General features: G+C 56.6%; 52 protein-coding genes and 2 rRNA genes (1 of these 54 cut by a window edge). 30 read left to right on the top strand and 24 right to left on the bottom strand.

The features are described 5' to 3' along the window. The 9 genes from P0120_04355 to P0120_04315 form a co-directional block, all read left to right on the top strand. A 23S ribosomal RNA gene (locus P0120_04355) occupies window positions 1-349 on the top strand; it begins 2,658 nt to the left of the window's first position. A gap of 154 nt (window positions 350-503) precedes the next feature. Then, window positions 504-620, top strand: a 5S ribosomal RNA gene (gene rrf, locus P0120_04350). Window positions 621-1,135: 515 nt separating this feature from the next. Further along, on the top strand, window positions 1,136-1,432 hold the full coding sequence (locus tag P0120_04345) for a BrnA antitoxin family protein (protein ID MDF0673563.1): 297 nt from the start codon (window positions 1,136-1,138) through the stop codon (window positions 1,430-1,432). Between the two features lie 46 nt (window positions 1,433-1,478). Continuing rightward, a complete protein-coding gene (locus tag P0120_04340; protein MDF0673562.1) occupies window positions 1,479-1,733 on the top strand; it encodes a DUF2442 domain-containing protein in 255 nt (84 codons plus the stop codon). A gap of 58 nt (window positions 1,734-1,791) precedes the next feature. Further along, a complete protein-coding gene (locus P0120_04335) occupies window positions 1,792-2,022 on the top strand; it encodes a hypothetical protein (protein MDF0673561.1) in 231 nt (76 codons plus the stop codon). Window positions 2,023-2,686: 664 nt separating this feature from the next. Continuing rightward, window positions 2,687-2,872 (top strand): BrnT family toxin, encoded by a 186-nt coding sequence (locus P0120_04330; GenBank protein ID MDF0673560.1) that lies wholly within the window; start codon window positions 2,687-2,689, stop codon window positions 2,870-2,872. Window positions 2,873-2,949: 77 nt separating this feature from the next. Beyond that, entirely contained in the window at window positions 2,950-3,198 is a 249-nt protein-coding gene (locus tag P0120_04325) for a hypothetical protein (protein MDF0673559.1), read from the top strand. 247 nt (window positions 3,199-3,445) lie between these two features. Then, window positions 3,446-3,682: a DUF3024 domain-containing protein gene (locus P0120_04320; GenBank protein MDF0673558.1), complete on the top strand. Its 237-nt coding sequence runs from the start codon at window positions 3,446-3,448 to the stop codon at window positions 3,680-3,682. 216 nt (window positions 3,683-3,898) lie between these two features. After that, window positions 3,899-5,272 carry an IS4 family transposase gene (locus tag P0120_04315; GenBank protein MDF0673557.1) on the top strand — a complete coding sequence of 458 codons (1,374 nt, stop codon included), beginning with the start codon at window positions 3,899-3,901 and terminating at the stop codon, window positions 5,270-5,272. Between the two features lie 39 nt (window positions 5,273-5,311). Here P0120_04315 and P0120_04310 read toward each other — a convergent pair whose 3' ends face one another. After that, complete coding sequence (locus P0120_04310) at window positions 5,312-5,542, bottom strand: XRE family transcriptional regulator (protein MDF0673556.1); 231 nt, start codon at window positions 5,540-5,542, stop codon at window positions 5,312-5,314. Between the two features lie 58 nt (window positions 5,543-5,600). Here P0120_04310 and P0120_04305 point away from each other — a divergent pair, with 58 nt between their 5' ends. Further along, window positions 5,601-6,560 carry an IS5 family transposase gene (locus tag P0120_04305; GenBank protein MDF0673555.1) on the top strand — a complete coding sequence of 320 codons (960 nt, stop codon included), beginning with the start codon at window positions 5,601-5,603 and terminating at the stop codon, window positions 6,558-6,560. Between the two features lie 490 nt (window positions 6,561-7,050). Here P0120_04305 and P0120_04300 read toward each other — a convergent pair whose 3' ends face one another. The 18 genes from P0120_04300 to P0120_04215 all read right to left on the bottom strand — a co-directional run bounded on the left by P0120_04300 (window position 7,051) and on the right by P0120_04215 (window position 26,657). Beyond that, window positions 7,051-7,476: a PIN domain-containing protein gene (locus P0120_04300; protein ID MDF0673554.1), complete on the bottom strand. Its 426-nt coding sequence runs from the start codon at window positions 7,474-7,476 to the stop codon at window positions 7,051-7,053. Beyond that, window positions 7,460-7,747 carry an AbrB/MazE/SpoVT family DNA-binding domain-containing protein gene (locus tag P0120_04295; GenBank protein ID MDF0673553.1) on the bottom strand — a complete coding sequence of 96 codons (288 nt, stop codon included), beginning with the start codon at window positions 7,745-7,747 and terminating at the stop codon, window positions 7,460-7,462. The genes P0120_04300 and P0120_04295 overlap by 17 nt, the downstream gene beginning before the upstream one ends. A 361-nt stretch (window positions 7,748-8,108) precedes the next feature. Next, window positions 8,109-8,636, bottom strand: a complete 528-nt coding sequence (locus P0120_04290) for a hypothetical protein (protein MDF0673552.1) — start codon at window positions 8,634-8,636, stop codon at window positions 8,109-8,111. Window positions 8,637-9,327: 691 nt separating this feature from the next. Then, window positions 9,328-9,990 (bottom strand): class I SAM-dependent methyltransferase, encoded by a 663-nt coding sequence (locus P0120_04285; protein ID MDF0673551.1) that lies wholly within the window; start codon window positions 9,988-9,990, stop codon window positions 9,328-9,330. Window positions 9,991-10,221: 231 nt separating this feature from the next. Further along, on the bottom strand, window positions 10,222-10,359 hold the full coding sequence (locus P0120_04280) for a hypothetical protein (GenBank protein MDF0673550.1): 138 nt from the start codon (window positions 10,357-10,359) through the stop codon (window positions 10,222-10,224). Window positions 10,360-10,689: 330 nt separating this feature from the next. Further along, on the bottom strand, window positions 10,690-11,448 hold the full coding sequence (locus P0120_04275) for an SDR family oxidoreductase (protein ID MDF0673549.1): 759 nt from the start codon (window positions 11,446-11,448) through the stop codon (window positions 10,690-10,692). Between the two features lie 60 nt (window positions 11,449-11,508). Further along, on the bottom strand, window positions 11,509-11,934 hold the full coding sequence (locus P0120_04270; GenBank protein MDF0673548.1) for a hypothetical protein: 426 nt from the start codon (window positions 11,932-11,934) through the stop codon (window positions 11,509-11,511). A gap of 145 nt (window positions 11,935-12,079) precedes the next feature. Continuing rightward, window positions 12,080-12,958 (bottom strand): NAD-dependent epimerase/dehydratase family protein, encoded by an 879-nt coding sequence (locus P0120_04265; protein ID MDF0673547.1) that lies wholly within the window; start codon window positions 12,956-12,958, stop codon window positions 12,080-12,082. A 294-nt stretch (window positions 12,959-13,252) separates the two neighbouring features. After that, a complete protein-coding gene (locus P0120_04260; protein ID MDF0673546.1) occupies window positions 13,253-15,169 on the bottom strand; it encodes an MBL fold metallo-hydrolase in 1,917 nt (638 codons plus the stop codon). A 396-nt stretch (window positions 15,170-15,565) separates the two neighbouring features. Next, a complete protein-coding gene (locus P0120_04255; GenBank protein MDF0673545.1) occupies window positions 15,566-18,145 on the bottom strand; it encodes a sigma 54-interacting transcriptional regulator in 2,580 nt (859 codons plus the stop codon). Window positions 18,146-18,237: 92 nt separating this feature from the next. After that, window positions 18,238-18,534 carry a MoaD/ThiS family protein gene (locus tag P0120_04250; protein ID MDF0673544.1) on the bottom strand — a complete coding sequence of 99 codons (297 nt, stop codon included), beginning with the start codon at window positions 18,532-18,534 and terminating at the stop codon, window positions 18,238-18,240. Between the two features lie 79 nt (window positions 18,535-18,613). After that, on the bottom strand, window positions 18,614-19,798 hold the full coding sequence (locus P0120_04245) for an exo-alpha-sialidase (protein ID MDF0673543.1): 1,185 nt from the start codon (window positions 19,796-19,798) through the stop codon (window positions 18,614-18,616). A gap of 73 nt (window positions 19,799-19,871) precedes the next feature. After that, entirely contained in the window at window positions 19,872-20,471 is a 600-nt protein-coding gene (locus tag P0120_04240; GenBank protein MDF0673542.1) for a DUF1579 domain-containing protein, read from the bottom strand. 50 nt (window positions 20,472-20,521) lie between these two features. Further along, the gene (locus P0120_04235; GenBank protein ID MDF0673541.1) at window positions 20,522-20,953 is read right to left on the bottom strand and encodes a VOC family protein; all 432 of its coding nucleotides are present in this window, start codon (window positions 20,951-20,953) and stop codon (window positions 20,522-20,524) included. A gap of 42 nt (window positions 20,954-20,995) precedes the next feature. Then, window positions 20,996-21,199: a YciI family protein gene (locus tag P0120_04230; GenBank protein ID MDF0673540.1), complete on the bottom strand. Its 204-nt coding sequence runs from the start codon at window positions 21,197-21,199 to the stop codon at window positions 20,996-20,998. Between the two features lie 634 nt (window positions 21,200-21,833). Then, on the bottom strand, window positions 21,834-23,150 hold the full coding sequence (locus P0120_04225; GenBank protein ID MDF0673539.1) for a sulfotransferase: 1,317 nt from the start codon (window positions 23,148-23,150) through the stop codon (window positions 21,834-21,836). A gap of 175 nt (window positions 23,151-23,325) precedes the next feature. Further along, the gene (locus P0120_04220; GenBank protein ID MDF0673538.1) at window positions 23,326-25,965 is read right to left on the bottom strand and encodes an MMPL family transporter; all 2,640 of its coding nucleotides are present in this window, start codon (window positions 25,963-25,965) and stop codon (window positions 23,326-23,328) included. Between the two features lie 65 nt (window positions 25,966-26,030). After that, complete coding sequence (locus P0120_04215) at window positions 26,031-26,657, bottom strand: ABC transporter substrate-binding protein (protein MDF0673537.1); 627 nt, start codon at window positions 26,655-26,657, stop codon at window positions 26,031-26,033. An 84-nt stretch (window positions 26,658-26,741) separates the two neighbouring features. Here P0120_04215 and P0120_04210 point away from each other — a divergent pair, with 84 nt between their 5' ends. Both P0120_04210 and P0120_04205 read left to right on the top strand, forming a co-directional pair. After that, window positions 26,742-26,993 carry a hypothetical protein gene (locus tag P0120_04210; protein ID MDF0673536.1) on the top strand — a complete coding sequence of 84 codons (252 nt, stop codon included), beginning with the start codon at window positions 26,742-26,744 and terminating at the stop codon, window positions 26,991-26,993. A 913-nt stretch (window positions 26,994-27,906) separates the two neighbouring features. After that, entirely contained in the window at window positions 27,907-28,704 is a 798-nt protein-coding gene (locus P0120_04205; protein ID MDF0673535.1) for an SCO family protein, read from the top strand. Between the two features lie 311 nt (window positions 28,705-29,015). Here the strand turns inward: P0120_04205 and P0120_04200 are convergent, their stop codons facing one another. Further along, window positions 29,016-29,393: a YciI family protein gene (locus P0120_04200; GenBank protein ID MDF0673534.1), complete on the bottom strand. Its 378-nt coding sequence runs from the start codon at window positions 29,391-29,393 to the stop codon at window positions 29,016-29,018. A 476-nt stretch (window positions 29,394-29,869) separates the two neighbouring features. Between P0120_04200 and P0120_04195 the strand changes: the two genes are divergently transcribed. From P0120_04195 to glgB, 18 genes are all read left to right on the top strand, one after another. Continuing rightward, window positions 29,870-30,586 (top strand): carbonic anhydrase, encoded by a 717-nt coding sequence (locus tag P0120_04195; protein ID MDF0673533.1) that lies wholly within the window; start codon window positions 29,870-29,872, stop codon window positions 30,584-30,586. A 64-nt stretch (window positions 30,587-30,650) separates the two neighbouring features. Further along, window positions 30,651-31,019 carry a nuclear transport factor 2 family protein gene (locus P0120_04190; protein ID MDF0673532.1) on the top strand — a complete coding sequence of 123 codons (369 nt, stop codon included), beginning with the start codon at window positions 30,651-30,653 and terminating at the stop codon, window positions 31,017-31,019. A gap of 173 nt (window positions 31,020-31,192) precedes the next feature. Next, complete coding sequence (locus P0120_04185; GenBank protein ID MDF0673531.1) at window positions 31,193-31,558, top strand: glyoxalase superfamily protein; 366 nt, start codon at window positions 31,193-31,195, stop codon at window positions 31,556-31,558. A gap of 53 nt (window positions 31,559-31,611) precedes the next feature. After that, a complete protein-coding gene (gene nhaA / locus P0120_04180; GenBank protein ID MDF0673530.1) occupies window positions 31,612-32,796 on the top strand; it encodes a Na+/H+ antiporter NhaA in 1,185 nt (394 codons plus the stop codon). A 77-nt stretch (window positions 32,797-32,873) separates the two neighbouring features. Further along, window positions 32,874-34,319, top strand: a complete 1,446-nt coding sequence (locus P0120_04175; GenBank protein MDF0673529.1) for an AlkA N-terminal domain-containing protein — start codon at window positions 32,874-32,876, stop codon at window positions 34,317-34,319. Window positions 34,320-34,321: 2 nt separating this feature from the next. Further along, the gene (locus P0120_04170; GenBank protein MDF0673528.1) at window positions 34,322-34,801 is read left to right on the top strand and encodes a methylated-DNA--[protein]-cysteine S-methyltransferase; all 480 of its coding nucleotides are present in this window, start codon (window positions 34,322-34,324) and stop codon (window positions 34,799-34,801) included. Between the two features lie 66 nt (window positions 34,802-34,867). Beyond that, the gene (locus tag P0120_04165; protein MDF0673527.1) at window positions 34,868-35,335 is read left to right on the top strand and encodes a GNAT family N-acetyltransferase; all 468 of its coding nucleotides are present in this window, start codon (window positions 34,868-34,870) and stop codon (window positions 35,333-35,335) included. Between the two features lie 84 nt (window positions 35,336-35,419). Next, window positions 35,420-36,595 (top strand): NADH:flavin oxidoreductase/NADH oxidase, encoded by a 1,176-nt coding sequence (locus P0120_04160; protein MDF0673526.1) that lies wholly within the window; start codon window positions 35,420-35,422, stop codon window positions 36,593-36,595. A gap of 470 nt (window positions 36,596-37,065) precedes the next feature. Beyond that, entirely contained in the window at window positions 37,066-37,566 is a 501-nt protein-coding gene (locus tag P0120_04155; protein MDF0673525.1) for a DUF4037 domain-containing protein, read from the top strand. 65 nt (window positions 37,567-37,631) lie between these two features. Continuing rightward, window positions 37,632-38,000 (top strand): VOC family protein, encoded by a 369-nt coding sequence (locus P0120_04150; GenBank protein MDF0673524.1) that lies wholly within the window; start codon window positions 37,632-37,634, stop codon window positions 37,998-38,000. Between the two features lie 522 nt (window positions 38,001-38,522). After that, complete coding sequence (locus P0120_04145) at window positions 38,523-39,200, top strand: DUF5752 family protein (protein ID MDF0673523.1); 678 nt, start codon at window positions 38,523-38,525, stop codon at window positions 39,198-39,200. 90 nt (window positions 39,201-39,290) lie between these two features. After that, entirely contained in the window at window positions 39,291-40,970 is a 1,680-nt protein-coding gene (gene treS, locus P0120_04140) for a maltose alpha-D-glucosyltransferase (GenBank protein MDF0673522.1), read from the top strand. Window positions 40,971-41,011: 41 nt separating this feature from the next. Then, window positions 41,012-42,211 carry a glycosyltransferase gene (locus P0120_04135; GenBank protein ID MDF0673521.1) on the top strand — a complete coding sequence of 400 codons (1,200 nt, stop codon included), beginning with the start codon at window positions 41,012-41,014 and terminating at the stop codon, window positions 42,209-42,211. A 142-nt stretch (window positions 42,212-42,353) separates the two neighbouring features. Further along, window positions 42,354-43,622 (top strand): glycosyl transferase family 2, encoded by a 1,269-nt coding sequence (locus P0120_04130; GenBank protein ID MDF0673520.1) that lies wholly within the window; start codon window positions 42,354-42,356, stop codon window positions 43,620-43,622. Beyond that, a complete protein-coding gene (locus P0120_04125) occupies window positions 43,615-44,325 on the top strand; it encodes a hypothetical protein (GenBank protein ID MDF0673519.1) in 711 nt (236 codons plus the stop codon). Before P0120_04130 ends, P0120_04125 begins: the two co-directional genes overlap by 8 nt. 233 nt (window positions 44,326-44,558) lie before the next feature. Next, window positions 44,559-46,571, top strand: coding sequence for an alpha-1,4-glucan--maltose-1-phosphate maltosyltransferase (locus P0120_04120; GenBank protein MDF0673518.1), 2,013 nt, complete (start codon window positions 44,559-44,561; stop codon window positions 46,569-46,571). Between the two features lie 100 nt (window positions 46,572-46,671). Next, on the top strand, window positions 46,672-48,243 hold the full coding sequence (locus P0120_04115) for a putative maltokinase (GenBank protein ID MDF0673517.1): 1,572 nt from the start codon (window positions 46,672-46,674) through the stop codon (window positions 48,241-48,243). A gap of 81 nt (window positions 48,244-48,324) precedes the next feature. After that, the gene (gene glgB / locus P0120_04110) at window positions 48,325-50,250 is read left to right on the top strand and encodes a 1,4-alpha-glucan branching protein GlgB (protein MDF0673516.1); all 1,926 of its coding nucleotides are present in this window, start codon (window positions 48,325-48,327) and stop codon (window positions 50,248-50,250) included. A gap of 249 nt (window positions 50,251-50,499) precedes the next feature. On the opposite strand, the gene P0120_04105 is transcribed toward glgB, so the two are convergent. The 4 genes from P0120_04105 to P0120_04090 all read right to left on the bottom strand — a co-directional run bounded on the left by P0120_04105 (window position 50,500) and on the right by P0120_04090 (window position 55,355). After that, a complete protein-coding gene (locus tag P0120_04105; protein ID MDF0673515.1) occupies window positions 50,500-51,141 on the bottom strand; it encodes a hypothetical protein in 642 nt (213 codons plus the stop codon). 86 nt (window positions 51,142-51,227) lie between these two features. Beyond that, complete coding sequence (locus tag P0120_04100) at window positions 51,228-51,785, bottom strand: hypothetical protein (GenBank protein MDF0673514.1); 558 nt, start codon at window positions 51,783-51,785, stop codon at window positions 51,228-51,230. A gap of 725 nt (window positions 51,786-52,510) precedes the next feature. Beyond that, complete coding sequence (locus tag P0120_04095; protein MDF0673513.1) at window positions 52,511-52,888, bottom strand: hypothetical protein; 378 nt, start codon at window positions 52,886-52,888, stop codon at window positions 52,511-52,513. Window positions 52,889-53,594: 706 nt separating this feature from the next. Beyond that, window positions 53,595-55,355, bottom strand: coding sequence for a di-heme-cytochrome C peroxidase (locus P0120_04090; protein ID MDF0673512.1), 1,761 nt, complete (start codon window positions 55,353-55,355; stop codon window positions 53,595-53,597). Window positions 55,356-55,995: the final 640 nt, after the last annotated feature.

The following is a 55,995-nucleotide window of genomic DNA, read 5'->3' as shown; positions in this document are numbered from 1 at the left end:
TTCGCCTATTAAAGCGGTACGAGAGTTGGGTTCAGAACGTCGTGAGACAGTTCGGTCCCTATCTGTTGTGGGCGGAGGAGAGTTGAGAGGGGCTTTCACTAGTACGAGAGGACTGTGAAGGACGGACCTCTAGTGTGCCGGTTGTCGCGCCAGCGGCAGTGCCGGGTAGCTATGTCCGGTGGCGATAATCGCTGAAAGCATCTAAGCGAGAAGCGTGCCTCAAGATAAGCTCTCCCGGGGCGCAAGCCCCCTAAAGACCACTCGTAGACGACGAGTTTGATAGGCTGGGTGTGGAAGGCGTGTAAGCGCTGTAGCTAACCAGTACTAATCGGTCGTGCGGTTTAACATCCTTTGCTCCTGATAGACATGGTCTTCCGATTCGCTTGGTTCGCCAAGCGAACCGGAAATTCCAATATTCAAATATTGAAATTCCAAACTCCAATTTTTGGATTTGGCACTTCTGATTTGGAATTTGGTGTTTGAGATGTGCGCTTCGCGCTGTTCCCGGTGGCCATACCGGAGGGGCCCCACCCGTTCCCATACCGAACACGGAAGTTAAGCCCTCCAAGGCCGATGCTACTGCTGTCGCGAGGCAGTGGGAAAGTAGGACGCTGCCGGGTTACAAAAGGAGCCCGATGATCGAAAGGTCATCGGGCTCTTCTCTTTTTGTCCTCCGGCAGAGAAACCTACTGTGCTAGGCCTACTGGAGGCAAAGTACCTATCCGCCGCGATTTGATCGAACGCGGCGGAAGGAGCAAGCTCGGTTTGGACCTCTGCCGGGTTACAAACAGAAAGCCTGCTGGTGAACGCCAGCAGGCTTTCTTATTTTGTGTCCGGCGTAGCGTTTAGCTGAAAGGTAGCGCTTTGAATAGTGGCGAGTGATTCGCTGTTTGCGGCAAGAGGCAGAGTTAGTGTATATACGATTACGTGTTCGAGTGGGACGTCCAGAAAGCCATTGCGAATTATGAGAAGCACGGGGTCTCATTTGAAGAAGCCGCCACTGTATTCGCTGATCCAGACGGCTTGGATGGCGAAGATAGCGACCATTCACAACACGAACAGCGTCGCCAACGCATTGCACTGTCCATAGTAGGGCGTATCCTCTTTGTCGTCTACACCCTGAGGAGGACGGATCATGAGCAAAAGGAAACTATCCGGATCATCAGTGCGCGGCAAGCGAGCCGCAAGGAGCGGAAGGCATATTCCGGACTCAGAGATTGATTTTTCAGACATCCCTGAGCTGTCGGATGAACAACTGAAGCGAATGCGTCGGATCGGACGACCCGCCACGGGGATGGCGAAACAATTGATTGCGATCCGCCTGTCCCCGCGGCTCTTGGCTACGCTGAGAGAGATGGCTGCAAAGCGGCGGAAGCCATACCAGACTCTGATTCATGAGCTGTTGGAGAAGGCTGCTTCCCAGGCGGCTTAAAGCGGTGGCAAGACCGGAGGGGCCTCACTGTTGTAAGGAGGCTGTCATGTATTGGGATGTGGTAGGAGTCAAACCCTTGGAGAACTTGGGGCTGGTTGTGCGGTTTGCCGATGGACTGACGGGCGAAGTCCGTTTTGCTCCTGAACATCTCACCGGAGTGTTTGAACCGCTGAAGAATCCAGCTTTCTTCAAACAAGTGTACCTTGATCATGGCGCAGTTGCATGGCCTGGGCAGATTGATTTAGCACCAGATGCCATGTACCAGGAAATCAAAGAAAAAGGTGTAGCAATGCTGGCTTAATGGGTCTCCAACAGAGAGGAGATGTCAGGAAGAGATGACACTTGGATGTACAGAAGACATGCGACGAGAACAGACAGAGCGTCGATTCGTGCTGTGCGTGAAGAACGACGATTGTGATGATCTGGAGAAGCGCAAGGTGTATCGCGTGCTCGTGGACCCCAAAGCGGAAAAAGACGGATACCTGCGCGTGATCGATGAATCGGGTGACGACTATCTCTATCCCGCGTCCTATTTTGCCAGGCTGGAATTGCCCCACGAGGCAGAACAAGCCATCGCTGCTACCGGATAGCCCTCGAATCGAGATGGGTCGCGCCTGCCCGGTTCACAACATCTCGAATTGCGATTGTATCGATTGCAGAAGGACTGTAAGTATTCGCCAGGCGGCTGCGGATGGGTGCATCGAGCTCGCCTCCGCAGTCTTAGTAGATGCGCTGGAATCATACATTGAACAGGTGTTGAATGCACTTGGCCATCCGGAGGCCTTGGTGACGGATCTCAGTACGATCGGGGATTTTGGCTTAGATGATGACGAGCGCTCCGCCGCAAGTGCCGTGTTAGGGACCGACTTGTCAGACGGGACTATATCTATGAAGTTGCAAAACGACTTCGTGATCGAGCGTAGGAGCAAGAGGAGGCATCGTTATGCGAGCAGGACTCCCAGGCCGCAGACGCGACCATCCGCAAATGGTTTTCCTCCCGGTTTATGGACACGAATTTGATGCCCCAACGCGCGACAAAATTCTCACCGAGATCGATCAACTGGCGTCTCAGCAAACCATGGTCCTGACGCCATTTTCTTCTTCAGCGAGGATTGATACGAATCAGAGTTCCTCGTAGACTTACTACCCAGTGGGCCGCATAGGTTTCCACGCCACCTTGCCCGCGTAGTCAGTAGCGAACATAAATAGTTCGACCCATCGGACGAGGGAATACCGCAAAGCGCGAGAGGTGAAATGGGATACATCTTCGAATGGGACCCAATGAAAGGGGAAGCGAATGCTCGTAAACATGGCGTGACCTTTGATGAAGCCACAACCGTCTTTGGTGATCCGCTTAATCTTTTGATGGCAGATCCTGACCACTCACTTGATGAAGAACGGTTTGTGTTGCTTGGGATGTCCAATCGACGGAAGCTCTAGTGGTGGCGTTTGTCGAGCCCCACCCCGGACCCGTCTCATTTCTGCGCGACCAGCCACTCGACACGAGCGGAGGCGATATGAAGAAGAACGGTAGGCAAAAACGGCGCACGGGTGACCGTGACACGATGCGCCCTGAGTACGACTTTTCTCGAGCTGTGCGCGGGGTGACGGCGGCACGATATGCGCAGGGTGCGAACGTCGTAGTCATTGATCCAGACATTCTTGACGTGTTTCCAACCAGCGAGTCTGTAAACGAGGCGCTCCGGGCTCTCGCACCGGTTCTTCGACAGAACCGTCGGGCTGCGGTGCGTCGGCGAAGCGCCTAACATCGCCGTTACCGAGCCGACCATCCGCAAATGGTTTTCCTCCCGGTCTATGGACATGAATTTGATGCCCCAACGCGCGACGGATTCTGGCCGCGTCGAACAAGCGGTGCCCCCGGATTGTTCCTTCAGTCACAACTGCAATGGCATTTAGCGAAGTGGATCTCAAGCGATCGAGCAGACGGTCGGTGTCTTTTGTGGCAAGCGCAGCCCGGGACATCTCAAAGACAAGCTGCGCCTCGCGTATGCGGTGAAGGGCCATGAGGTCGTCATTGTCGAGCAGCAACCTCGGTGGGATAATCAGACTGAGTGGACCGAATCCCCGGTGGCCAAGCTCAAGCTCATCCGATCAGCAAACAAATGGCGGCTGTATTGGATGCAGGCCGATATGAAATGGCACGAATATCCGGGGCTCTCATCGAGCAATCGCCTCGATGTCTTGGTTCTAGAGATCGATGCCGATCCCCTGGCCTGTTTCTTCGGCTGAGCGCGACAAGCTATTCAGCCCCCTGGTTTTGGCAATGTTGGATTACAAAATGCGACCTCATTATTTGGTTGACGCACATAATAAGGTCAGACCTTCATGGCACTACCTTAAGCCGCAAGGTGCTGGAATTTCGATGCAGTCTGGCGACTGAGAGCCACTCGTTGTGTGAAGAGAGAGCTCCACCAGCCCTGGTTATACAAGGAGGATCAGCCATGTGTGAAGATCGCAAAAAAACGTCTGCGGCAGGCGGTCGCACGGTTCAAGCAGGATTTTGCCGACCGGTCTACACGGGCGCTTGATGATCTGCTCTCACACGATATGGTCTGTACCATGGTGGACGAGGAAGTCGGTGCGTATCGTGAACGAATCTCCCCACCGCTGACTACGCTCGGGCTCTTTATCGGCCAAGCGTTGAGCGCCGATGGTGCCGGCCAAGATGCGGTAGCCCGACATCTTTCCGAGCGCACGGCGCAGGGTGACTCTCCATGCAGCGTCAGCAGTGGTCCCGACTGCAAGGCTCGGCAGCGGTTGCCGCTGTCGCTGATGGAGCGCCTTGCCAGCTCGGTGGGCAAGCAACTGGAAGTGCTGAGCCGCCAGTCATGGAAGTGGCGAGGACGCTCGGTCACGTTGCTCGATGGTACGACCATTTCCATGCCTGACACTGAGGCCCATCAGGCCGCGTATCCGCAAAGTGGCGAACAACAGCCTGGACTTGGCTTCCCACTGGCGATGCGGGTGGCGCGTATTTCGCTATCCACCGGGGCGGTGTTGCGCTGGGCGAGCGGTCCCTCTCGAGGGAAAGGCAGCGGGGAGCACGCACGGTTTCGTTCCCTGATCCCGCATCTGAGCCTGGGAGATATTATCCTCGTCGATCGCGATCCTTGTACTTATTTTACCGTCGCCATGCTCTCCTCGCCCGGCGTGGATATTCTCACTCGTCAGCATCACCGTCGTGTCACCGATTTTCGCCAAGGCCACCATCTGGGACATCGTGACCAGTTCGTCACGTGGCACCGTCCTCAGCGGCCAGACTGGATGGATCACCAGACATATGCCCATATGCCGAAGCAACTGACCGTACGTCAAATCGAGGTAGTGGGCCGTGTCCTGGTCACCACGCTGACCGATGCGCGGAGCGTCAGCCCACTTGAAGTGGATTCGTTGTACCGTCAGCGCTGGCACGTGGAAGTTGATCTGCGTTCGATCAAGGCGGGGATGGGGATGGATATCTTGCGGGCCAAATCACCCACCATGATCGACAAGGAGATGGCCGTGTACCTGCTGGCCTACAACCGCGTGCGTGGCCTCATGGTGCGCGCGGCTGCAGGGGTGGACGGGATCGCACGGGCCTTGAGCTTCAAGGCAACGCTGCAACTGTTCTTGGCGTTTCAACCTCAGCGGCACAGGGCTGTGGGGAAACGCGCGGACAGTATACGGACGCAGCTCCTCGATGCAGTGAGCACGATGACCCTGCTGATTCGACCAGAACGTATCGAGCCGCGAGCCACACAGCGAAGGCCGAAAAATCATGCCTTGCTGACAGTGCCTCGATATAGGGCTCGAAGAAGCAGACAAAGGGGTCGGGAGTGATTGTTTGTTGAAACTCCGCCGCTGGCAGCGTGACGCTTCTCAGGCCGCGGGTTGCACTTTCACTTTGAGACGTACCTCAGCTCCCAAGCGAGCTAGGAGATCGATCAGTGCGTCCGTGCTGAATAGGTCGATTCGTCCGCGAAGGAGATCACTGACGCGGGGCTGCGTCACGCCGAGAACCTTGGCCGCAACCTTTTGCGTAAGTCGACGGGACGAGATGAGCTTCTGCACCTGAATCATGAGATCCGCGCGGACTAGGGAAGGTCTGATTTATTCTCCTCGCGAGATGTGCTACGGATAGCGCAGCACTGAACGGGAGGCGCATCCGATGCAACAGCAGACATTTGCCGAGGTCACGTTTGAACCGTATCGCAAGCCCACTCGCCGCGAGCAGTTCCTGGATGAAATGAACCGTGTCGTGCCGTGGGCGGACCTGGTGGCGGCCATTGAGCCGGTCTATCCCAAGGCCGAAGGCCCCGGGCGGCCACCGGTGGGCGTCGAGCGCATGCTGCGCCTCCATTGTCTGCAACAGTGGTTCAACCTGTCGGATCCGGCCGTGGAAGAGGCGCTGGACGACTCACGGGCGATGCGGCAGTTCGTGGGCATTGATCTGGGCCGCGAGCCCGTGCCCGATGAAACGACGATCTGCAAGTTTCGGCATCTCTTGGAAGCCCACCAACTGGGCGAGCGGCTCTTTGCACGGATCGGCGCGTATCTGGCAACCCACGGCATAAAAGTCAGTCGCGGGACCATCGTGGATGCCACCATCATCAGTGCGCCCAGTTCAACCAAGAATCGCCAGAAGGCGCGGGATCCGGAGATGCATCAGACGAAGAAGGGCAATCAGTGGTACTTCGGCATGAAAGCGCATATCGGTGTGGACAGCCAGACCAAGCTGATTCATTCAGTGGCCGCGACTGCCGCGAATGTGCATGACAGCCAGGGGTTACCGAAGTTGCTGCATGGACAGGAGACGCGGGTGGGGGGCGATGCCGCGTATAGCGGGCAGCGCGACGTGATTCGACACCACGCCCCCAGGGCTAAGAGCTTTGTGCAGACTAAAGCGCATCGCCATCGGCCCCTGAGTGAGACCGAGCGGGCCCGGAACCGCACGAAGTCGAAGGTGCGGGCGAAAGTCGAACATGCGTTCTTGGTGATCAAGCAGATCTTCGGGTGGGCCAACGTCCGCTACCGGGGGTTGGCGAAGAACACCCACTGGCTGTTCATCAGTTGCGGCTTGGCGAATCTCTATGTGACGCGCCGGCAGCTGCTGGCGGAAGCCTCGTGAGCCCGTGTGCGAACGGAGTCATGGGCAGCCTGACAGAGCGGGCGAGCCCCGAGAAAGACGATCCCGGACCAGCGGATTCCCACCTGATGGCCAGTAGTGATTCCCCCAGGGACAGATTGCTTCGTGCAACTGTGAATTAATCAGACGTTCCCTAGCAGATGCTCGGCTTCTGCGCGGGGAAAGCCGATGTCTCGGAAGACATTGCCACTGGATTTTGTCATCTTGAGCTTCGGGGGAGAAATCGGGGACATTCTACTTTTCTAAGCGTGACTCAGGTAAGGCAGAAACTGGTGTCAAGAATCATTTGTGCAAGGCCAGCGCGAGCAGGTGACATGTTAGAGCATAGAGGACGCCTCGGATGATGTAATCAGCCCAGGTCTAGTTAGTCCAGCGCAGACGTGCGCGCTCGTGATCTATCAATAAGCGCGGCAGTCCGAAAAATCTGGCAGGAACCATTTCCATTGGTTTCCATGTGGGACACTCCGTTGGATCAAACAAACGGGTTACGAATCCGAACGGACCCATAGAGCCGATCGTGCTGAAAATCCTCCGACACAATCTCCTCCAGCCCATAGTGGTCGGCGTAGGCCCAGAGATGAGCATCAAACCAGGACAGGTGATACGCGGCCGCCCCACGGAGCGCGCTTCGCAACACGCCTTCAGTCGGATACAAAATGGGGAACTGCGCCAATAAATCCTCGGCTTCTCGACAAGCCTCCACGCTGGTCAGTAGGGACAGGCCTCCCGACAACGGACGAGTAACGGCGGCAACAAACTCCATGATGGCCTGATGAGGAAGGCAAAGACGTTCGGTCTGGATACCCTCCCGCAAAAGGGCGGTCGCACGCCGCTGCTTATCCGGGAATCGGTGGTCGAACCGATACACCAGGATGTTGGTATCAACGAGAACGGCCACGAGAATACAAATCCGAGCGGGTCCACCCTCGGGCGGGAGGGCGAGTAGGGACACGAGTCGCCCGATCGCGCCCGCGTTGTCGAGCGGTAGCCTGATCGAACAACCGAAGCCGATCGACCTTCGAAAACCTGGCTTGGGGGGCATGGGGAGGCACGAGTCGGATGACGTCTCCAGAAGGGACCCATTCCAACTCATCCCCCGGCGCGATACGGTACTGGTCGGCCACCGCCTTGGGGATGGTGACCTGAAGCTTACTGGTGACCTTTGCCATGACCACAGCCTAAAACAAGGACACGTCCTTGTCAAGAACAAGGAGACAGTAGGCTGCATGGTAGAGGATAGAACCGCTAATATAACGGCAGTGTCAGGATGCAGCGGAATAAAAGTGGGAACTGATTCCTGACACCATTTCAGAGCCATCCGATGCATCAGAGTCTCGCCCAACCCTGTGGCTCATCGCTGGGTCTTCTGGCGCGCCGCAATGCGTGAATCTGACGAAGCCCAGCCGACATCGAACGGATGGCCGGGCTGTCGATGACCAAGCTCCTATCCGAGTGGTTCTAAGGGGAAAAACGCAGGGTTGAGCCATTCGTGGTAGGAGCTCTGAGGGTAAGTGAGGTCCGTCGTATTGTTCACCGAAATGATTGGTGGAGATGCCCAATCGCGACGGACAACGCATGGTCGAGAGCGGCGCGCATTGCTGGTTGCAATTCGTAGTCGCTGGCGTAATCGCTCCACTCACCGGATTGAGGAGTCGCCATGGCAGTGACGATGTCGTGGTACAGCACTTCGCCGCTCGCCACTGAGATAATCTTACTCGATACCACAAACGGCGGCATCCTCCCGTAAAAGCGCGCGAGCATCCGCTCCCTCATGGTGGGTCCTTCGATCCGGAAGAGCACCAAGCTATCTGCACCAAGCCACTTGCCGATTCGCACCACACTGTCATCTTCGACGCGTCCAGAGAGCTGCCATCGCTGCTCATTCGTCAATTGGTCGATGTCGCGCCGTTCGACGATCTTGATCCACGACCGCTGTTTTTTGAGCTGAAATGTCGCTTGCTCGAGCCTGCTGTACCCGTACGTCATCTCTTGCTCGGACGTGCGAGGATACCAGACGGCTAAGCGCCGGATATCTTGCGGCACCCGTTCAGTCACCATGACCGTATCGATCGGAGTTTGATCGATAACTGCACGAGGCGTAGGACGACATCCTGTTTGTGACAAAAGATTGATCACCGCGACGGTGGCAGCGAGGGATACCAACCGCTGTGTGCGAGGTCCGGGAGGCATGGAATCAGAGTATGAAAGAAAGAGGAGAAGGAAGCTATGCTACGAATAGGGGAAGATGGCTACTAAGGAATGGAAAGACGTGAGCTAATTTCCCACCGACACAAGAATGAGTTCGCAGCGATTGATGGTCAGCCACCTGGTAGACATCCCGGCTTCCGACCGACATGTGGTCAAGCCTTGGTTCACCGGCAACCTCGATTTCGCCCCATCCCTTGCTGATCTCACTGAATAGGGGATCTCTCTGGTCGGAGGTAGACTCATTGACCTGAACGGTCGGGCGGTTGCCGGATTGGTGTACAAACGGCAGGGCCATGTCATCAATGTCTTCCTCTGGCCATCTGCCGCCGCAGTAGAGACAAGGCCGCTGGCTCACCAGAGCTACCATCTGATTTGTTGGACCCAGTCCGGCATGACCTATTGGGCCATATCCGATTTGAACAGCCGCGAGCTACAGGAATTCGTGCAGCTCCTGCAAAATCCGCCCGTACGCTAACAACTGGTCATCCCTGTTCTTTCGGCCAGTAGTCGCGCTGACCGTCCACGCCGAAAACTCTGCACATCACACCTTTACGGCCCGAATATATTGCGTGGGAATGTTCGATGAGCGTGAAAGATCTCTGATTGTCTCTGCGCTATCGACCCGAAACCCGGATCGGCACAATAATTCCCGAAGCTGCTTTTCAGTCATTACATTCCGACCAAATCCCTTCGGAGGTTTGACGCGATAGCCAACAACTCCCTGATAGATGACTCGGATCACGCTGCGGATCATGTCTAAGCCGTTCAGCGCTTGCGGGTCTAGATTCGCTATGATGAGTGTGCCGTCATGCCGTAAGATGCGGCGCATCTCGGCGACCGTACGATCAGGCTCGGTGAAGTGGATGACGAGACTGATGAAGGTTGTGTCAAACGTGCCTTCTTGCAACGACGTGTGCTGACAATCCTCGATTTGGAACGTCACGTTTGCCGCCTTCACATATTGCTTCGCAAGCTCAAGCATGACCGGAGAAATATCGGTCGCTAAGAGGGTGTCGGCTTTGTTTGCAAGCACCTCGGTGTAGAAGCCCGTACCACAGCCGAACTCTACCAAGCGTCCCAGATGTTCCTCGCGGGCGACTCGCTCACGAACCATCGACCGCGTCTTCCCTCCGATCTGCAAATCAACAACGCCATCGTACCTTTCCGCGATATTCGACCAGAACTCGGCTTGTTTGCTCACCATTCCTCCAATACCTCCTCATCGCAGCATTGCATGTTGTGGCTCAACGTAGAAGCTCAGCGACGCGTTTCCGCGACGTCCGCTGGAACGCCTTGTTCAGCACTTTCATTTCGACGGTAGAAATTCAAGTTTGAGCGAACATTCCTTCCTTGCTTTTGCCCCACCGAAGAAGTGTTTGTGCATGCTCGTTGTGTCCTCTGTGTTCAAATGCGTTCAAACTGAAATGCTTGACACTTACCGAAACAGGCCGGTGGCCAAGCAGCGCACCGCTGTGCCCGAACCGATCGTCAGCTCGGGACCCTGGTCCGCCGGACGGTACGTCACGCTGCTCTCCCCCTTATCACCTAGATAGCGGGCATCTGGATACGACATCTGCGACTCCTTTTCCGGCCTGCTCGCCGAGCGCAAGCTCCTCCGTCAGCTCCTGAACTTGGCTTGCACGAACCGTGTACGTCGTCGGGTTTAGCGTTGTGGTCTGACGAGATACCGAGTACGATGCGGCCGCGCCGCTCCATCTTGTGACAGGATTCGGATCTCCTCTATCACCCAATCGCAACTGGAACACTTCCAGGCTGAAATCGCCAAGACCCCACTGTCGTCCAGAACAGTTCTGCGACCGTCTTTCACCATGATTCCATGACAGCACTCGCATCGCATGGGAGCCTCATGTTGATTCTTGCTCAACGTCGCGGGCATCGTTTCTCACGCAGCCATTACGCCACCATCCACAGACAAGATGCTCCCGGTTGTCCAGCGTGACTCATCGGACGCGAAATAGACTGTCGCTTCAGCAACCTCCTCCGGCTGCCCGAGCCGGCCTATTGGATGTAGCCCTTCGAACCAGGCTTTGGCCTGAGGATCTTTCAACATGTCTGCGACGGGTGGGGTAATCACCCCGGCCGGGCAGATGCAGTTGCACCGGATGTTCTCCTTCGCGTAGTGCACCGCTACTGTCTTGGTGAGCATGATGACTCCCGCCTTGGCAGCTTGATAGGCATGAGATTCAAAGCCACGGATGGCCTTGAGCCCGCCGACTGTGGAGATATTCAGGATGGAGCCGCCGCCCTGCTGCAGCATCCGAGGAATCGCTGCACGAATGAATCGAAACGTTCCCTTCATGAATACATCAAAGGTCTCATCCCAAATCTGATCAGTAGTCTCATGGAGCCGGGCAGCATGGAACAAGTTGCCCGCGTTATTGACCAGGATGTCGAGACGGCCGAAAGCGCGGACAGTAGCTGCCACTGCTTCCTGTACGTCGTGTTCGTTGGTCACACTACCCCGGAGCGCCAAAGCCTGTCCGCCGTTCCGCTCAATATCTCCGACGACGCGCTCCAATTCGTCCTTCCGTCGGCCGGTAATCGCGACCTTCGCGCCTTCCCGAGCAAAAATCTTTGCAATCGCCTCGCCGATGCCCGTCCCTCCACCTGTCACAATCGCTATCTTGTGTTCGAGTCTCATGGGATTGACCTCCTAAAATATTGTCTGAATGAGCGTTCTCTTGTCATGAACAGGTCGTCATTACGCAATGAGGAGACGTTTGCCATCGGTTTCGTTTTGATCATGGCATTCCAATGACGGTCGACCAGAAGCAACTGAAGTCCTACTCTGCTGAAGTATGGGAAAAGGAGCTTCCGACTGAGTCTTCTCGAAGCGGCTGCTCGTCGATTCAGTAGAGGATAATCGATTCATGGCGACAGGGCTCGTCCGAGCATGTCGCCACTCGATCAACCACAGCACTGAGAGAAGCAGGAAGCCGGTTATGCCCAAGACAAATGTCCAGAAACCCAAATAGAGCGCCCAGAGCAGAGTGCCCACATCCGTCTGCCCGAACACTTGATGCGCGAGCAACTCCAACCCGAGACTGATGAGGAGCAGTCCACCGACGATGCCGGCAGGCCATCCGATATGTTGTATCCTTTGATCTCCTCGAATCTTGGTGCTCATGAGCTCACCGGTTCGGTGATTATTGGACGGGCTTCCGGTTAGTGAACCATTCTCTTGATATGCCTATTTGGATGATGAAAGATACTAGCCAAGCCCCTTGGCGAACCCTCGACGCCAGGTCTGATACGTTGGTTCCCATCCCAACTCACGTTTCGCCTTTGCGTTTGATCCACCACGGATCTGCGTCATCATCGACACCGCCCTCGCCGATGGCTAGTCTGCCGAGCCAAACCGGCACTCGAAAGGGCGGTTTCGCACCGACGGCGTCGGCAAGCGCAGGAAGCGACGTTGTGATAGGAGCCGGCTCGTTGTCCACCACGTTGTAGATCCCTGGACTACCGCTCGAAATGGCGGCGACCGTCGCGCGCGCTGCATCGTAAATGTGGATGAATGACCAGATACCGGCCCCGTTGCCGACGATCGGCATCATTCGCTTGCGGACGAGTCTGATAACTGGTCCATTTTTCGCAATCCCGGTGCCTGGTCCGTAGAAGAGTCCGTAGCGCAAGGCGAACGCCTGAAGGTCCACGGCCTTTCCGACCGTATCTTCCAGGTACCGGATCGCTGCCAAGGTCTTGACGAAGCTCGTAGGCGGGTTCGGATCAAGCGGGTCCTGTTCGGTCTTGACCGGTCCACCTTCACGCGCGAAGGGCCATCCGCAGAAGCTCTGTGCGATAAACCGGCGCGCTCCCACCAGACGCGCTGTTTCAAGCAAGGTGTCCGTGACTTCGGTACGGAAGCGATTGGTCAGCACAAACTCCTCGTCAAGCTTCTTAAAGTTGCCGACATGGGGGAGGGCCGTTAGCTGATGAATGATTACTTCCGGCTCGGCCTTCCTGATGGCCGCCGTTAACTCCACCTTATTGAGCGCGTCGGCCACGGCGACCTTTGCCCCCACGGTCAGGAGCGCTTGAGCCTTCCGGTCGTTACGAACGAGCGCGACCACCTCATGCCCATCCTCAACCAGTTTCGGCACAAGGATCCTCCCGATGGCTCCAGTACTGCCCGCGACAAATACCTTCATGGCATTGAATCCTCATCATCTACAACGCATCTCAACGCAGAGTGCAGCGCATCAATCCTGGCTACACTCGTGAATAGCTCGTGTCGATCATGCGTCCCTCCACGATTCACCGGATGGTGATTATTCTTTCTGCAGGTGCGCCTGCGCAATGGTTTTCCCAACGTCAGAGACCCCTCTCGTATCCTCTGTTCACCAACAAGCAAGCCACTCAATCGTTGAGAGCGCCCTATAAACCTTGTCGGGATTAGCATGGATTCCCACCCGATGAATTATTTCAGCCATGTCACTTCTCCTTTACTGTGACCCGGCCGGCTCATTTAGTTGCACGATAGGTTGATTGATCTCACCGCCATAGACAATCAGCTTGAATGGGTTGAATTCCTGGTACTTCTCCATAAGTTTGAGATAGGCCGATCGACGGGACTCGTTCAATCGAGGACTGTCGGGTAACTTTGTCTGTGCCCATCGGAGGTAGTTTGCGGCCAGCTCATGCCTGCCGTCCTTCATCATGCGTTCGGCCGCGGCGGCAAGCTGTGAGTCGGAGAGCCCGAAGTAGTCCACCAGTGCCGCGCCATGGTCCGCGTCCGTCAGCATGTCCAATCCTCGCAAGCCGTTTTGCCAATAGCCGCTGTACTGCTGGAATAGACGATTGATCATGTTTTCTCGGATCACAAGATAGGCGAGGTGTACATCCGATCCACTGTTCGCAAGTGTGGGTGGGATCAAGTTGGCCTGTTGGATCACGCCACGTTCCGTACCGGCCTTCATGGCACGCAACACTTCATCACGCAACCACGTCAGTTGAATGCGTAAGTCGTCCAACATGGCCGTGGATGAGAATAGTCGCGTCAGTGGCTCATGCCCGTGTAACAGATATCGAGGCTTCAGCAGGTTGACCTGGTTGATCGCCTCGACGAGACCGTCGACGCTTCCTTCTGGGACGAACGGGGCCCCCAGATACGGCATGAGAATGTCACCCACGAAAAGCACGCCCTCGTCCGGCATGTACACGAGTAAAGCATCGGTGGTCTCCCCACCGCTGGTCGGTGTCAAACGAAAGTGAGTCTCGCCGATCACCACATCACGTGGGCCATCGATCAGGACATCGGGTTTGTAGGTGAGCACGTCATTGAGTTGGAATTTCTCGCCGAAGAAACGCTGCAGCATCGTAGGATCGCCTAACGCGTCATACGAGAGCTCTTCTTGATAGTTGCTTCGACCATAGAAGCGCACAGCTGGATTGAGGCTGCGGAAATACCGATGCCCGCCCACGTGGTCCCAGTGTGCGTGAGTGACGAAGACCGTGGTCAGAGGAGGGAGTGATGGAACTTGGTTTCGTAGCGCTTCATAGGCTGCACGCGCGGTGTCGGGACGTGTTCCGGCATCAATGGCGATCAATTCCTGTCGATCCATCGAGACCACAAAGTAGTATTCCGTGAACTCGAAGCCGGACAGGCAATACACTGTGCCGGGAATGACTTCTCGTATGGAACGTGACATGAACGTGTGGCCATTGGACGGATCTTCGGCGAAGGGGGTGGTGAACACCGGACCATTGTACTCAGCGCTGACACCACTCAGGGTTTGGTACCGTTCCGCCTCTGTGTTGTCGCCGCGTTGGCGAGCCAATGCGGCCAATTGCGCATAGACCTCGCGCAACCAGTTTCGGTGCGGGGCGGCGTCCATGTGTTCTACACACCAGAGCAGGTCGGCCAGTGCGGTATCGCGCTCACCAAAGAAGTCGGGAATCCTCGCCCTGACCACGCCGGACATCCATCGCGCGATGAACAACTCGCTCTTAGTGAGTCGCTTCGCTTCGTCAAGCAGAGCCAGTGTGTCGCGCACCCAGCCGAATCGTTTGAATAGAAAGACATCGTGAGCATGACCGGCGCGAAGGAAGGCTATTGCTACAAGGTATTGAGCCTTTTGGTTATCGGTCAGCCTGGAGGCAAAGCGATTCAAGACGTCTTCAAAATATGCGATGCCTTCGACATGGCGTCCGGTATTGGCGAACTGCTGCATCAAAAGGAACAGTAATTGAGGATCGGAAGGTGGCCGCCATTGATTGACCTGTTTCAAATAGGCCAGTTCGGGATGGACGGTATCAGCCGGTAGGTGCGATTGGGCACCCGATGAGGGAGCGCGAACGATGGCGACGGAGCCTAAAACTAAGGTGCCCAGAAGGGCTAATATCACAATGGAGCGGTTCATGGGACTCTCCTTTTTGTCCTAGACATAGCACCCTCTAGAACTCGCGATCACAATTGAGGAGCGCGCCTATTTAAAATAGTCGAGGATTGAGTGAGTCTCCCTCCCGTTGTCACTTAGTTTGATCAAGCGGCAACCGTTTGGTCTTCAGGCCTTCCAATGAGCTCGCTGTGCTCAACCAGGACGGCGTGCTAGGCCTCGATCCCGCCGGCGAGCGTTTTGCGATGCTCTTAAGGCATGGCAATGATCGTTCCAAGGAACAAGCATTGAGGTTGCGTACCTCTAAGTGCAGAACAAATATGTGAGTCCGGATGAATTAGAGGGAAGCAGTTGAAAGGAGCGAGCCGCTTGTGACGAGAGACACCTGTCGATATCTCGGCATTTGCCGAAAGGTCAGCATCAGCGAGGGCGGGCAATCCCGAGCTTCTGCATCTTGGATTGGAGGGTGGTCCGTTTCATGCCGAGCTTTGCTGCGGCACCTGTCGTCCCACCGATGATCCAGCTCGACTCGCGCAGGGTCCTGAGAATATGCTCGCGCTCGGCCTGTTCGAGGGTGATCGCCGCGGAATTCTCCACGTGGCTCGGCGTCGGCTTCAATTCAGCCAGCGATATGTAGAGATCCGATCCATGCGTCAGGATGACGGCGCGCTCGACGAAGTTTTCCAGTTCACGTACGTTGCCCGGCCAGGAATAATTCTGGAGCGCCTTCATGGCCTCGGATGGAATCGTCTCAACGTGTTTCTTCATCCGTTGGGCGAATTTCTGCGCGAAGTGTCGGACCAACAACGGAATGTCATCCCGACGCTCCCGAAGCGGCGGAACGGTGACCGGGAAGACCTTGAGCCGGTAGTAGAGATCGCTGCGAAACTTCTGTTCTTCTACCATTTGGGCGAGGTCGCGATTCGTGGCCGCGACGACCCGCACATTCGTGCGAATGGTGCGAGTGCCACCCAGCCGTTCGAATTCCTGCTCCTGAAGCACCCGGAGAAGCTTGACCTGAAGTTCTAGGGGAATTTCTCCAACCTCGTCGAGGAAAAGCGTTCCCCGGTCGGCCAATTCAAACCGGCCGACCTTGGTCGCAATCGCACCGGTAAAGGCCCCTTTTTCGTGCCCGAATAATTCGCTTTCGAGTAGGCCGGTCGGGATCGCGGCGCAATTCAGTTTCACGAACGTGCGTTCTCGCCGGGTGCTCAGATTGTGGAGCGCGCGGGCGACGAGCTCTTTCCCGCAGCCTGTTTCACCAAGAATCAGGACGGTGGAATCCGTGGAGGCGACCGTTTGGACTTGTTTGAGAACCTGCTTGAGGGCACGGCTCTCGCCGACAATTTCCTCAAAGTTGTAATCCGTCTGAATTTCTTCTTCAAGGTACAGTTTTTCTTCCGTTAACTTGTCCTTCAACTGGGCGATTTGTTTATACGCCAAGGCGTTCTCGACTGCGATGGAGACTTGCTGAGCGACCTGGCTGAGCAACTCGACGTCCTCCGATGTAAAGCCGTCATCCCTTCGTCGCCCCACGTTCAATGCCCCGAGCGTGCGTTTGTGCGCAAGGAGCGGCAGGGAGCAGAACGATTTCACCCCGCGATCAAGCAGGTCTTGCGCGCAAGGTGAAGAGGTCGCCATTTCTTTCAGGTCCTGTTCCCTAAATAACGCGGCTTTACCAGTGTTAATGGCGAGGCAGGACGGGGATTCCGGACTCTCCTCAATGGTTCCTTCCTCGACGAAACTTTCATTCTTCTGAAAATCCAACACATGGATACGCCATTCGCCGGTCTCCTCGTCGCAAAGCAGCAGGCTGGACCCGTCGTGCTGAATCACTTTTCTCAAGCAGGTACTGACGGCCACGAAGAGGGCGTCGAGGTCCAGATGTGCGACCACGGCATTGTTCACTTCCAACAGCAGCCGTTGCCGGTCGCGTTCATGCTCCAACTGCTGCTGAGAGGACAGAGCACTTTCCTCGTGCAGCACATTGTCTACGGCGACGGCTACCTGGTTTGCCACTTGCTGCATAAAGGTGATCTCGGGTTCTTGGTAGGCTTTCTTCTGCAAGCTTCCAAATCCCATGGCGCCTAGACGCCGCTGTGCCGTCGTGAGCGGTACCACACAAAAGGACTGGACGCCGTTCTCTCGGAACATTGCCATTAACTTCGGGAAACGGTGCTCTTGCGCGATGTCGTCCACCGTTAGCGGCTGTTGGGTTTTCCACACCAATCCGCCGGGAGATTCGTCGACAGGAATCTCGATTCCGGGGCTGATCGAGCTCGGTATCGAGGTCACCAGAAGCCAGAGGCGCATAAGATCGCGCGCGGATTCGTGCAAGACAGCGTTGATAAAATCGAAGGGAACGACCTGAGGGAGCCGCTGCGCGAGATCGTGGAAGAGTTCTCCCAGGTCGCGATGTGACGCAATGGATTTCGTCACTTCCAGGAGAAGTCGCAACCGGTCGCGTTCGTGGGCCAATTGCTGCTGGGACGTCTGTGCTTCTTGATAATTTAAGACATCGTCAACTGCCACCGCGACCAGTTTGGCCACCTGGTTCAAGAATTCAAGTTCTGAGTCCCCGAAGGCGTGCGGGGTCATACTTCCGAATCCGATCACTCCTAATCTGCGTACCGCCGTCGTCAGCGGCAGAAAACAGCCGGATTGTACGTTCAGTTCTCGCAAGAACGCGACGACTTTGGGGAAACGGGTTTCTTCCTCTAGACATGGCATCACCAGATGCTGCTGGTTTCTGAGTACCCAGGCTGAGGCGGATTCCTCCACCGGCAGCTCAAGGCCGTCCTGGACCGGCTCAGGCTGGTTAGTTTCGAGAATGTGACTTCTCATCACATTACGCAACGGGTCGTGCAAAATGAGTCCAATATATTCGAATGATACGACGCGAGGTAGTCGTTGAGCCAGGTCGCGAAAGAGTTCTTTCAGGTCACGATGCACGGAAATCGCTTCCGCCACCTCAAGCAAGGTGCGATAGCGTTCTTCCATCGTTTCGCATGGTGATACAGATGATGCACCCATGGTTATCTAGTATGGCGTATTGACTGGGACGGCTCAAGGGGGTGGTCCGACGTCACTCTTCACCCCCTCGCCATCGCGCCGACGATTAACAATGGTTCTGCCCTTGCCACGAGTGCCTCGGGGAGGGGAGTATCCGGTAGTTCATCTGATCGGTCTTGTTCACATGCGGAAAAACGGATGAATGGTCGTCGCTGTTTCGTCACGTGGTTGCGGATGGTTCCTCGCAACATCGGGTAGCTGGCTTCAAGCGTATCGAGGACCGTCCGTTGCGGCACCGGACCATCGATATCCAACCTGACCTTGCTGTCCACTCGGGTGAGCGTGCGCAAGTGCGCCGGCAGTACGACCCGAATCATCTCGTCCCTCGTCCTTCGTAACGCTTTAATGCGGTATTGTCTTCCGACTCAGCACTCAGTCCTCAGCACGCAGCACTCCTTATGGGAGTGTCTGCACCTCTACGGAAAGCACCGCCGGCAAGTCCCTCACGATCGGCTCCCAACTGTCGCCGCCATCGGCCGAGCCATAGACCTGTCCGCCAGTCGTGCCGAAATAGATACCGCAGGGATCGATCTCATCGACGGCCATTGCATCGCGTAAGACATTGACGTAGCAATCCTGTTGCGGCAGGCCCTTGGTGAGTGCTTCCCAGTCGTTTCCGCCCGTCTTGCTCCGGTATACACGTAACTTCCCTTCCGGCGGATAATGTTCGGAGTCGCTCTTGATCGGCACGACATAGACCGTGTCGGGCTCGTGAGCATGGACGGCGATGGGAAACCCGAAATCGCTCGGCAGGTCGCCGCTGATTTCCTGCCACGACTCGCCGGCGTCGTCGCTCCGCAGCACATCCCAGTGTTTTTGCATGAACAGGACCTGTGGTCGCTCAGGATGGATCGCGATGCAGTGTACACAGTGACCGACCTCAGCATCCGGATCGGGCAGCTCGTACTTCGACCGTAGGCCTTTGTTGGTGGGCCGCCACGTCTGCCCCGCGTCGTCGCTACGAAAGACGCCTGCGGCCGAGATCGCGACGAACATGCGGTCCGGCTGTCCTGTATTCAGCAAGATGGTGTGCAGACACATGCCGCCGGCACCCGGTTGCCAGAGCTGCCCCTTGGTGCTGCGCAGCCCGGCCAGTTCCAGCCAGGTCTTGCCGCCGTCCGTGGACTTGAAGAGCGCCGCGTCCTCCACACCGGCGTACAGGGTGTCGGGATCAGTCATGGACGGTTCAAGGTGCCAGACCCGTTTGAATTCCCAAGGACGCTGCGTGCCGTCGTACCATTGGTGCGTCGTGAGCGGTTGACCGGTTTCCGTAGAGCCGTCGTAGAGAAACATATTGCTTGCGCCTTTTGGCGCGCCATCCGATCCCATGAGGTCCTCTGGTTTGGTGCCTGGTGGGTTCCAGGTCTTGCCGCCGTCGTCCGACCGCTGGATCACCTGGCCGAACCAACTGCTGGTTTGGGAGGCATAGATGCGATCCGGATCGGCCGGCGAGGCGTTCAGGTGGTACAGCTCCCATCCGCCGAAGTGAGGGCCTTGCACCTCCCATCGTTTGCGCGTGCCGTCCGATGTCAGAATGAACGCCCCCTTTTTGGTGCCGACCAGCAGTCGTACGCTGCTCATGGTGTGATCCCTTTCTCGTGATGACCGGTTTTCGGCGGTCAGCCGTCAGCCGCTTCGTCAAGTTGTCGTCCGATTACGGTTTCCTGCTGTAGATGATCTCCAGAAATTTCGTTTCTTTTTGCTTTCCGTGGGCACCGTACATCTCGAACGTAGGGTTGTTGGCGTCGGCAATTTTCCAGACCGCACGATGCGTCATCTTGCCGCCGCCCGGCTCAGGATGTGAGCCTCGCAGCGTAATGGTCTTACCGTCGGGGCTCGCCGTGCCTTCCATGAAGAAAATGCCGGTCCCCATGGTATCGATCCAGGCGGTCACGTATTTCTTGGTCAGATTATCGTACCCATCGATCCCGATCCCAGAGAAGGGCTGCCCCATCATTTGGGCGTTGTACTCTTGATAGAGAAATCGCCCATCGAGCAACATTTTCATCTCCGCCGTGCCGGTGGATTCCGTCGGAGGTTTGCCCGGCTCCATCCACTCCTTGGTCTGGGTCGTCCAACTGCCGGCCAATGTCGCGAACAGCTTGTGCGGCTCACCGGGCTGCGCCAATTGCTTCCAGATCTCCATCATCTGCTGTGGGTCCATCGCTCTTTCATGCTTCTTCTCTTTGGCGAAAACCGGCCAGCCGGTCAGCATGATGCACAATGTGGTCACTGCCAAGGGTTTCAACTGCATGGTGGCCTCCTGTTGATGTGATCTCAGTTATCGATTGTGATGATAAACAATTATGCAACCTTTGTCTTGTCGTCGAACAGGCCGATCATCCAGGCCACGCCAAAACGATCCGTGAGCATACCGAATCGAGGGGACCAAAATGTTTCGCTGAGCGGCATATCCACCTTGCCTCCGTCGGCCAACGCTGTGAAGCATTTGTCGGCCTCCGCGACCGTACCGACGGATAGAGAGAGCGAAAACCCGTGAAAGCCCAACGGTTCCTGGCTACAACCGTCCGAAGCCATCACCTGCGTATCACCGATGCGAACATTGGCATGCATCACTTTGTCGCTCCAGCTTTTCGGAGTCATGTCGGTGGGGGAGCCTTCAGGACTATCCTTGAAGCGCATCAGCGTGGTGACTTCGGCGCCGACCGCCTGAGTATAGAAATGGAGCGCCTCCTCCGCCCGTCCGTTGAAAAACAGATAAGGTTGAATGTGCATGATGTTCTCCTCTCTTATGTTGTGAATGCGTCTCTTTTCCCGTCAGATTGATTCTGGACACAAGCGGTTTTCTGGGGCACGCACAGGCGCGCCCTTCGAACTTGGTTGAAGCCCTTCGCCCGCGAGCATCACGCCCGCGTTCACCAATCCTTCGTTGTATTCGCCCATCTCCGTCAACAACTGCGCGTTCTGTATCACCCCGGCTTCCGACTCCTTCGTAGCTTTGACAATGATCATGAATCGCATTGCAGCGCCTCTTGTTTAGGGGTGTAGCCTTGAAAAAGGTCTCTCTATCCATTAGTCGAATCAGTGGGCCTCAAATCGACAGCGATTCACAAATTGCTTGTCTGCTTTGGCGGCGGCCTCAAGCAGGCGCAGCACTTGGCCCTTTGAGATTGGGGCTCGACACCGCCGAAGATGCGGATCTCTTTGACCTCGACCGAACTGGAGTATCCACCAGGAACGTCCGCCAGGGCCGGCCTGGTAGTATGTTCGTGACGCGCTCGTAGATGTGCGATTTCAGCTGGGAGTGGAGGGCGAAATATGAATATGAATAACCGTCCAGAGATTCGACCTTTACAAACGGTGACCTTCGCCTTCCTAGGTGCCGAGCGCGCTCGGCTTTCCCCCCTGTGCCGCTTTCCTTCCTCCAGGCCGCTCGCCTACCCCGAGGGTTCAAACCATGGTGAACTGCCAGTGCGGTCTGAGCAGCATGTGCCGTCGTCCATGGAAACGATGTGTCGGATTCAAGCTCGATCGATGCTGCAGTCCCTGCCCTGTGTCTCGTGCGGCCGAGGCAGATCACACACGATAGTTTTGTGACACAGTAGTACTAGACGGTCCGCAAAAGCAAAGGGCCTCCCGGACCGGCGGGTCGACATCACAAGCGAAACCGTTCCCGGTAGGCGGCATACCTCTTTTCTTCCTCCTGAAGATCCAAACCAAAGTCATGGAGGGTATACCGGTGTGTCCCAAAACGGTTCCTTGGGTTCCTGTTCACGAATTCCCGAACCTTGTCCCGAAGTCCGTCGGACAAGGGCAGGTCAAAATGTCCATAGACTCTTTCCACAGCTGCCACCGGGTCAGCGACCAGGTCAGTGTAGTAGAGATCGAGGAAGCGCTCCGAGGGAACGCAGCCGCGGTCGCGCGAACGCAGAGCTCTGCGGAGAGCTTCGGACCATCTTCGACTGCACTCTCGTCCCACTTCAACAGGATCAACATCGTCGCTGAAGGCAGATTTGAGGGTTGCCGTCAGACTGGCGTTGGAGGCGATCACCTCTATGGGGTCGCGGTGTGTCATCACGACACAGGCGTCAGGGTAGGTCTCGAACATCGCCTCGAAATCGAACATGTGAGCCGGCGTCTTCAACACCCAACGCTCCCCCGGACACCGCCACTGCAAGTGCTGCAAGAATCTACGGTGCATCTCGTATGAGGGGCGGAGGTCCTGAGATTCAAGCCAGTCAAGATAGGACGGCAGCCGGTGGCTCGCCACGAACAGGTAGCTCATGAAAGAATGGCCAAGGAGCACGAGACACTCCTCGGGAAGCTCTGCACTGACGGGATGCACACGGTTGACGTCCTGAACCATTCGATGGAACCAGCGGAGCTGACGATCAACCAGGGCAATGCGCCGGTCAACGTGGTACGTCTCTGTCTCCGGCGGCGGGCTGGGGTACAGGGTTTCCCAGGTGCGTGGAACCCGGTTGGCTGGGTCAAGGGCCAGCAGGCCATGGAGAAACGTCGTCCCGGTGCGGGGCAGGCCCGTGATGATGATCGGTCGTCGAATGTGCTGCTCAACGATACCGGGATGACGCCTGCGATCTTCCTGCAGCCGCAAGCGGTTCACCAGGAGCATGGTCAGTTGGGAACGAACGGTCAGTCGCCCTAAAGGGTGAAGATGGGCTTCCGCCTGAAAAGACGAAACGAGGCGGCGGAGGGGTTCTCGAAAGGATGAGTCACCAAAGTCGTCATGGCCAGCCCGGCGGCGTGCCGCCTTTATGAGTTCCTCTTCCTCAAGGCTTGCCAATGTTGCCTGACCGACAGTGCCGCCCAGCGCGTTGATTGTGTGGACGAGGAAGGAGCGTCTCACCGTCCAGCGCTGCCGGGTGGATACCGGCAGACCGCCCCCTGCAGGGGGGAGGACGGTGGGTCTCAGAGGATGAGCGGCGACTTCTTTTCCCTGAATCTCAGCCATTAATGAGAACTGTTGAGGCGCCGGACGTTGCTCACGGCCCTTTTGTAACACGTTCCCTAGGGATTTCGCTAGGGCCAGTGTTCCCTAGCGGACAGGTCGGTGACTCAGATCACACAGCTCTTGTACCCGTTCCTAGCCTGCCGGTCCTCGGGCTGGTACGGACGGCTCATGCCCGTTACTCAAGCCGCACGTTGAGCAGCACCATCAATGACGGCAGGAAGAGCAGCGTCGAAAGAATGAGGAACGCGAGACAGATGCTCAGGAGGATCCCGATGCTCGCAATCCCCTGGTGTGGAGAGAAGGCGAGGCTTGCCGTACTGATCATCGTGGCCAGATTGCTGAACAGCGTGGCGCGGGCCATACTGGATTTCAGCAGGTTGTCCTCCCGTTTCGGGTCTTTCCAGTCGCGGACAATGAATATGACGCCGCTGTGGACCCCGATCCCGAGAATTAGCGGCACAACGATGACGTTGGCGAAATTGAGCGGGACGCCGAGCAACACCGAGGCAGCGGCCGTGAGCAGGAAGGCGAGCGCCATGGGGGTGAGGATCAGCAGGGCCTTGGACCTGCTTCTGAGACCGAGGAGCACAACGGCGCAGATGATGATCACCGCGTACAGCGAGGCCTCCCTGAACGAGGCTGCTATGGCCCTGCCTGCTTCGTACACCGACACAGGGGTGTCGGTCGCGTTCGGCGCCACGGACCTGACCGCACGGACAAATTCTTCCAGACTGGCCAGGTGCGTGATGTTGTCGCGCGGGAACACCTGAATACGGAAGCGGCCGTCCGCGGAGACGTACTGGCTCCGCAATGCTCGAGGAAGGGAGGATGGTCCCTCTACCAGGCTTGGCTGCAGCGATGTCCCAAGTCTCTCAAGCAGCATGGAAAGCCCGGGCGTCAAACTCTCGTCGAGCAGGACCAGGGCGGACAAGCCGCGCCGGCTGTCTTCAAGAAGGCCCCTGAATCTTCTGAGGCTGTCATACAGCTTCTGCGCCGACGCTCTGGTGGAATGCCGGAGTCCGTTGAGATGGCTCTCGAGAGACCGCTCCAGGCGTGCAAGCGCGTGAATGTTTTGCTCATAGGTGGGGCGCGTGACGTGAGGCCGCTCGAGCTCGGGTGACATGAACAGCGCGATGTCGGAAATAAGCTGGATCTTGTCCTGCTGATTGCTCGGGATGAAATCATGTATCGTGACGGCCGTTCTGACTTCCTTCAGGCTCTTCAGCTGCTCGGCGAGACGAAGGGCTTCGTCCTCACCGTCCACAAGCACCGAAATGGTCCAGGGCTGACCCTGAGGGTCATTGAAGAGTTCCTGCATGGTTGCCACAGACTCTGATGACTTGTCGTGGAGGTTGAGGGGGTTGTAGTCGAAGAAGACTCGTGGAACGGCCAAGAGCGAGACCAACGCCCCCAGTGCACCGACGGCGACGACGCCGCGCGGATACCGGTACGGCAGATCGACGAGCCAGGGCCAGGAGGGGTCCCACCGCCGGCACTCCTTCACGGGGAGGACGGTCAGCAGAGCGGGCAGCACGGTTATGTTTCCGAAGAAGCTGATGAACATACTCGACCCTGAGATGAAGCCCAGTTCAGCCACGCCTGCATAGGCAGTGGGAACGAAGGCGTAGAAGCCGAGGGCCGTGGTTGCAGCGCTGAAGAAGAGACTTCTGCCGACACTGGTGGCTGTCGACGTGAGGCTGGTCTGCTGATGGCCGCTTTGCAGCAGCAGCTCCCGATGTCTGAGGCAGAACTGTATGCTGTAGTCGATGCCCAGTCCGATGAACAGCACGGCGAAGGTGACGGAGATCATGTTGAGACTGCCCACGGTGGCAAGCGCGAATGCGGTGGACCAGAGGAGCCCCGTGATCAATGTGACCAGGCTGCAAACGATGAGGCGCCCTGAGAAGTAGAGACCCACAGAAAGGACCAGCGCCACAAGAAGGAGCGACGCGACGGTCGCAATGCCGGTGCTGTTGCGGACTTCGAGGAGGTTCTCGTACGCAAGGGCGAAATCTCCGGTGATCCGCACGCGTGCGGTTCCGGTCTGATTGTAGCCGAACTGCCCGGCAACCCGGCGAATGGTCTCGAGGTGGACGCTTCCCGCAGACAGAGATGCCTCCGCGACTCGTGGCTTCAGGATGATGAACTGGCGGCATTGCCCCGCCGTCTGCTCTGCGCCGAGCGCCAGGCCCTCCCATGACATCTGGTAGACCGTTCCGTGAACCGCGCCGGCGAAGGCGTTGTTCATCCCGTCGAGTAGGAGGACAAGGGTGCGGTCTTGGGCCTCACTGAGATCTTCTTGCTCCAAGGCCTTTTCAACGACCTCGAACAGCCCGCGGAGGCTGAGGTCCTTGGAGAGCAGCGCCAGAAGGGGTTGGGCTGCCGAGAGTCGGTCTCCGAGTCTCTCCAGTTCTTCGGTGTTCAGGTACAGGAGGCCGTTCTGTTGAAAGAACGCTCCGGCCCCTGGTTCATAGACGTCGGCGAAGATCGCCTGTTCGTTCCTCAGTTGCTCGGCTAGAGTTTTCCGTGCTGCCTCTGCCTGTTCCGTGGTGATGCCGTCGATGACAACGACGACGGTGTCGCTCTGTTGTGGAAAGGCCTTGGAGAATTCCTTGTACAATCCGCGGTAGGACAGCTTATCAGACATCATGGCATGGATGTCGGCGTTGAGCTTGAAATGGGCGGCGGAGTAATAGAGGGTCCCAAGCGTCAGCAGGACAGTGCCCACGAGCACGGCGACGGCATGATGCTGAATGAGGAGAACCCAGGCACTCAGCAGGCGCTGTGTGCGGGTAAGGGTAGGCTCGGTGAGCATGGGTGATTCGGATCGGTGTGAGTGTTGGCCCTTCAGCGTATCTCAGTCAGTCAGTGGGTTTTGTCTCATTGGCCATCGCTCCGGGAGAACTCCCGAATCTTTCGCTTGAGCGACGCCACGAGCTCGTCGAAGCCATTTTTATCAAGGACGCTCACAAATTGAGCGCGCGTATTGGCAAGCTGACTCACGCCCGAAATGCGTATGTCCACAATGTGCCAGGCATCCTCCGTCAGTCGCAGACGGTAGTCGAACTCGGTTGCTTTGCCTTGCGCGTTCAGAAGTTTGCTCAGGACTGCAGCGCCGCTTGCCGTCTGGGACTGTTTCGTGATCTCGAAGCGCTCTCCTGCGTAGGCGTGAAAATTCTTCGCATAGTTCGCAATCAACCATTCGGCATAGATTGCTTCAAACTGCCGCTGCTGCTCCTCCGTGAGCGTCTTCCAGTGTCTGCCGACAGAGACGCTCGCCATGTACGGAGGCAAGAAGGTCTCGGTCACGACCGGCTCAAGCAGGCGATAGCGTCCGCTGAACCCCAATTCCTTCCCACCCCTCATGGCTTCGATCAGTGCCTCGTTGAAGCGTGCTATGACTGGGGCGGGCCCTGGCGTCTCACCCCTGATGTGCACAGGCAGAACCATCACCGTGCAGAACACCAGAAGAGAGAAGCCGGCGCTGGCAGGCGTCTTGAGCCACATGAACAGACCTCCTTGCGACACATGTCTCGATACACTCAGAGGGCGGGATGTCCCGCTACTCCATGACATTATCCTGAATCCGGCGTGAAAAATGATCGTTTCCTGGCTTCAGTCTCTCAATTTGCCGCAAGGCCTACCGCCAAAGCAACAATCGGCGACGCGTGGTGGATCGGGATACCTGGGCAGGCCGGTGAGGCGCTGAAACATCCCGTTCTGTCGGAGCAAGCGGGTAATCTCGATCCGGCCGAGTCCGAGAATCATCGGGTATGGCAGCGCCGACACTGTAGCGGTTGTTTCGCTGAGTCGCTCGAATCTGGATGGCCGGTGCGTCTTTGAAGCCGATCCGCGATAAGAATCGATGAAGCAGATGGATGCCCCTGTAATGTGTCAGAGTGGCGGCGCCAAACCTGATCGCAAGCTCCTGAGGTCCCCGAGGCATCGCAGCCAACGCTACCGCATCGGTAGCCTTCGCTGCAAGAGCCCACACTCCGTAGCGGAGGCGTATAATTGGCCGACCAACAACGCTCCATCGCCCCGCTATCCCCTTGGTCACCATGTTCCTGTCTTCGTGTCCGACTTCTCCGCGCGGCGCCTGCTGCTCGCCGGCTCGCCGGTCGTTCTTCGGCTGCCACGCCGACCGCTATTTCGTCCGAGCGTATCCGCGGATTCGGGCGATGGTGTGTTGCATCAACGTGCAGCCTCTGGAGCGAATTATCTTTCTGATCTTTCACCGAGTGAACGTGGAACGGCGTTAGCGCATCCTTCGCCAATGTACAGCGGTGGCGGGATGTTACCGCCTCGTGCAGCAGAGTGACCCCGGATTCCGCAGTGCTCAGTGAAAAAACCTAGCTTAAGAAACATATTAATATTCAATGTCTTAAATTGCCGGTCATTTGTATTGATTCATAATTAAGTATTTCGACGGAATATCGGTTGACAGACCCGCGCAATTAGGAGTATTTAAAAAAATAGCTCACTCTCCACGCGCGGCATCACGACATCAAGGGTGGCGAAATGTTTCCCACTGGCACGTCGGCAACCTCGTCAAACTTTGCGAAGCGAGATTTTACAATGGGACGACGTTCCACCGCACGCGATCCGTTGTTCTTCTTGCTCCATTGCAATGTCGATCGGCTCTGGGCGAGATGGCAACGACAGAACAATCGCTTCAATCCGGCTCAGGCGGCCTCCTAATGACAGCGCCGCCGCGACCCGCATCGGCCATCGCCTGCCTGACACCGACGAGCCCGTGTCATTCGAACAGTACGGTGAGTACGCGGTCTCCCCCACGGGCACGAGTCCGGTTCGTGAATTGCTCGCGACGTTGGTGTGGCTCGGCCCGCACGCGCGCAGCGTTCTGCCTGAAGTGGAGGCGCTGCGCACGCCACAGGGCGGGCTCCCCAGCAAATTGTGGAGCGAGGTGGGCCAAGCCGTGGGGGCGATCCGCGGCGAGGGACACGTCGAGCAGCTCGGCCCCAAGACCTGTTGCACGCGACAGGGCGACTTCGGTAACGCGGTGTCGTGGGCGCTCGATTCCCGGCGAGGCTGCGAGCCGGTTGAGTCCATCGTCTTTGAGGATCATGCGGGCGTTTCGCTCACGTTCAAGGACTTCTTCCGGGGGCACCCCTCCATCGTCGTCTTTTTCTACACGCGCTGCGACAACCCGCTGAAGTGCTCGCTCACGGTCACGAAACTCGCGCGGGTCCAGAAATTGTTGGAGGAGCGGGGGCTCGTCGATCACATCCATACGGCGGCGATTACCTACGATCCCGCGTTTGATCTCCCCCACCGGCTGCGTGGCTACGGGCAGAACCGTGGGGTGCGCCTGGATGCCCGCCATCGCATGTTGCGGACGCCCGACGGGCTCGACGCCCTCCGCGCCCACTTCCAGCTCGGGGTCAACTTCGTGGAGTCGCTGGTGAACCGGCACCGCGTCGAAGCGTACATCCTTGATGCCGAAGGCCGGATCGCTGCTTCCTTCGAACGCACCTGCTGGGATGAGCGGCTAGTGGTGGATCGCACACTCCAGGTGCTGAAGGAGAAGTGAGGAGGCGAAATCTGAGCGGTCGTTGAATCCAACCGGTCCGGCGAGCCATCCTCCCCTCGGTATCGATAGCCAGTAATCGGCGAGAGCAGTCGACAGTTCAGCGAACATCCAGTCGGACAATGAGCCATAAACGCTGGTGGCTCATTTCTCCAAAGGCTTAGTCAAGTACCAAACCTTCCATCTCATCTCCATAAGGTCCTTCCCGGCGGGCGAAGTATGGCGATTTACAACCACGCTTTTCATACGATCTCTCCTGTCGAGCCTGATGAGGTGGGCGGGCGCCGTGCAGCTCATGGCGAAAGGAAGCTGGCTCATGGTCGTTTCTCTTCTCCCGGCAAGCCGGTGACTTCCCTTAACGGCCTAACCTCCACTGTCCCAATGCGAGCACCTGGTACCAGCCTGGCGATACGAACGGCATCATCACGATCCTGAGCTTCGATGAGAAAGTAGCCGGCGAGCTGCTCTTTTGTCTCAGCGAACGGTCCATCGGTTACCGTTGCCTTTCCCTTGCGTACCCGAACGACGATTCCTGTCGCCTCAGGTTGCAGAGGCGAGGCATGGACGTATTGCCCTTTCCCGTCGAGCTGGTGACAGAGCCGGATGGATTCGGCGAGCATGTCCTTCCGCTCGGCTTCCGGGATCTTGTTAAAGGCGTCCTCGTTGTGGTGAACCAGCAACAGATATTTCATGAGTTACCTCTCCCGTGACATAACGTAACATAGTGAGATGAGCTGAAAATCGACAGCTGATTTTCAGGGTTAGACAACCGGCGTCCTTAAGATTGGATTTTCGAGAGCGGCGTTTATGGTTCGCTTCTCAGCAGTTATTGACGAGTTCCAAAGTCGTTTTCCAAAGATTACGAAAGATTACGCTTGATCTTTGAGCGAAATCGAGTAAAGAAATCGCCGAATATGTAAAAGATGGGCGTTTTGATGTGGGCTTTGTGGAAGGAGTGACCTCGGCTGCCGAACTCGAAAGCCATGAGGTGGATTCCAAAGAGTTGGGAGTGCTTCTTCCCCAAAAGCATCCACTATCAACACGAAAGGAGATTCAGTTTCCCGACCAAAGCACGAACGTTTGTGAGCTTCATCGGAAAGCAGAGTGCCTTGTGTTGTCGAACGAAAAAAGTGTTGGACCTGACTGCTGATTTCAAAGGAGACATGTCATGCAAATTCCGAAATCGGTGTCCCGCCGTGAGTTCATACGGCTTTCCGGACTAGCAGCTGGCGCAGCCGGCCTCGCCATTTCGACGATGGGGCGGGCGGCCGACCCACCGAGGGGCGGGCGGGACGCGGATATGGTGCTGACTCAATTGCTTGAGGGCAACAAGCGGTTTATGAAGGGAGATCTTGCTCATCCGCGCCGGAAGCCAGAGGACTTCGTGCCGCTTGCAGAGGGCCAGGCTCCACTTACCGTTATTGTATGCTGTGCGGACTCACGGGTTGCACCTGAGTTGATCTTCGATCAGGGTGTAGGAGATCTATTCGTGGTCCGTGTAGCCGGGAACGTGATCTCCGGTGCGGGCGCTTCTGTGAAGGGAAGCATAGAATATGCCGTTGCGGAACTCAGCGTACGGTTGATCATCGTGCTGGGTCATAGCCAGTGCGGTGCCGTCAAGGCTGCCATCAAGCACATTGATGATAAGGATGCCCTGCCAGGTTCCATCGGCAATCTTGTAGATCTGATCAGACCGGCAGTCGCGATGGTGAAGGATAAACAGGGTGACATACTCGAGAACGCCATTAAGGCCAACGTTGAGCAGGGTGTTCAGCGGCTCAAGCATCTGGAGCCGATCCTGGCCGATTCGGTAAAGAAGGAAAGACTGAAGGTCGTCGGCGCCGTCTACGACTTACACAGCGGTAAGGTCACAGCGTTCGGATGATGAGTTGGTGGGGACATTAGATTCAGATACATCAATGTGCTTAATGAATAGCCTGGGTGTCTCAGTGGCGTACCTCACACAAGAACGAGCTGATCAACTTGCTCGCGAGTGGTTGGAGTCATGGAATTCCCATAACCTGGGTCGCATTATGGGGCACTACAATGAGCAGATCGAGTTTGTCAGCCCTTTCGTCGTGAAACTTCTCAATGATCGGACCGGAACTGTCAGGGGCAAAGAGGCCTTAATAGATTACTTCTCAAAGGGCTTGGCAAAATATCCAAACCTCACATTCCATCTTCACAAAGTCTTTCTCGGCGTACGAAGCCTTACGGTCTATTATGAGAGCGTGAACAACCTCATGGCTGCCGAGACGATGGAGCTCGATGATCGAGGACTCATTACTCGTGTGCTGGCCCATTATGCGCCCAAGTAATCTGGGAACCTGACCAAGCAAGTGCATCGACATCACAGATGCTGCCTGAGAAGTCTGTCCGCTTGCCCATCGCTATTAGCCCAAAGCCTACGTTAGCATGGAGCGGAGTTTTGAAGATCCGATCGGGCGGACTGCGGAGTGCCAGTGCTATGCGACCTATGGAGGTTATCACGATGGGTTTTGGAAAAACGAAACCGATCCTTCGGATATTCGACGAAGAGAAAGCGAAGGAGTTCTACATCAATTTCCTGGGCTTCAGAATCGATTGGGAACATCGTTTTGAGGAAGGCTTACCGCTCTATCTGCAAATCTCAAAGGATGACTGCATCCTTCATTTATCAGAGCATCATGGAGACTGTTGCCCCGGCGCCGCGATGAGGATTGAAACGAACGAACTGGAGGCATTCCAAAAGGCTCTCCTCGCAAAGAACCACAAGTACGCCGGACCGAGAATAGAAGAGATGCCGTGGGGCAGGGATATGTCGGTGACTGATCCCTTTGGGAACAGATTGACGTTTACCAGTGGTGTCAGCTCTTAACCGAACCGGGACGCTTATCGTAATACTGCATCATCGGAATTTCATCACCCCTGATGACAACCTTTGGCCGAGACTTGATCGACCACCAGCGACGCCTATCATATACCTTCCAACGGTTTTTTGATTCGGAGAAATCCGGCGGAATTCTGCTGCTGATCTGCACAGCGATGTCGCTTCTGGTTGCGAATTCCTCAATCGGCGCAGGCTATATGAATCTGTGGCAGACGAATATCGGAGGTCTGAGTCTTGAGCATTGGGTAAACGATGGGCTGATGGCGATTTTCTTTTTGCTCATTGGGTTGGAACTCGAACGCGAACTATACAGCGGTGAACTGTCAGACTTTCGGACCGCCCTGCTTCCGATTGTTGCGGCCGCTGGCGGAATGGCCGCACCAGCCATGATTCATTTCTCCCTTAACTGGGGGACGCCGACGCAAGCCGGTATCGGGATCCCGATGGCTACGGACATCGCCTTCGCTCTCGGCGTTCTGGCCATGCTCGGAAACCGCATTCCCGCTTCGCTGAAAGTATTTGTCGTGGCCTTCGCCGTCATCGACGATCTGGGCGCGATCGTCATCATCGCGACGTTCTATACCGAGGATGTTTCGGTTTGGTTTTTGGCGGGTGCTGTCGCACTGTGGGCCCTGCTTCTGGCGTTGAATCGTCTCTTCCGGACCATGTCCCTCGCACCGTATGTGTGTGGCGGCGCAGTGATGTGGTTTCTCATGCTGAAGTCGGGCGTTCATGCGACGATGGCCGGGGTGATGCTGGCTTTCGCCGTCCCCTTCTCCGCAAAAGACGACGACGAAGAATCGCCCTCGCACAGACTCGAGCATGCATTGCACAAACCAGTTGCCTTCATCATCTTGCCGATTTTCGCGCTTGCCAATACGGGCGTGCCTGTCGGGGAGGATTGGCTGTACGGGTTGACCGGTCCCAACAGCATTGGCATCATTGTCGGTTTGATTGTAGGAAAACCGTTGGGGGTGACATGCCTGTGTATTGTAGCCGTAACAAGCGGCCTATGCCGATTGCCGCTCGGCATGCATTGGCGACATATTGTTGGTGCCGGGATGCTTGGCGGTATCGGATTTACCATGTCCATCTTCATTACCAACCTCGCCTTTGCTGGTAACGCCGAAATCATCAGCGCTTCGAAGATGGCCACTCTTTTGACTTCCTTGATGGCAGGAGCCATCGGGTTTTTGTGGCTGAAACTCTTGAGCAAACCTGGGTGACGGACATGCCGGGCTAGCGAATTGTCATGTCCGAAAATGGCGAGCAGGTGCCGCCCGCTCTGTCTATAATGGCACCCATGACGATTGATCCCGCCACTTGTTACCGCGCATTACGTGCACGCGACACGCGCTTCGACGGACGCTTCTTTGTCGCGGTCTCGTCGACGCGCATCTATTGTCGGCCGGTCTGCACAGTAAAGCCACCCAGATTCGAGAACTGCCGCTTCTATCCGACCGCCGCTGCGGCCGAAGTAGCCGGCTACCGACCTTGTCTGCGTTGCCGTCCCGAGCTCGCGCCGGGCAATGCAAGCGTGGATGCGACAACGCGCGTGGCGCAGGCAGCGGCGGGCCTGATCGAGGATCGTGCGCTCGATACGGACGGATTGGCAGGCGTCGCAACGAGCCTGGGTATCACCGACCGGCATCTGCGCCGTACGTTCAGCGCCGAGTTCGGCGTCTCACCTGTGGAGTTCGCTCAGACACAGCGTCTGCTTCTCGCCAAACGCCTGCTCACCGATACCAGCTTGCCGGTCACTGAAGTGGCGTTCGCGAGCGGTTTTGGGAGCCTGCGGCGCTTCAATGCACTCTTTAGACAACGCTATCATCTGCAACCTGGACAGTTGCGTCGGCGCGTGAACGGCAAGGCAATGCCGATCGCCGATGCTTTGAACTTCGAGCTAAGTTTCCGCCCGCCCTACGACTGGTCGGCGATGAGGGCGTTTCTCCGTGCACGGGCGATTGCCGGTGTCGAGATGCTCGACGGCTTTTGTTACCGTCGCACTGTGCGTGTGACAGCAGAGGGCAAGGACCATTTGGGATGGATCGAGATCGGATTGTCGCCGAAAAAGCCGGCGCTCCATGTCGTTGTCTCTTCTTCGCTGGCCCGGGTTTTACCTCCACTGCTTGGGCGTATCAAGGCGCTCATGGATCTGTCCTGCAATCCGACAGAAATCGCAGGAGTGTTGGGCGAATTGGCGCAGCGTCGTCCCGGCATACGGGTTCCCGGCGCCTTCGACGGATTCGAAGTTGCGGTACGTGCGATTATCGGGCAACAAGTGGCCGTTGCTGCGGCACGGACCATCGCGGGCCGCCTTGCCGCGGCGCTCGGGGATCCGATCGAGACGCCGTTTGCGACACTGACGACGGTATTCCCTTCCGCTGCACGTGTGGCGAGCGTGGCGGTCGACCTTATCGCACGACTGGGCATGCCGGCGGCGCGTGCACGCACAGTGATCGCGCTTGCGTGTGCCGTAGCGGACGGCGATTTGATCCTGACGCCTCACGCAGATCTCGACGCGACGATGGAACGGCTGCGTGCGCTGCCTGGCGTAGGGGAGTGGACGGCGCAGTACATCGCCATGCGGGCGCTTGCATGGCCGGATGCGTTTCCTCATACCGATCTCGGCATCATGAAGGCGCTGAAGGAGAAAGATGCGCGCCGCGTGCTCGAAGCCGGTGAAGCCTGGCGGCCGTGGCGCGCGTATGCCGTGATGCAGCTCTGGCATTCACTGATCAAGGAGTAATCATGTTGTGCTACGACTATTATCAAAGTCCCCGTGGACGCATATTGCTGGTTGCCGATGACCAAGCGTTGACGGGTGTCTATTTCGCCGGTCAGAAATATCATCCCCGCATCGACAAGAAGTGGAAACGAGCCGATAAGCATGAGCCGCTACGGCAGGCCAAGCGCGAGCTGTCGGAGTATTTCGCCGGCAAGCGGACGCAGTTTTCAGTCAAAGTCGCGCCGCAGGGCACGCCGTTCCAGCGCGCGGTATGGAAGGCGATTGCAGGCGTCCGGTTCGGTCAAACCATCGCGTATGGCGAACTGGCACGGCGAGCTGGACGGCCGGGTAGTGCACGAGCGGCCGGTGCCGCCACCGGCCGCAACCCGATCAGCATCATCGTGCCTTGCCACCGCATCGTCGGCTCGAACGGTTCACTCACCGGCTACGCCGGAGGGTTGGCGAAAAAGCTCGCTCTCCTGGCGTTGGAAGGGTGCGTCTAGGCTTTGCAGCGACGGCTAGCCAGCGGGTCTGAGCCTTGGTCATTGGCATGATAAAGAGATAGCCACATGAACGCTTTACTTTCTTGCCGTGCAGCGTCAAAGGCCGATCTCCCTGAAATACTCCGGCTCTATGCACAACCGGATTTAGATGATGGGAAGGTGCTTCCTCTATCCGAGGCCGAGCGCATCTTCGAACGTATGGCGCGCTACCCCGACTACACGATTTATGTCGCGGTTTGCAACGACCAAACCGTGGGCACGTTCGCTCTGCTGATCATGGACAATCTGGGCCATTGGGGAACGCCGTCGGCCGTCATCGATGACGTAGCGGTCGATCCGGCTTGGCAGGGACATGGCGTCGGAAAGATGATGATCCACTATGCACTTGAAGTAGCTCGTGAAAAGGGTTGCTATAAGGCCGCGCTTTCCTCGAACCTGAAGCGTGAGCGGGCGCACGCTTTCTACGAATCATTGGGCTTCGAACGTCACGGGTACAGTTTTCGTGTCAGCCTCCAACGCTCAGGCGACCAATGAGCATATGAGAAACGATTTCGGCAACTTCTATAAGCCTGAATAGAGATGCCGCACCCATCCACATTTTTCCATGGAGACCAGAGGATGAATAAGCCCATGTCCGAACGACCCGATCAGCAAGTTTCGCATGTGGCAGCCCATGGCTGTCCAGCCAGCTCGGATCACGACCGAGAAGTCCCGGAGATCGATCTGCTCAGCAGGCTGACGATCAGAGGGATTACGCTTCGAAACCGGATCGTGATGTCCCCCATGTGCCAGTATGTCGCGATGGATGGATTAGCAAGCGATTGGCATCTGGTCCATCTCGGCAGCCGTGCCGTCGGCGGGGCGGCGCTGGTGATGGTCGAGGCCACTGCCGTTAGCCCGGATGGCAGGATTTCGCCAGGAGATATGGGGATCTGGGGGGATCAACATATCGAGCCGCTCGCGCGCATTGCGCGATTTATTCACTCCCAAGGGGCGGTTGCTGGCATTCAGTTGGGCCACGCCGGGCGAAAGGCCAGTTGTGAGCCGCCTTGGAAGGGAGGAGCGAGCCTCAAGATGCCTGCAGTGGGTGGCTGGACCGTCCTCGGTCCTAGCCCGATTCCGTTCAATGACGGCGACCCGAAGCCGATGCCCCTTGATGAAGCCGGTATCGATGAAATTGTCGCCGCGTTCGAGGCCGCCGCCCGTCGAGCCATCATGGCCGGATTTCGGGTGATCGAGATCCACGCGGCCCACGGGTATCTGTTGCACGAGTTCCTGTCACCCTTGAGTAATCACCGAACGGACCGTTACGGGGAAAGCCTGGAAAACCGGATGCGGTTTCTGCTCCGAATCGCCGAGAGCCTGCGTCAACTATTGCCAGCGGAACTTCCTCTCTTTGTACGGATTTCAGCCACTGATTGGGTAGAGGGCGGCTGGGATGCCGAGCAATCGGTGGTCCTCGCCAAGCATTTGAAAGATCTCGGTGTTGATCTGATCGATGTCTCTTCCGGGGGGTTGGTGCCCAAGGCACGTATCCCGGTGGCCAAGGGGTACCAAGTTCCGTTCGCTCGGAAGATCCGGGACGAGGCAGCAATCATGACTGGTGCGGTTGGGATGATCACCGAGTCTCACCATGCCGATGAGATCGTGACCGGCGGGGATGCCGATGTGGTGTTCATTGCTCGAGAACTGCTCCGGGAGCCGTACTGGGCGCTCAAGGCGCAGCAAGAACTTGGCTCGGAACCTTCATGGCCTATCCCCTATGGGTATGCCGTCAAGCGGCGAGCGAAGTAACATTGGATACCGGCGATGTTCTTGGTGAGCGTCGGGCCGTGGCTGTTTGTAAATTGGTTGACGCGTGACTCAGGTTTTACTTCAAGATGACTAGCCCTATTGGCGAAAGCCTAACTACACCAGAAGTTTATCTGTGTGAACTCGTGCCTCTCCTGCGGCAGATCAGTGTGGGGCCTTGTGGCATGGCGATCGGTGGCTCCTACGCCAAGGGAGACGCTGATGCACTATCCGACATCGACGTATACCTTTTTGCAGAGCAAGTTCACTCGGGTCCGCAGAGAAGCGAATTGATCGCGAAGACTGTCGGTGCCGACTCCCAAGTTGATTCGTGGGGGCAAGATGCTCCATTTGTCGAATGCGGTACCGATTTCTGGTATCGAAATCGCCGCGTGGAGTGTTGGTTGCGGAATTCGCAGGAGGTCGAGCGTACGATCACATTGTGCCAACAGGGGAAAATTCGGCGGGACTATGTGGGTTGGACCGTCATGGGGTTCTTCAACTACGTTCTTCTCGCCGATATTCGAACGATGCAGATCATCGAAGATCCGTATGCGACACTGGCGCGTTGGAAAACAGATGTGGCGACTTATCCGGAACCGATGCGGCAATCGATCCTTCATCGGTTTATGCGTGAGGCCATGTTCTGGCCGGAGAATTTCCACTATCGAACTGCCGTCGAGCGAGCCGACATTATTTACACGAGCGCTCTTGTGCAGCGGGTCGTGCAAGCTGTTATTCAGGTGATTTTCGCGCTCAACCGCGAATACTTCCAGGGGGAAAAGAGACTCGCACAAGCATTGGTAAAATTGCCGCTGCTGCCAAAAGCATTCCCGGTCCGTTTACAAGCACTTGTCTCTCCAGCTACCGGTTCTGGTGTTGAGCAGTTGCGGGAACAGCGGAGAGAATTATGTGCGCTTGTGGCTGAGGTTCAGAGCCTGGTTTTAGCTCAGGGCGGAACAGCCGAAGATTAGGGTCACCCCAACTGTAGAGGGCCGTCAGGCCAGTAGGAGAGTCGAGCAATTAGGAGAAGACCAATATGAAGGTTACGGACATCGCATTTACCGTCTATCCCGTCACTGACTTGAAACGTGCCCGCCAATTCTATGAGACGACCTTGGGACTTACGGAGTCGCGGTTCTTCGGGAACGAGAAGCAGGGTTTTGTCGAATACGACATCGGGCCGGGGACGCTCGCGATCGGTATTGGAGCGCCGGAGTGGAAGCCCTCACGTGGCGGAGGGTCTGTGGCACTTGAAGTAGACGATTTTAATGGAGCGATCAGCCGGCTTCGAGAGTGCAGCTGCACATTTACGCTTGAGCCGATGGAGACTCCCGTCTGTCACATGGCGGTAGTCTTAGATCCCGATGGGAATTCTGTGATGATTCATCAGAGAAAAACGGGATGAATACGTTGCTTTTTGGGGTACCAATCGCACGGGAGAAAGCGCGGTCTAACCGGATCGCGAAATGTAAGATGTAACCTTATATCCTTTTCTGTGCAATGTAGAACTTTCCCGAGCTGTACTAATATGAATTGAGACCTAAGTTGATCTTGTAGTCGTCTCGGTAGTGAAAACGGACACCACGCAGATCATCCTTGCGCTGTATCCAGGAATGACCGCGCTTCCGCGACCACAGCACTCAGTTCCTGGCCGCTTGACAAATGGGGAGCACTACAGGACATTGAGTGGGAACAAGCTGAGAAGCGCAGCCTGATTGCGCATCAGAGGGCAACCTGTGGAACCAAGATAGAGAGTTTTCTAGCGAGTAAGCGACAACGTTCTGGAAGTATCGCAGTATCAGTGTTCATGAATAATGTGGGTGAGGGTTGACACATACCGCAGAGTTCCAGCTAGAGTCACCGCGAGCTGATCATGAATCATAAGAACGGGTCTTCAAATCGGCATAGATAGTGACTTATACCTCATATGACCCAACAGGCTGCGCATAACATCGTCGATTCCACGTTTGCATTCATTGGATGCAGTGAGGTGCAGGAAAGCCTTGGGCAACAGGCGGATGACGAGAAAGAACTTGCCGAACTCGTCGAAGAGGTCCCGCTCGATTCAATTCATTTCCATACCCATAGCTATTTTCTCAGGCATCGCTTCATCGAGCGGGCCTATCCGAATGATTTTTCCCAATGGGTCGTGATGCAGGTCGGAGATCATGTGCTGGGCGAACGGCTTGCCGTGGTCGATCCATTCGACTATCCGAACCTGGAGGATCTGCGGGAAGAGATTATTTCGATCATCGACGATCATCTGTCGCGAATGTCCATTATTCCCCGTGTGGTGTTCGGCGAGCCGTTCCATTTCAAGCGCTCCCGGATTCTGGAAGTGCCGATCGGCCTGGAAGCGAGGTCCCTAGCGGAATTTCGACAGGTGGTGGCCGAAGTCGATGTCAGCGCGATCTATTTCCACATGTTCGAAGCGCATTTCCGGTTGGGGCGAGAAGAAAGCGACTTCTCGGCCTGGATCCGAACGGGCCTCGGCTTGCATGAACTGGCTGATCGTATCCGCTCCATCAACCCGTACTTGGGAAGCCTTGAGCGCCTACGGTCGAGTCTCATCACGGCGTGCGATGAGTTTCTAGGGAAACCATAGTGAAGAATCTCTTGATCTGATGATCTGTCGAATTGAAGAACGGATTAACTCTCAGCAGATCAACAGATCGACAGATTCGGTAGTTTGGCCATGCTGAACCAAGATCCCCTCTGGTACAAGGACGCCGTGTTCTATGAGCTGCACGTACGGGCCTTCTACGACAGCAATGACGACGGCATCGGGGATTTCGCCGGCCTGATCGAAAAGCTTGATTATCTCGAGTGGCTCGGAGTGGACTGCCTCTGGTTGCTGCCGTTTTATCCGTCGCCGTTGCGCGACGATGGCTACGATGTTGCTGATTTCACCGCTATCGCGCCTTCGTACGGCTCCACCGAGGTGTTCCGCCGTCTGCTCGATGCGGCCCATCAGCGCGGCATGCGCGTCATCGTCGATTTGGTGTTGAATCACACGTCCGATCAGCATGCGTGGTTTCAGGAGGCCCGCCGGTCGCCGCAGGCTCCGACACGGGATTACTATGTCTGGAGCGAGACGGATCAGAAATATACAAAGGCACGCATTATCTTCGTGGATACGGAAAAATCCAATTGGACCTGGGATCCCGAGGCGCACGCGTACTATTGGCACCGGTTCTTCAGCCATCAACCGGACTTGAACTACGACAATCCCGCGGTCAAGCAAGCCATGATGGAAGTCATGGAGTTCTGGCTGGATCAGGGGCTCGACGGATTCCGCTGCGACGCAGTGCCCTACCTGTTCGAGCGCGAAGGCACGATCTGCGAGAACCTGCCCGAGACTCATGCCTATCTGAAGGAGATTCGGAAACGGATCGACGACCGGTACAGCACCAGAATCCTCCTGGCGGAGGCCAACCAGTGGCCGAGCGACGTGCGTCCTTATTTCGGGAACGGTGATGAATTTCACATGGCCTTTCATTTCCCGCTCATGCCGCGCCTGTTCATGGGACTGCGCAGCGAGGACCGCCGGCCCATCCTCGATATGTTCAAACATACGCCGCCGATTCCATCGAATTGTCAGTGGTGCCTTTTTCTGCGCAATCACGACGAGTTGACGTTGGAAATGTGCACCGGCGAAGAGCGGGATTACATGTATTATGCCTATGCCCGCGATCCCCAGGCGCGCCGCAACGTCGGCATCGCGCGCCGTCTCGCGCCGTTGCTCGAGAATGATCGGCGCAAGATCGAGCTGCTGAACAGTATTGTGTTCACCTTGCCCGGCACGCCGATCATCTATTACGGCGATGAAATCGGCATGGGAGACAACATTCATCTGGGCGACCGTAACGGTGTGCGGACGCCGATGCATTGGACCGCGGACCGGAACGCCGGCTTCTCCAAAGCGGATCCCGCGAAGTTGTTTCTTCCGCTCGTCACCGACCCCGTCTACGGCTACCAATCGATCAATGTGGATACACAAAAGCAGACGCCGCATTCGCTGCTCCATTGGATGCGCCGCATGATCGCGATCCGCAAGCGGCACAGGGTCTTCGGACGGGGTACGTTGGAATTCTTGACACCGTCGAACGAAAAGATCCTGGCTTATCTGCGGACCTACGAGGGGGAGACGGTGCTTCTGGTCCACAATCTGGCGGAGTCGGCGCAGGCCGTGGAGCTGAACCTGACGCGGTTCAAGGGTATCGTTCCGGTCGAGTTGTTCGGCGATTCGCGATTTCCGCGGATCGGGGATCATCCATATGCGCTTAGCCTAGGCCCTTATGGCTTCTATTGGTTCAGCCTGCCGACGGTGCGATCCTGGGAGAGCACCTATAACCTCGAATGGAGCGCGATTTGACATCAGCGGAACAGAATAGACCGGAGAAAGAAGACAGTGCTATGACCACCGCGCTCGATGACTACCGGGAAGTATCGCCGAAGGGAACGGTCGACTTCCTCTACCGGCTGAGTGACTTGGTCAAGGGGCGAAGCGTCGTGCATGTGAGCGCGGTCCGCTATGGTGGAGGGGCGGCGGAGGTCTTGCGACGCGTGGTGCCGATGCTGACGGCGTTGGGCGTGGAGGCACGTTGGGAAGTCATTGCGGGGACGCAGGAGTTCTTTGCGGTCGTCAAACGGCTCACCGACGCCTTGCAAGGACGAGACGAGAAGATCACCGAGGACATGTATCAGACCTTCCGGGAGATCAATGAGCGGAACGCGAAAGCGCTGAACCTCGAAGCGGACATGATCATGATCCACGACCATCAGCCGGCCGGCATGGTTGAGTATCGGGCGAGCGGGGCTTGGCTGTGGCGCTGCCACCTGGATCTGTCTCAGCCACAACGGCGCGCCTGGACGTTTTTGCGGCGGTATGCAGTGAAGTACGATGCGGCTATTTTTTCATTGTCCGGCTTTGCGCAACGGCTGCCGATCCCGAAGTTTCTCATGTATCCCTCGATCGATCCGCTGAGCCCGAAAAATCGAGAGATGAGCAGATCCGAAATCAATCAGATCGTGGATCGGCTGGGTATTCCGCGAACCAAACCGATCATCCTGCAGGTGGCAAAGTTCGAGCGGTTTAAGGATCCGCTCGGCGCTATCCAAGCGTATCGCATTGTGAAGAAGCATCATGATTGCCGATTGGTGCTTGCGGGGGCCGGGGTCATGCACGACCCGGAGGGCGAAGCGGTGTTGGCCGAAGCGCGTGAGGCGGCGGGACGGGATCCTGATATTCATCTGGTGCAGCTGCCGCCCGAGGCGGATCTGGAGATCAACGCTTTGCAACGAACGGCTACGGTCGTGATGCAGAAGTCCATCAGGGAAGGATTCGGCGTGACGGTCTCCGAAGCGATGTGGAAAGGGAAGCCGGTGGTCGGAGGAAACGCCGAAGGGATCGCGGCGCAAATCATCGACGAGGTGACGGGATATGTCGTCCATTCCGCCGAAGGGGCCGGATTCCGCCTGCGGCATTTATTGAATAATCCTGGATTGATCGCCCGCATGGGAGCAGCGGGGCGGGAACACGTGCGCCGGAATTTCTTCATCACCAGGCAATTGGGCGATTTCCTTACTTTGTTGAAGATCATGCCGCTGCAGTGACGAAGGAAGTTCTGAGTCATGAGTGCCGAGTGCTGAGGTGCAAAGATGCCCAATCAGCGCTTCACGCTCGCTCGCCTCGCCGCGAAGCCGAGGGCCTCGCACGCTTCGCGAAGTCGGCGAAGCGGGCTTCACGGTTGTACCGATGACCGACCAGTCAGTCATGAATGAACCAGCCGAGGACCTCTCCAACCAGGCCGTGACTGCCGATGTCGTCGTGGGCCTGTTGACCTTGAACAACGCCGGGACGATCGAGCAGGTGGTGAAGAGCATCATCGAAGGGCTGCAGCGATTCTTCGGCGGCACCTCGGCGATGATCGTGAATTATGACGGCGGGTCTCAAGACGGCACGCCGGAGATCGTCGAACGGCTTGCCGCAGGGCAGGTCGCCACCCGCATCGTTCCCGGTGCGGCGGGACATTATGCAAGCCTTGGGACGGATTCCGGTCTCTCGGGACGAGCCAACGATGTCCGCCGTCTGTGTGAGACGGCGCAGTCGCTCCAAGCAAAAGTGTGTCTCATCATCGAGGGCAATCTGCGCTCGTTGTCTCCTCAGTGGATTGAGCTGCTGGGTCGTCCCGTCTATGACGATGGCATGGATTTCGTCGTTCCGCTGTTCCGGCGGCACCGGTATGAAGGAACATTGGTGAACAATCTACTCTATCCGTTGATGCGGGCGTTGTATGGAAAGCGGCTGCGGTATCCCAGCGGCGGCGGCTACGGCCTTTCCGGCCGCCTCGCGCGGGAGTTGATAAAGAACCCGTTCTGGTCACAGGAGGCCACCCGCATCAGTTTCGACGGATGGATGACAACCGTCGCGCTCGCCGAGGGCTATCAAGTGTGCCATGCGTTTCTCGGTGTCAAGGACCAGGATTCCAAATTGGGAACAGCCGATCTGGCCCATGTGCTGGCGGCTGCCGTCGGGGCGATCTTTCATTCGATGGAGGATTACGAGTCGGGGTGGGAACGCACCCATGAGTCGACCGATGTGCCGCTGTATGGCGAGGTCGACTATGCGCCGCTCACCGGCCCGATCAACATCGCCCGCATGGTCAGCGGAATGCGACAGGGGGTGCGCGATCTGTTGCCGCTGTGGGAAGTCATCCTCTCGCCGGAAACACTAAGCCAAATCCTCACGCTTGGAATCCAGGAGTCCGACGAATTTCATTTTCCCGAAAACCTCTGGGTGCAGGTCGTCTATGAGTTTGCACTGGCGTATCATGACCAAGTGCTGCACCGGGAACATTTGCTGAAATCGCTGACCCCATTATATCTCGGGCAGACCGCTTCCTTTGTCCTTGACACGCAACGCGGCGGCGCCGGGCAGGTGGAAGCGTCTGTGGAGTCGCTCTGCCGGCGGTTCGAGGTGATGAAGCCTTATCTTACGGATCGATGGAGGTGGCGGGATGAGTGACCTCTGGCGCGACACAATGATAGCAGGATTTCGTGACGCCGTAATGCAGATCCTGTTGGTATTGCCGAGACTTCTGGCGCTCGCCACGTTCCTTTTGGTCGGATTGGCCATGGCGTGGCTGGTCAGAGCGCTGACGGTGCGCGTCCTCACGGCCTTTCGGTTCGATCGTCTCTGCGAGCGGTTCGGACTCAATCAGCCGTTGGCCCAAGCAGGCATCAAACAACCGGCGTCGGTCGTCCTGAGTCGCATCTTGTTTTGGACGGTGTTTCTGCTCTTTGCGTTCATGGGCGTGGATGCGGTGAATCTGCCGGCCACGGCTAATCTCATCAGCCAGATTGTGGGCTTTTTGCCCCATGTACTGGCGGCTGCGTTGGTATTGCTGATCGGCGTACTGTCCGCAAATTTCTTCGCGGAGGCCGCGTTGATCGCGGCAGTGAATGCGCAACTGCATGAGGCACGCATCGTGGCGAGCCTGGTTCGGTGGGGGATTCTGTTATTCACATTTGCCATGGTGCTGACGCAGTTGGGCATCGCCAAAGAGATCGTCATCTCGGCGTTTTCTATCACGTTCGGCGGCGTCGTCTTCTCGCTCGCACTTGGCGTGGGTCTCGGAATCCGGCATCTGATGCGTGAGACTATTGAGCGACGCCTGGGAAAGAGAAAGGAAAAGGAAGAGAAGATCGACGAGCTGTCGCATCTGTAGCCGTGAGGCGTGACTCGGGAGGAGCGCACGCCTCGGGCAATCGGTTGCAAAGCAACCAGGGGATGTGGTGGGTGCGAAGGATGCGCGGGGTGGGTGGGTGAGATAGAAAGCGTGAAGCGTTGAATCTGGCGATCTGATGGTCTGTTGATCTGATAATTTCCTGATAACTCAACAGATCAACAGATTCTGAAATTGTCCGACGAATATGTACGGCGAGATACGAGCAGTAAGATATGAAACATCATAAAAAGGCGGAACGGCCACAGGCAGCCAACATCGTAGGCATTCCCGGCATCGAGGGGCGCCGCCGTGTCGTGATCGAGGGAGTGCGGCCGGAAATTGACGGTGGGCGGTTCCCGATCAAGCGGGTAGTGGGGCAGTCGGTCGTGGTGGAGGCGGACCTGTTTGCCGACGGCCATGACGAGATTGCCGGGGTGATCAGGTACCGCCATGCGCGAGAAGCCGATTGGACCGACGTGCCCTTGACCTTCGTGGAGAACGATCGGTGGCAAGCGTCTTTCAATGTTCCGGAGCAGGGCATCTATTACTACACCGTGACCTCGTGGATCGACCATTTCCGATCCTGGCAGCGGGATATGCGAAAGCGCATCGCTGCCGGTCAGGACGTGACGGTGGATTTGTTGATCGGCCGGGACCATATTAAGGCTGCTGCTCTGCGTGCCGGTGGCGCAGACGGGGAGCGGCTCAACGAGATCGCAGCAACAATGGGACATGGCGAAGAGCGTGAGCAGACGCTGAAGATGGTTCTGGAACAAGAACTGACTGATCTCATGACACGGAATGCGGATCATCCTTGGCCGACCATCTATGACAAGGAATTAGTGGTCGTCGTGGACCGAGACAAGGCCGGGTTCAGCGCCTGGTATGAAGTATTTCCCCGCTCCTGCGCATCCGACCCCGGACGCCATGGCACGTTCAAGGATTGCGAGGCCCGCTTACCCTACATTGCCGGTATGGGCTTCGATGTCTTGTACCTTCCTCCGATTCATCCCATCGGGCGGACATTCAGAAAGGGCAAGAACAACGATCCGAATGGAAGCCCCGATTCGGTGGGAAGCCCCTGGGCGATCGGCGCCGCTGAGGGAGGGCATACTGCCATTCATCCTGATTTGGGGACGGAGGAAGACTTTAAGCGACTTGTCGGCAAAAGCAAGGAGCACGGATTGGAAATCGCGTTGGATCTGGCTTTGCAATGCTCGCCCGATCATCCCTATGTCAAGCACCATACTGAATGGTTCGTACAGCGCCCGGACGGCACCATTCAATATGCCGAGAATCCGCCGAAGAAGTATCAGGACATCTATCCGTTGAATTTTGAGAGCGACCAGTGGGCGGCGTTATGGCGGGAAATGAAGGACGTCGTGGTTCACTGGATCGAGCAGGGTGTCCGGATTTTCCGGGTCGATAATCCCCACACCAAGCCGTTTGCGTTTTGGCAGTGGCTGATCGCAGAGGTGAAGCGCGAGCACCCCGACGTGCTGTTTCTCTCAGAAGCCTTCACCAGACCCAAAATTATGTACCGCTTGGCGAAGTTGGGGTTCACCCAGTCCTATACGTACTTCGCCTGGCGGCAGACCAAGTGGGAATTGACCCAGTACTTCACGGAATTGACCAAGACAGATGTGCGGGAATACTTCCGGCCCAATCTCTGGCCCAATACCCCGGATATCTTGACGGAGCAATTGCAGCACGGCGGCCGTCCCGCCTTTATGTCCCGGTTGATCTTGGCCGCCACGTTGGGAGCGAATTACGGCATCTATGGGCCGGCATTCGAGCTGATGGAATCACGCCCGCAAAAGCAGGGCAGCGAGGAATATCTCGATTCGGAAAAGTATGAAATCCGCGCGTGGGATCTGGACCGGTCAGACAGTTTGCAAGAATTCATCGGCCGGGTGAATCGGATCCGACGCGACCACCGCGCCTTTCGACACGACCACAGCCTGGTCTTTCATCAAGTGGACAACGAGGAGTTGCTCGCGTACAGCAAACGTTCAGTCGATGGAGAGAATGTGGTGCTGATGGTGGTGAATCTTAGCCCTCACTATGTCCATTCCGGTTGGGTGCATTTGGATCTCGATGCGCTCGGGGTGCAAGCGGATAAGCCGTTCCAGGTCGTGGATTTGCTCACCGACGCGTTCTACACCTGGGCGGGACCACGGAATTATGTGCGGCTCGATCCGCATTCGCTGCCGGCCCATGTATTTCTCGTCAGGTGTGATCTTTGAGCGGAGCATGACTTCGATTACTTCATGTAGAAAGACAAGAGCCGATAGCGGATAGCTGATGGCAAGAGCAAAGAGCTGACAGCCATCGACTCTTCATTTCATGATGTTGACCGTCAAAGACAATTGGGTGCGGCTGTTTGATCGGGATACCGTCGGCGTGATTGAGGCTCTGCTGCCGTCCGTCCTCTTGTCCGCTCGATGGTACGGAGGCAAGGCAAGGACGATTGTTGCGGTTCGCATCAAAGAGACGATTCCGCTTCTAACAGACATCAAGTCCATGGTTATGGTTTTCATCGACGTCTCCTATGAAGACAACGGCCATGATATCTATATGATGGTCCTCACCGCTTCGGTGGGCGAACGAGCATTGCAGATGCGGCAAGCCCATCCGGAGGCTGTGTTGGCAGAGGTGACCATTGCCGGCCAAAACGGGGAGCGAGTCGGATTGTTGCACGATGCCCTGTGGGATCATGACTCTGCCCAGGCGTTGCTGCAGGCGGTCCGGCAGGAGGAGAGATTTCAAGGCGAGGAGGGAACGCTCCATGCCTCCTCCACGCAAGCCTTCTCACAGGTAGTTTTAGAGGCGACATCGGCTGAATCGTCCGTCATGCAAGGAGAGCAAAGCAATACCTCCGTGAGGATCGGTCGGTACGTTATGTTGAAGCTCTATCGGCGTTTCGAAGCGGGAATTAATCCTGATCTGGAGATCGGCCGAGTATTAACGGCGCGCGGGTATACTCACAGTCCTTCAGTGCTTGGTTCATTGGAATATGCAGGATCCAACCAACAGCCCGGCACTGTTGCGATTGTACAGGCGTTCGTCGAAAATCAAGGCGATGCTTGGCGATACACATTGAGCGAGTTGGAAGCAGAACTGGCGAACAGCTCAGCCTCGGCCATGCCTGCAACCAGTGCCTATACCGATGCTGTAGCCTTGCTCGGGCGGCGGACGGCCGAATTACACCTCGCCTTGGCGCAGCACACCGCCGATCCAGCGTTCGCGCCGGAGCCTTGCACGTCGGGCTATTGGCAATCGTTGCGTGATCGAATGACACGTACTGCCGAAGACTCGCTGACATTGCTTGGTCGCCGCATCCAAGACCTTCATGGACCGAATCGGCGACTGGCGACCCTCGTGCTCGAATCGAAAGCTGTGTTGTTGTCTCGTCTGGAAGCTCCGGCCAAGCGGAATCCTCAGGCAGTCAGAATTCGATGCCACGGTGATTTTCACTTGGGCCAGGTCTTGTATACCGGTCGCGATTTCGTAATTATTGATTTTGAGGGAGAGCCGGCGAGGCCATTGGCGGAGCGGCGCGCGAAACATGTTCCGGTCGTCGATGTGGCGGGGATGATCCGCTCATTCCACTATGCTGCTTCTGCCGCGCTCGATCGGATGGGAAGCCGGCCGGATGCCGATGAATGGCGATCGGAGATGGAACAGCGGACGAGGCGATGGTATCGGTCGGCGGCGGATGCATTTTTGTTCGGCTATACAGAGACAACGGGCAAGGCTCCATTCCTCCCGGAGCAGGCCGAAGACCGCGCCCTGCTGCTGGATGCCTATTTGATCGAGAAGGCCTGCTATGAATTGAGTTACGAGCTGAATAACCGGCCTTCGTGGGCAGGGATTCCGATGGGCGGGCTACTTCAACTCACACAAGCTGAATCGTAAATGGTAAACTGTTCATGATCCAAGCTCACCGCTCGACCTGCAACATTGCACAGTTCAACCTTCCAACTGCGGAGTAGGCGGATGACACAGCACACGACGATGAGCGTTGATGAACCGACGAGACTGACGCGCGACGACCTCTATCTCTTCAATGAGGGATCATTGGTCAATCTGTACGACAAATTGGGCGCGCATCCGGGGCACGTGAACGGCCGGGATGGAACTTTTTTCGCCGTGTGGGCTCCGGATGCCGAACGGGTCTCCGTGATCGGCTCGTTCAATGACTGGAAGCAGGACACGCATCCTCTGTCTCCCCGCGGGCACAGCGGGATTTGGGAAGGATTTGTGCCCGGCATCGGAGTCGGAACTCTATACAAGTATCACATCCAGTCCCGCTTTCACGGGTATCACGTGGACAAGACCGACCCGCTCTCGTTTTTCAACGAGATTCCCCCAAAGACCGCCTCGATCGTCTGGGACTTGACCTACGAGTGGAACGATGCGGATTGGATGAAGCAACGGCGGGACAGAAATGCACTGACGGCGCCGATGGCGATCTACGAAATGCATGTCGGGTCATGGAGACGGGTGGCAACGGAAGGCCATCGCTCCCTCAGTTATCGAGAGATGGCCGTCCCGCTGGCGGAATATGTCAAGCAAATGGGCTTCACCCATGTGGAGTTTCTTCCGCTGATGGACCATCCCTTCTTCGGCTCATGGGGCTACCAAACCACCGGGTATTTTGCCCCCTCCGGCAACTACGGCACGCCACAAGATCTCATGTATTTGATCGACATCCTGCACCAGCACGGCATCGGGGTCATCCTGGACTGGGTGCCGTCGCATTTTCCCACCGACGAGCATGGACTTGGCTACTTCGACGGGACGCATCTGTATGAGCATGCGCACCCGAAGCAAGGCTTTCATCCGGAATGGAATACCTTCATCTTCAACTACGGCCGTAATGAGGTGCGCAGCTTCTTGATCAGCAGCGCGCTGTTCTGGCTCGAGAAGTATCACATCGATGGACTGCGGGTCGATGCGGTCGCGTCGATGCTGTATTTGGATTATTCGCGCAACGAAGGTGAATGGATTCCAAACCAATATGGCGGACGGGAGAATCTGGATGCCATCAGTTTTTTGCGGCGATTCAACGAAGAAGTCTATACGCGGTATCCGGACGTGCAGACCTCGGCGGAGGAATCCACGGCCTGGCCGGCTGTCTCGCGCCCAGGCTACGTGGGAGGGCTGGGCTTCGGCCTGAAGTGGGATATGGGCTGGATGCATGACACGTTGAAGTACATGCAGACCGATCCGATCTACCGGCACTATCACCATCAGAATCTGACGTTTCGCATGCTCTACGCGTTTCACGAGAATTTCATCTTGCCGCTGTCTCATGACGAAGTGGTGTACGGGAAGCGTTCGCTGCTCGAAAAGATGCCGGGTGACGATTGGCAGAAGTTCGCGAATCTCCGCGTCCTGTTCGGCTACATGTACGCGCAGGCGGCCAAGAAGCTCCTCTTCATGGGTGCAGAGATCGCCCAGCGCGCGGAATGGGCGCATGACGGCCAATTGGAATGGGAGCAACTCCAGCACGCGAGCCACCTGGGTATTCAGCGATGGGTCGCGGACCTCAACCGTGTCTATCGGACCGAACGAGCCCTGCACGAGGACGATGTGACTCCCCATGGATTTGAGTGGATCGACTGCAACGATGCGGAGTCGAGCGTCATCAGCCTGATCCGCAAGGGCCACACGACGCAGGATCTGGTCCTGGTCGTGTGCAATTTCACGCCGGTACCGCGGCTGAATTATCGGGTTGGGGTTCCACGCGGAGGATATTGGCAGGAAATTCTCAACAGTGATTCTTCCTGGTATGGAGGAAGCGACTGGGGCAACGGAGGCGGCGTCGAGGCCGCACCGGTGCCGCTGCACGCGCGGTCCCATTCATTGACCGTGACCGTTCCCGCCCTCGCGGCGTTGTTTTTCAAGAGCCAGGGGTAGGTTTGGAAGTCTGAGTCATAAATGAGCCAGCGATTGAAGCGGGTGGAGTAGAAACCCTGTATGATTGCAAGACCCTCCATCTCGTGCTCGACGGCTCAAGTCAATGCTCACCGCTATGCACAGAAGAAGACTAGACCTCAATTCCCCTTGGGCGGCCTGTGAGGAATCCTTCTACGTGCTTGAATCAAGCGTCGGGGGGCATGATCGAAGCGCAATCCCACTCGATAAAAGCCTCATGATTGATCGTGTCTACGGGACAGGCGGCACCAGATCTGACGATGTCGTCGAAAAGAGGAACAGATATATGTACTCGTTAGAGGAGGCATCGCCCTCGTATGTTGGTGTCGAACTCACAAGCTGCCCGGTTTTCTTATCCAGAAAATCCATCGACAACCGGGCATGCCCTCGTTGTCTGGTCGCCTGGTAGAGAGTCAATTGGGGCAAGGCAAATGGGATCAGCATGCTGGTGAACGCCGGCATACCGAAGAACGTCTGATTGTGAACCGTGCCGAACGCGTCCAACGTCACCCTGACCACCAACGTTTCTTTTCCATCTTTGTCTTTCGGCACATGAAACCCTTCCCGGCTCAGCCATCTCTCAATTAACGCGTTCGCGTACCCCTGATCGGCCGTAAGGCCGATCGTTTCAACCGCGACGGATTGTCCTGAAGGAACGGGAATCACCGCATCGATCAGACTCCTTTTGAACGCCTGGGCCAAGAGTAATTGTTCGGTGGTGGTTCGGGGCGTGTTGGTCGTGCCGTAGGAGACCGAACACCCCACGATTCCCAGCGTCAGGCTCGCTGAACAGAGTATGACCCAGCTCCGCGGTCCGGCCGGCAGCCGCCGCTCTGCGACATTGCGCTTTATTTTTCGATCAGTCGCGTTCATGCGAAGACCTCTCACGCGGTTCATCGGAAGATTGATCGACGATCCGCCTCTCTTGCTCCTGCCTCGTATGAATCGTCCGAGCCAACTCATCGCGAGACCGTGGGGAGAGCTCCCTCAACGGCGCACATCTTCTCAGAAGAGAGGAACCACTTTGTTCCTGCCGGACGGAACCCCCATACCGTCGCGAGTGCCTCACATGTCAGCAGAGCAAGGGCATCCTTCGTGGGACGGGTCTCGAATGTTGCGTACCGGGCGCTGCCGCTCCAGGAGATTCGTCCGGCCTGGACATCTACACCCCGGACGCTGATCATCGGAGCCCGAGCATCGCCTCCGCGATTGATAAATACCACTTCCTGCACTCCCATCTTCTTCGCGGTCTGAAGGATGATCGCTTCATCCTTGAGTGTGTGCATCAGTTCGATGTTCTCTGTCTCCAGGTTCGTGTACAACAGGCTCCGGTCGAGAACAGACAGCCCTCGTTTCTGCAGCCAGGTCGTCGCCATGCCCACGGCGCTCACATCGTCTCCCCAAACGATCGTGAGTGCATCCGTAGCCGGCAGATCGTGTCGAAACCCGTCGGTCACCGGCGCGCATCCGGCGAAGAATACCATCATCCAGCCACACGCGATCGTCAATGTCCTCATGAAGCCCTCCGTACAACTCTCAGGATCCGACCGTGCGATTTCCTCGGTCGCCTCGAGAAAGACCAGACTTCCAATTCCAACAGATCAACGCTTCTCTGTCCGATCCTACACATGACGATGGCTCTGCGCAACCAGAACGTTGTGCCGCTGGGGGTGTGACGACTACTGAGTCTTGCACAATGGAGTGACAAGATGTGGTCTTTCAGGGTGCGATGGGACTTGGCTTTCTTTTTGACTTGTGTGTCACCGCATTCTACGAGGATCAGTAGGATGGGATCTGAGTTGGTCGCACAAAACGAGGTCGCGCACATAAAAGGGTCGGGAATCATTGTTGTGGAAAGTCACTCTCCTACTCTTGCTGGGGCAGGCTCAATGTCTGGTGGAGGATGCGTGGGCTTCAGGTGTTCGCCCCAGCCACCTGCAGAGGTCCGCTCGCGCGGAATGGATCGAATGACACTCGGCTCACCCGTTGCACGGAGGCGCTCGGTAGAGGGTAGTGTCCATGTGCCAGGACCCGTTGACATCGCTTGAGAAACGTAGGTACGGTCTGTGTCACTAGAAAATGAATTGGGATAATCTCTGGTTCTGTGCGCACCAATGAGCGCACAGAGCAAGATCTTGTATTTTGGGTTACGCCGCCGTGAGCCGGCGATTGAAGTGGGCGAAGCAGAAACCTGTATGATTGCAAGACGCTCCATCTCCTGCTCGATTCCGCAAGCCCATGCTCACCGGTATGCACTGAACAAGACTTGACCCCAATTCCCATTTCGCGTGATGTCTCCATAGAAAGCACCAGTCGGTTCATGACATGATGGGCATCCTTGATCGTTATAGATTTTCTCTCCAGAGGCTGCCTTAGCCAGATCTATGAAGAACGGATACTGAGGGGCAGGTGCCTCTAATGACCAACGTGCGACTCGCTCGATTGCCGCGTGATCGAGTGACTGTTCGGTCGCCCCACCAGCCAGGGCTGCGGAGAGATTACGTTCATCAAGCGAACGATTGTTCCCATCCCAGTGCAGCCATGAATGTCTCCGTAGTTCTTGGTTCCAAAGCGATGGTAGATCTACTGTTCCAACAAGGTTGTCCGTTTCTGGATTCATGCCAAAGTGCTGGCGCCAAGGGTTTAACGCATCGGTCCTTCCAGGGCTGTGTTGTGGGCGTGAGTCTCGCCAACGATTGTCGATAGCGGCCCTCTGGAGCGTTTTGATGAGTTTGGGAATAATGTAGAACCGATATACCATTCGATCGAAGAACCCAAAAGGCTCTCCAGTTTTAGAAATCTCTTCAAAGATATTTTCCGATGTGAAACGCGGATCAGTTGACGTCTCTATTATGAAACGCAAGTACCCTTCAAGATCCAGCTTGTTGGCAGGAGCGCCAAGAATAATGTCTGGATTCCCATTGATCGTGGACGTGTGACAGGTCGCACAGTTGAATCCAACCCGTGCAACCCCATACTGACGTACCGATATACCTACAGGGAGGGAACGCTCTGCTTCATATGAAAACCCAAAGGTTTCCCATCCACGAGGTACCCGCTCGGGAAACAAGTTTGGAAGAATTTTCCATATGACGTAGGGGTAGCCATTCACCTCAGCTCCGATCGAGCCGTATTTGAAGTGTTCTATATCATTGCTCGATGATGCTGGCTCCTGGATTGTTCCATGCGAGTGGTAAACGATCCCTCCTGATGCAGCGAACATGAGCGTCACGGCAACGGACAGATGCGCGAGTCTCATTGTTTCCTCAAATATGATGGGTAATGCATAAACACCTGGTGTTAGGCATGACCATTGACTTATGTCTCTAAAGAGTCTTCTGGTACTCCACGAGAGCCCAGCGATCCTCTTCGGTCAACGTGTCTATGCCATCCTTGTTTATGCCATAGACGTGGCCAGTATTGTGGTTCCCCTCGATGGACGTGTCGAGGAGGGTCTCGTTCCCGGTTTCCTGAGTTGTGATGAAGCCCACCTTGACCGGATCAAAGGTTCTGCTGCCGACGTAGAACGTCTTACTCCGTTTGTCAGGTGGCAGGAGCAGTTCATAGAGGTTGGGGACTGATCCGTTGTGCAAGTAAGGGGCGGTCGCCCAGATCCCGTCCAGGGGGCGAGCCTTGTACGCTTCGATATTTTGCTTGATCATGGGCTGCGTGAAAGCCAGAAACTCATGTTTGTCGAGCGTGAAGATCTTGTCAACATCGAACACAGAAGAAAGGGACTCACGTAGCAGCCGGAATTTGACGGAGAAGCACCTGATTTCATTCTTAGTGAGGGCGCTCAGTTGTTCCGCTAGGGTGGTCGTCGCTGTCGAGTCGTCAAGGGTTCCGACTGCGGACCTCAAGGCATTTCTTGCCATAAGCGGATCGGTCCCCGCTGGAGGGAGATCTTTTTTCTGGACTGTGACCGGGACCATTGTGATATTCCCGTCAGAGCGCCACCAGCTATTCCTATCGCCGGCTTGGCTCCGATGGCAACTATAGCAATGTTTCTGAAACAGCCCTTTGCCTTTCTTGGCTTTCTCCTCATCGATCTCGCCGAAGACGGAGGTCGGCCACACCGGGGCCCTGAGTTTCTTCACCTGTTTCTCCAGCAGATGTTGTTCAGACAATCGGAAGCTGGATTCATGGGGGATCTTCCTCTCCTTATCCTCCAACTGGACCCTTCCGAACGACCCGAAGAGTTGGGCGACATTGCGTGCGGTGGGCACTGCGGGAGAGATGCCGTTCCATTGGACCCAATCGTGGAAATGCGTGTCCCACAGGAAGGGATAACTGACCGGTGCGTTAGGTTCGTATATGTTTTGTGGCTGGTTCGGCTTCAGGGTAGCATTGACCGCGTTGAATATCAGCGCAAAGGCATCCAGCCGACCGTAACCGTGCGTCGTCACTTGCCCGTTTACTTTGTAATCGTTTCGCAGATGCCATGCGTGGCGATCTGCCAGGGCCTCCTCCAATTGCTTCAATAGTTGATCTCTCGTCACTCCTGGAAAGTGTCCGGCATAGCGCTCAAATTTGGAACCGTCTCGCGCCCTGCCATCGGGCCGAGGCTCCTTCAGTCCATCCCTGTAAGTTTCTTCGAGTGAAGCGTCCAATTCATTGAGGAAGCCGGTCTTGTCCGCGAGCGTCGGTCCGCCGTCGATGCGGAGCCTCTCCCCACCGTACTGAATCTCGCCTGTGTGGCAGGCTGCGCAGTTCATGCCGATCCACTCCCCTCTCCGTTCTCCTGTTGGGACAGAGTCCCTCACGAAGCCTATGGGCCATTCATACGGTTTGTCACTGCTCGGAATGTATTTCCACTTCTCGATGTTGGCGGGGGTCAGGAAGGGGTCCGCGCTGTCCGGCAGCTCGACATAGGTAGCGATGGCGTACGGAGCGATTTGCGACCCTTGGCTGGTGGTATAGAAAGCGCGTCGCGCCTCTCCGTCCCAGCATTGCGCCAAGTAGAGGCGGGAGCCCACGGTCTTGTTGGCGAAACAGGAATCGTCGGGAAAATCAATCTTGGAAAACAGGGTACAGCCCGAAACGGTTAATGCCACGATCAACCCGGCAATTGGGCTCCACGATTTCATGACATCCTCCTTCTGAGCAAGTAGACAAAGTGACGGTGCTTCTTTGCATCAATAGGCGCAACACGTTGGCTCTCACCGATGCATATTCGGAGCAACGGACTCGATTTCTGTGACGGACGAACAGGTTCCGGGTGTCATATATAAGAAATAGTTAGCCATCGCATAGCGGGGTCTCTTGTCGTGCAGTGGCCGATGATAAATCATCGAATTGGATGAATTGGGGTCACGCCTTGTTCTGGGCGTACCAATACTCTCTCCTTCATCTGGATGTCGAACGAATCAAACTGATGGCCGACGCCTTTTTGAGGGGCGTCCCTTGATGCACCCGCTCTACCGATTCGATGAACAGCAAACAAGATGCCAGCATGGACTCGGCATGCCGATTCCGTTAAGCAATACATAGTCTTAACAATTTCAATGCCGTACGTATGTCGGATCTATCTCCATAAAGAGGACACTTCTCGCACGAGCTCCGTGCGATGTATCGAAATGGATTCAAGAGGTGAATCCAAATGGATTCAAGTTGAGTATGGGGTCAGTGGAAATGGAACGGGGTCAAGAGTCATCGAGCCGAGATAAATTGAGGTCACATCTTGTCCTGGTGGGAATAAGCGCACGAAGACGACGAAGGCACATGGCA

The organism is Nitrospira sp., from assembly GCA_029194675.1.
GTDB lineage: Bacteria > Nitrospirota > Nitrospiria > Nitrospirales > Nitrospiraceae > Nitrospira_D.
Note: the sequence above shows the minus strand (reverse complement) of the source record. Positions and strands in the feature narration are given on the sequence as shown.

Excerpts from the sequence above, each read along its gene's own strand:
- P0120_04345 (MDF0673563.1), top strand. The coding sequence starts at position 1,136 with ATGAGCAAAAGGAAACTATCCGGATCATCAGTGCGCGGCAAGCGAGCC.
- P0120_04340 (MDF0673562.1), top strand. The coding sequence starts at position 1,479 with ATGTATTGGGATGTGGTAGGAGTCAAACCCTTGGAGAACTTGGGGCTG.
- P0120_04335 (MDF0673561.1), top strand. The coding sequence starts at position 1,792 with ATGCGACGAGAACAGACAGAGCGTCGATTCGTGCTGTGCGTGAAGAAC.
- P0120_04330 (MDF0673560.1), top strand. The coding sequence starts at position 2,687 with ATGGGATACATCTTCGAATGGGACCCAATGAAAGGGGAAGCGAATGCT.
- P0120_04325 (MDF0673559.1), top strand. The coding sequence starts at position 2,950 with ATGAAGAAGAACGGTAGGCAAAAACGGCGCACGGGTGACCGTGACACG.
- P0120_04305 (MDF0673555.1), top strand. The coding sequence starts at position 5,601 with ATGCAACAGCAGACATTTGCCGAGGTCACGTTTGAACCGTATCGCAAG.
- P0120_04295 (MDF0673553.1), bottom strand. The coding sequence starts at position 7,747 with ATGGCAAAGGTCACCAGTAAGCTTCAGGTCACCATCCCCAAGGCGGTG.
- P0120_04290 (MDF0673552.1), bottom strand. The coding sequence starts at position 8,636 with ATGGTGACTGAACGGGTGCCGCAAGATATCCGGCGCTTAGCCGTCTGG.
- P0120_04285 (MDF0673551.1), bottom strand. The coding sequence starts at position 9,990 with ATGGTGAGCAAACAAGCCGAGTTCTGGTCGAATATCGCGGAAAGGTAC.
- P0120_04280 (MDF0673550.1), bottom strand. The coding sequence starts at position 10,359 with ATGTCGTATCCAGATGCCCGCTATCTAGGTGATAAGGGGGAGAGCAGC.
- P0120_04275 (MDF0673549.1), bottom strand. The coding sequence starts at position 11,448 with ATGAGACTCGAACACAAGATAGCGATTGTGACAGGTGGAGGGACGGGC.
- P0120_04270 (MDF0673548.1), bottom strand. The coding sequence starts at position 11,934 with ATGAGCACCAAGATTCGAGGAGATCAAAGGATACAACATATCGGATGG.
- P0120_04265 (MDF0673547.1), bottom strand. The coding sequence starts at position 12,958 with ATGAAGGTATTTGTCGCGGGCAGTACTGGAGCCATCGGGAGGATCCTT.
- P0120_04260 (MDF0673546.1), bottom strand. The coding sequence starts at position 15,169 with ATGAACCGCTCCATTGTGATATTAGCCCTTCTGGGCACCTTAGTTTTA.
- P0120_04255 (MDF0673545.1), bottom strand. The coding sequence starts at position 18,145 with ATGGAAGAACGCTATCGCACCTTGCTTGAGGTGGCGGAAGCGATTTCC.
- P0120_04250 (MDF0673544.1), bottom strand. The coding sequence starts at position 18,534 with ATGATTCGGGTCGTACTGCCGGCGCACTTGCGCACGCTCACCCGAGTG.
- P0120_04245 (MDF0673543.1), bottom strand. The coding sequence starts at position 19,798 with ATGAGCAGCGTACGACTGCTGGTCGGCACCAAAAAGGGGGCGTTCATT.
- P0120_04240 (MDF0673542.1), bottom strand. The coding sequence starts at position 20,471 with ATGCAGTTGAAACCCTTGGCAGTGACCACATTGTGCATCATGCTGACC.
- P0120_04235 (MDF0673541.1), bottom strand. The coding sequence starts at position 20,953 with ATGCACATTCAACCTTATCTGTTTTTCAACGGACGGGCGGAGGAGGCG.
- P0120_04230 (MDF0673540.1), bottom strand. The coding sequence starts at position 21,199 with ATGCGATTCATGATCATTGTCAAAGCTACGAAGGAGTCGGAAGCCGGG.
- P0120_04225 (MDF0673539.1), bottom strand. The coding sequence starts at position 23,150 with ATGGCTGAGATTCAGGGAAAAGAAGTCGCCGCTCATCCTCTGAGACCC.
- P0120_04220 (MDF0673538.1), bottom strand. The coding sequence starts at position 25,965 with ATGCTCACCGAGCCTACCCTTACCCGCACACAGCGCCTGCTGAGTGCC.
- P0120_04215 (MDF0673537.1), bottom strand. The coding sequence starts at position 26,657 with ATGTGGCTCAAGACGCCTGCCAGCGCCGGCTTCTCTCTTCTGGTGTTC.
- P0120_04200 (MDF0673534.1), bottom strand. The coding sequence starts at position 29,393 with ATGAAATATCTGTTGCTGGTTCACCACAACGAGGACGCCTTTAACAAG.
- P0120_04195 (MDF0673533.1), top strand. The coding sequence starts at position 29,870 with ATGCAAATTCCGAAATCGGTGTCCCGCCGTGAGTTCATACGGCTTTCC.
- P0120_04185 (MDF0673531.1), top strand. The coding sequence starts at position 31,193 with ATGGGTTTTGGAAAAACGAAACCGATCCTTCGGATATTCGACGAAGAG.
- nhaA (MDF0673530.1), top strand. The coding sequence starts at position 31,612 with ATGACAACCTTTGGCCGAGACTTGATCGACCACCAGCGACGCCTATCA.
- P0120_04175 (MDF0673529.1), top strand. The coding sequence starts at position 32,874 with ATGACGATTGATCCCGCCACTTGTTACCGCGCATTACGTGCACGCGAC.
- P0120_04170 (MDF0673528.1), top strand. The coding sequence starts at position 34,322 with ATGTTGTGCTACGACTATTATCAAAGTCCCCGTGGACGCATATTGCTG.
- P0120_04165 (MDF0673527.1), top strand. The coding sequence starts at position 34,868 with ATGAACGCTTTACTTTCTTGCCGTGCAGCGTCAAAGGCCGATCTCCCT.
- P0120_04160 (MDF0673526.1), top strand. The coding sequence starts at position 35,420 with ATGAATAAGCCCATGTCCGAACGACCCGATCAGCAAGTTTCGCATGTG.
- P0120_04150 (MDF0673524.1), top strand. The coding sequence starts at position 37,632 with ATGAAGGTTACGGACATCGCATTTACCGTCTATCCCGTCACTGACTTG.
- P0120_04145 (MDF0673523.1), top strand. The coding sequence starts at position 38,523 with ATGACCCAACAGGCTGCGCATAACATCGTCGATTCCACGTTTGCATTC.
- treS (MDF0673522.1), top strand. The coding sequence starts at position 39,291 with ATGCTGAACCAAGATCCCCTCTGGTACAAGGACGCCGTGTTCTATGAG.
- P0120_04135 (MDF0673521.1), top strand. The coding sequence starts at position 41,012 with ATGACCACCGCGCTCGATGACTACCGGGAAGTATCGCCGAAGGGAACG.
- P0120_04130 (MDF0673520.1), top strand. The coding sequence starts at position 42,354 with ATGACCGACCAGTCAGTCATGAATGAACCAGCCGAGGACCTCTCCAAC.
- P0120_04125 (MDF0673519.1), top strand. The coding sequence starts at position 43,615 with ATGAGTGACCTCTGGCGCGACACAATGATAGCAGGATTTCGTGACGCC.
- P0120_04120 (MDF0673518.1), top strand. The coding sequence starts at position 44,559 with ATGAAACATCATAAAAAGGCGGAACGGCCACAGGCAGCCAACATCGTA.
- P0120_04115 (MDF0673517.1), top strand. The coding sequence starts at position 46,672 with ATGATGTTGACCGTCAAAGACAATTGGGTGCGGCTGTTTGATCGGGAT.
- glgB (MDF0673516.1), top strand. The coding sequence starts at position 48,325 with ATGACACAGCACACGACGATGAGCGTTGATGAACCGACGAGACTGACG.
- P0120_04105 (MDF0673515.1), bottom strand. The coding sequence starts at position 51,141 with ATGAACGCGACTGATCGAAAAATAAAGCGCAATGTCGCAGAGCGGCGG.
- P0120_04100 (MDF0673514.1), bottom strand. The coding sequence starts at position 51,785 with ATGAGGACATTGACGATCGCGTGTGGCTGGATGATGGTATTCTTCGCC.
- P0120_04095 (MDF0673513.1), bottom strand. The coding sequence starts at position 52,888 with ATGAATCCAGAAACGGACAACCTTGTTGGAACAGTAGATCTACCATCG.
- P0120_04090 (MDF0673512.1), bottom strand. The coding sequence starts at position 55,355 with ATGAAATCGTGGAGCCCAATTGCCGGGTTGATCGTGGCATTAACCGTT.